The organism is Cohnella boryungensis (genome assembly GCF_042651945.1).
In the GTDB taxonomy this organism is placed as follows: domain Bacteria; phylum Bacillota; class Bacilli; order Paenibacillales; family Paenibacillaceae; genus Cohnella; species Cohnella boryungensis.
In genome coordinates, this window is the sequence record NZ_JBHSED010000065.1 from 288,357 (window position 1) to 346,027 (window position 57,671).

The window sequence follows — 57,671 nt, forward strand, 5'->3', positions numbered from 1 at the left end:
GAGAGACATGATTTTCGATTTTCCGGACGATACAGGAAGGATGCATGGGCATATCGGCGCCATTCCCTTCCGACTCGTTCCGGTCCTTCCATGTTTGTTTGCAATCCCGGATGCGTTCGATCCAGGCAGAATTTGGTTCAAAACCCTTTAACGCTCGGTTTAGCTGGGCCACGATCGTGGCAATGTCCCCGACAACGACGCCGTCTGCCGGCATATTCGTGCTAATCTGGTTCTGTCGACATGCAATTTGGATCACACGCGCCTCTAGTGGAGTCTGGTTGTCCGGCCACCAAGAAGTACCGATGGACAGAACGACATCCGCCTCTTTGAACCTGCTCGCGAGATACGGATTGCCGCCTTCGCCAAGTCCTCCTACCGCCAGCGCGAAATCGTCGGCGATGACTCCGATCGAGCCATAGGCGTTCGCGACTCCGCTTCCCCAAGCCAGAGCCAGTCGCTCAATCTCCGCCTTCGCGGATCTTCCCTTATCTCCCACTAATATCATCGGGTTCATCGCCGAGCGCAAGATTTGTCCGGCATTCTCAAAACAGTTAGGGTCCGGTAAGCTGTTAAAGCTTCGGATCGGTTCTTGCGGTTGGAATTGCGTCTGCATGTTAAAAAGATCCATCGGAATGGAAATATGGGACACCGTCCCCCTTGTTATGGAGGCATGAATGGCCGATTTCATTGAAGGGATTACGGAATCCGGATGTACCACAAGCTGCGTGTACCCGGAGATGGCCTGCAAGAGAGATTGCTGATTAACGAACTGCTTGTATGGCGTTCCGATTCGATTCAGAGGAGCTTGTCCCGTGATCGCGAGAACGGGATATCCGTCCAGATATGCATCGCCTAGTCCGTTCAATAAATTCGCTAACCCCGGCCCCATTTGCGCGGCGCATACGGCGAGCTTTCCCGTGCACTTCGCCTCCGCCGAAGCCATGAGCGCAGCGACGGATTCGTGTTTGACGGAAATAAACCGAATCGTGCCACGCTTGGCGATCGCATCCATTAAACCGAAGATGGCATCTCCCACTACCCCGTATATTCGCTCGACTCCGCACCTGAGAAGCTGTTCAAGGATGGCTTCGGAGACAGACATTTGCGGCATCTACATTGCACCTTCCGATCCAGTTTCAGGTAGCTTGTCAATTCAGGTTAGCGCCTATTCATGCATAGCGAATTCCTTTCTATGGAATACTGGAACCATATGGATTGATTAAGGGAAAGAAGGAATCGACTTGGGTTGGAACGGATGGTCTCTCGACAGGGTAATGGTTTTAGCGTTTGGATTACTGTTTCTCGTCCTATTCGTGCAGGTTACGCTGTTTCATTATCGGCAAAACTTCCGGCATTGGTCGATGTGGATCCCCGTCATCGCTACGCCGTTGTTCGGTCTCTGCTTGCTCGTGTTTTCTTTCTGCAAAGCCGCATGGCTTTCGAGCTTGCTGTCCGTATTGCTGTCCGTCGGAATCGCGGCTGGTGCTTTCGGTACCTATAAGCATGTCCATGGGGTCGGAAAACGCGTAGACGGCTTCAAGTTGCGCAATTTCATGGTGGGTCCTCCGCTCACCCTGCCCGCGATGATCTCTGCCGTCAGTCTTCTGGCCTTGTTCGCGTTATATTGGAGGTGACTGTGATGCCGAATTACGATACCCAATATCCAAATTTCGATGTCATGCGCGAGAAGGAGCATTGGGATTCGCATACCCGTGAAATCGTGATCGAACGTTTAACGACGGAAGCCCTTCGCTCGTATCAATATTTGTCCGACCAAGAGGCTGAAACCCTGTTTCGGATTTGCGCGATATTGCTTGACGACGATCGTTCTCCGATCCTCTCTTATGTCGTTTATCACTTCGAATCCGTCCTGCAATCCGGCATCGGAGAATCTCAACGCAAATCCGGCGTTCCCAATCAATCTGATCTCATCCACGGCGGGCTGACGTGGCTCGATCAAGTCTGCGAGGAACGGTACGGTCTGAAATTTGTTGCATTGGACAAGCCGGTACAGGAGCTGGCGATTCAACAAGCGGTCAATGGCGACTTCACCCGTGCATCTCTAGCCGTCCCTATTCCGGTTAAGGATTGGATAGATAAAGTGTTGGCCGAAGCCGTTGCGGCGTATTATTCGCATCCTTCTATCTGGTCGGAGATCGGTTATGCCGGACCGGCTTATCCGCGCGGATACGTTCGTTCGGAGCTGGGATTAACCGACCCGTGGGAGGCAAGAAGAGATGGCAAATAACGAAGAATCGGTCACGCATCATACGGTTCATGAGCAGGGGCGTCGCGATAACGATCTTGCGCGGCGGAAATACAAAGATCACGCGGATATTTGCATTGTCGGAGCCGGGGCTGCGGGCGGCGTATTGGCTTACGAGCTCAGCAAAGCCGGGCTTAAAGTGGTGGTGATCGAGGCGGGGCCGTTCTGGAATCCGCAGACGGATTTTGCCAGCGACGAATTGTCGATGACTCGTCTGGGATGGCAGGATACACGAATCGTAAGCGGCCAAGATCCGCTGCAGCTTGGCCATAACAATTCCGGCAGAGGCGTAGGCGGAGGAACGACCCATTTCACGGGCGTGTTTTTACGGTTTCACGAAAGCGATTTTCGTACGAAGACCTTGGACGGCGTCGGAGAGGATTGGCCGATCTCCTATCACGATTTGGCCCCGTATTACGACAAAGTCGAACAGGATATCGCCGTGTCGGGTCCTAAGCATTTTCCGTGGGGGGCATTCAACGGTCCGTATCCCTATCCGGAACGCGAACCCATTAGCGCCAACGCCGAAATCTTCCGCATCGGCTGCGAGAAACTCGGTCTCCGCAGCGTGGTGACTCCCTTGGCTATCAATTCCGCGCCGTTTGATGGGCGTCCCCCTTGCATCAACCGCGGGTTTTGCAACCAAGGATGTTTGCCGAACGCGAAGTTCAGCACTTTGATCCATCATATTCCCAAAGCAATACAATTGGGCGCCGAAGTGATATCCGACAGCATGGTGACGCAAGTCCTTACAGATCAAGAAGGCCGTGTAACCGGCGTGACCTTCGTTCATGACGGAAACACTTATGAGCAGAAGGCCCGGATCGTAATCTTGGCGAGCTTCGTCGTGGAAACTCCCCGCCTGCTCCTGCATTCCGCCAATTCCCGGTCACCTGACGGTGTAGCTAACTCTAGCGGATGGGTCGGCAAAGCGATCATGCCGCACAGCAGTAACGATGTATATGGCAAATTCGAGGAAGAAATTCGGCTCTATAAAGGAACGCCGGTATTAGCCACTACACAGGATTTATATGAAAGCGATCCGAGTCGCGATTTTGCCCGGGGGTACACGCTGCATGCCCATGGATCTCGCCCCGTCGAGATGGCCAAAGGCATCTCCAAAAGCGCCAAGCTTTGGGGACCGCAATTGCGCCAAGCCATGCTGGACTACAACTTTTATGGAAGAATCACGCTGGTTGGGGAGGTTCTGCCGGACCCGGCGAACCGCGTCACGCTCGCCGAAGAGAAGGATGAATACGGCATGCCGCTCGCTCACGTCTCTTTTACTTACGGACAGAATGATCGCGCGCTGATTGCTCATGCAGTTGCTAAGATGAATGAGGTCATTCAAGCCGCAGGCGGAACGCCGGCTTTCGTCACCGAAGATACGGCCCATTTGATGGGGGGTTGCCGGATGGGCGCCGATCCGACGACGTCCGTTACGAACAGCTTCGGACAAACGCACGACATTCCGAACCTGTTTATTGCCGGCGCGAGTCTCTTTGTGACTTCGGGCGGCGGCAATCCCACGAATACCGTCATGGCGCTAGCGGCGCGCTCTGCGGGTTACATCATTGAACAGTTGAAGCAGGGGGAGATCTAGTGTATTTACTCGCCTGACAATTCAAGGCTTCCCGTCATACGGGCGTATCTACGCGGCTTGCTTATGGCTGCGTATTTGTCGTTCTTTGATCGTTCATGTCAACGAATGGCCCCTTTTAGATTATGTAGGGTTATTCCTACTGCCAGTACATTCGTATAGATCGATCATAAATCCGCACATTCACTGAAGTATTAGGTATTTGCTGAGGTTTGATTACATTAGGTAAATGTACTGTACCGATTATTCATTTATACATAAGCTAACCGTGTGATGAACAATCACAAATAAACAATTCGGTGGTGAATGCTTTGAGCGGAGGTATCGGACACGGCGGAATGCAGGCAGCAGCTTTTGTTCTTGTACTCTTCATTCTCTTGGTTATTATCTTAAGAGCTGGCTCTGGCTACTAATCGGATATCGCTTGAACCCGCGATGCCATAATCATCGCGGGTCTTTTTTTTAACCCGTTTATGTTTTACACATCCGATCGGCGATGACCACGTTTATGATTTGAGCCTTCTGACTTACCCCTTTTTCTATCTCTTTTCTTGCGTTTCTGCGTCATGAAATCAGGAACAGTCGATTTGATTGGTATAGTCAGGCTGAAACGAGAGTTATCAAGAGTGATTTCTCCTGTGTCGCCATCGGTTGACTCCTGGTTGCTATTCGATGTGTTGTTGGAAGAAGAAGAGGAAGAAGGATTGGTTACATTTCCGAAAATAATCGTACCTTCGTTGTTTTCAATATGAATCCTTCCGATATGACAAGTCATGAAATGATCAGCTTCCTTTTATTATTTCAACGTTGTCGGTACATGCTGCTATTTTATGTGAGTGTGTTAGCATCGGCATTGGCTTTTCCAATAGTAACTTTAGCCCGATCTTCTTAAATCTTCCCTATCATCCTTCCCCCGATAAGCATTTTTGAAGATTCGCCCATGCCGAGCACGCACAGAAAAGACTGCTGAGCAAGCGCCAGCAGCCTTTCCGTTCAAGCTTTGATTCCCTATCTAATTCACAGTCAACACCGGTTTATTGGAGGTGTTTTCTTTGCTGTTAAACCTTATACTTGCACCGTTACTATTCTCGACCTGCAGCTTGAAGGTCCTTTTTTGTTTCCGCTTATCTGGCTATTTACATAACTCGTTGCATCGATGCTCAAGGAACGGAGATTAAACGGAGATACGCTAATCATTATGGGACCGGGGGCGCCGCTGTCGAACTCGTTACGTTGCGGAGTTTCAGGCATTTGCCCGGGGGCGGCGGATCAAGTGGAGAAAACGGCTGTAGATGATTGGAAAGACGAGCGGGCTGCTTGGCGGTTCACGCGGTAGAGATGCGCGAAAGACCGTCCTCCATTGGACGGTTATTCCGATGCGCTGCGTCGGCGGCAAGCCGGAATTGTCTATCCATAGCTGCCCTTCTTACACCCGCCTTTTATACGTCCTCATCGCAAGGAAATAGGCCACGAGCATTATTCCGACGCACCACGCAAGCGCGATCCATATGTCGTTGCCGGGCGGCTGACCTGACAGCATTGCGCGGATAGCTTCCACGATTGAGGTTACCGGCTGGTTCTCGGCGAAGACGCGTACGACCGTCGGCATCGACTCAGTCGGCACGAAGGCCGAGCTGATAAATGGCAGGAAGATAATCGGGTAGGAGAAGGCGCTAGCGCCGTCAACCGTCTTTGCAGTGAGCCCGGCAATTGCCGCGACCCAAGTCAAGGCCAGCGTAAACAGCGCTAGTATGCCGGCTACGGCAAGCCATGGCAGTATTCCCGCCGACGAACGAAAGCCCATTATCAACGCTGCGAGAAGGATTACAACCACCGATATAGCGTTCGAGACCAGCGAGGTCAACACATGCCCCCATAGCAAGGCGGAACGTGATATCGGCATGGTGTGAAACCGCTCGAATATGCCCCGCTGTACATCCGTAAACAGCCGGAAAGCCGTGTAGGATATTCCGCTGGCAATCGCCATTAGAAGTATGCCGGGTAACAAGTAATTCACGTAGTTATCCGTTCCGGTTTGAATTGCACCGCCGAGCACATAGACGAATAGCAGCATCATGGCAATCGGCATGATGGTGACCGTGATAATGGTATCCATGCTGCGGAGAATATGGCGCATGGAGCGTCCTAGCATAACACTAATATCGATAAAAAAGTGCTTTTTCGCCGCCTCCATTTACTTCCCCTCCTTTTTGCCGACGATGGCGAGAAAGATTTCCTCTAAAGTCGGCTGTTTTTCAACATACTCCGCCTTTGCTGACGGAAACAGCTTTTTTAACTCAGGGAGCGTGCCGCTCGCGATAATTGTGCCTTCATGCAGAATGGCAATATTGTCGGCAAGCTGCTCGGCCTCCTCCAGATACTGCGTAGTTAGCAATACGGTCGTACCGCTGTCCGCAAGCTTCTTGACGACCTTCCAAACCTCGATACGCGCCTCGGGGTCGAGCCCTGTGGTCGGCTCGTCGAGGAATAGGATCTGCGGATTTCCTATAAGGCTCAAGGCGATGTCGAGCCTGCGGCGCATACCGCCCGAATAGGATGACACCCTGCGGTCTGCCGCTTCCGTTAAGCCGAAGCGTTGCAACATGTCATCCGCAATCTGGCGAGGGTTTTCAAGGTACCGCAGCTTGGCAATCATGATCAGATTTTCCCGTCCGGTCAAAATCTCGTCCACGGCTGCAAACTGTCCGGTCAGACTGATCGCCTGTCGCACATGATCGGGCTTCGAAGCGACATCGAATCCATGAATGATGGCGGTTCCGGCATCTGATTTGAGCAGCGTGGCGAGGATTTTGACCACTGTGGTCTTGCCCGCCCCGTTGGAGCCGAGCAAGGCAAAAATACTGCCCTTCTCCACTTCGAAATCTACGCCCTTTAGCACTTGAAGCTGCTTGTAGGATTTTTGCAGGCCCTTTACTTGAATCGACTTGGTTTGCTCCGTTTGCATCGGGTTACCTCCCTTATATGACCGTTACTTTAGACAGATCGACGACCCATAGGCCTTTAAGCGCAGCAAAAGTCAGCTTATCCATCGTCGCGCCGTCAAAGCAGACCGTTTGGAAGTCACGGTAAGATTTGTTGGTCACGGAAAATGGCAGACGGAACGACACGTTCTTGAGGGTCGCTCCCCTAAACGAAACGTCGTTCAGTGCAGATTTGTCAAACTTGACTCCGATGAAGGTCTGCCCCTCAAAGCTCTGCCCCCGCAGATCGCAATATTTGAAATCAACGCCGTTAAAGATACAGTTCTCAAAAATCGTTTTTCTAAGGTCGGATTTGGTGAACGTGACGTCGGTCAGCTTTACGTCTTTCAATTTTGCCCCGTCCAACCCGGACGTGCTGAAGTGGGTGCGAACAAAGATGGTTTTATTGAAGCTCGCATCCGTAAGATCAAGGCTGGAGAGGTTGCAGTCTGTCAGATTTGCGCCGTCAAATTTGGCTTCTCGCGCATCGCTAGTCGCAAACGAGCTGCCGGTCAAATCCGCGCCCGCAAAATCGGAACCATGCAACGCGCTGCTGTTAAACCGCCCGTTGTGGGCCGTAACGCCCGCAAAATCGCTTTTCGCCAGGTTGCTTGCGCTAAAGTTGACCAGCACTTGCCGTTCCAGCGATCTGGAGAGGTTGGAAACCTCAAGAATCGTTTGTTCGATGTCGCCGATGCTTTCAATGGTCATTTGAAAGGCAGTGTCATCGTCTTTGCCCTCGGCTCTAAGTTCGCTGTACCGCTCCTGCAAATCGGAGAGCAGGTCTGCCTTTAATTCGCCGACGCTCTTCACCCCGTCATATGGCGTAAAAATGCCATTCAAATGATCCGTTAGTTTCTGATTCATCGCATCCAAGCTCCCTCATAGTAAGTTTTCTAACACACGCTTTGCATACTCCCAATTGCTTTTATTGCGGGCGTATGTATCCTTGCCCTTTGCGGTAATCCTAAAATACTTGCGTCGTCCGCCCTGAGATTCATCGCCCCAATACCACTCGATATCTCCGTCTGCCTCAAGCCGCCGGAAGCTGGAGTACATCGTCGCTTCCTTTAGTTCATACTCGCCTCCCGAGCGCTCGGCAATCAGCTTGACAACCTCGTAGCCGTAACGATCAGCTTCGGACAAAAGCCGTAAAATCATCGTATCCGTATGTCCGCGCAGCAGGTCGGATGTGATTTTGTTCTCGCTCATTCAAGCACCTCCATATATGCATAATAAGTCACACTACTATGTCTGTCAAGGTAGTATTTCAAATGAAATACTTTGCCTGAAGACAACCTGTATGTCCACAACGAAAAAACCGCGCAGAGCGCGGCTTCCTTAAGACGATACTTGCCAAGTTATTCAATATCAATGTTCAACATACCCTCTACACAAGTAACTGCATAACCGCCAATTAAGATTTTATCGTTATCCTGAAATCGAACCTCCACCTTGCCATTTCTCCCAATGCAATTTCCCTGACTAGCAACATAGTTCGACTGTTTGATCAGATCAAGCCTTCTAACGAGTGTGGCCACGCACCCGTTGCCGCTGCCGCACACGGGGTCTTCCTCAACTCCTTCATTAGGTGCAAATGACCGCACTTCTAAATCGGACTCTTTATTTTCAGAATCAAGCCCAAACACGGTTACACCTGTTACTCCTCGCGGAATCCATGCAGACAGCTTTTTCATGTCGGGTTTCAGACTTCGAACCTCATATGCATCAGAAAGTTGTATCGTAATCCAAACGGCTCCAACATCAATCGTAGCACTGGCATTAACGCTATTCAACGGGACTCCCAGGGCATTTGCCAGCTGAACTAATTGATCGGAAGGGATGTCCTCAATGCTGGACTCCGGCAAAGTAAAGAATAATTTATCGCCATCAATTAATATCGAGACAAGCCCGCTGCCGCATTCCTGCACCAGGCCCCCTTCTGTCTTCGGTTTCAGTCCATGTTTGAGCACTGCAAAAGCCGATCCAATCGTAGGATGTCCAGCAAAAGGGAGCTCGTTGTGCGGGGTAAATATGCGCAATTTGTAGTCGGCCCGCGGATCTGTTGGCTTGCATACGAAGGTCGTTTCCGAGAGATTCGTCCAATTGGCTACGGCCTGCATCTCATCCGTTGACAGGCTGTTCCCATCCAGAACAACGGCAACGGGGTTTCCCTTAAATCGTACATCTGTAAAGACATCAACTTGTTGGAATGACAATTGGTGATTCATTTCTTCCACCTTCCGAATATCAAGTGTACCTTCTCAGTTTATATGCGACGCATAATCATGGGCGGTTGTTCCATACATGCTCTTAAAATGCTTATTTAAGTGGGTTAAGTCGACAAAACCGCAAGCAGCCACGGCTGAATAAATATCTTTGTTTTTCTCGATCAGCTGCTTCGCGCGTTCAATTTTGCAATTTAAAAAGTAGCGGTAAGGCGATATTCCGGTATGAGCCTTGAATACTCGGATAAACTGGAACTTGGACAGATGAATCTCTTTGCAGATTTCGTCAAGCATGAGCACTTGTTCCAGGTTGGAATGAAGCATGTCCTTCACTCTTCGAATGAGTGCATCCTCCCGCTTATCGTCCGTCGAAAGCTATGTTTGAATGAGGGTATCCGTCAGGGACAGGAATAATTCATTGCAATAAGCCTCATTCCCTTCACTCCTAATGGCATTGGCAAGCTCCAATATACGTCGTTTCAACCAAGCATCGTATACAATCGGTTTAGCGAATCGTAAGATTTCCTTTTTCTCTATAGCCTCCATGAACAGTTCGGGATTAACATAAAGCATGACGTAATCCAAATTCGTTCTATCATGCGCCATCCCGTCATGCGCCTGTTCAGGGCTAAACAGCATAACGCCGTTCGGATAAGACAATTGGCTGTGCCCTTCCAAGGAATACTCCTGAATCCCGCGAAGCGTAACTCCGATCGCATACTCCTGGTGAGCATGTTTTTTATAAGTAAAATCAGTCATGCTTGCGAACAAAGCCGTAACTCCAGCCGATTTCTTATATAGAAAATGGTTCATTACAATCCCCCTCCCCACTCCTTCTAAATCCAAATCATGACCGCAGCATAAACGAGAGACGCAGCCATTATCGCATTAAAGATCTTGGTATGCTTCTCTAGGAACGGCTTAAAGATCGTACCGAAAAGCACCCATGTCAGAAAAGCTAAAAATCCGATTCCTGTGATTGCAATAATACTGATTGCGATCGCAAAGCTTATACGATAGTTAGGCATAATATAAGTTGGAATAACGGTCAATGTAAATAGCACAACCTTTGGATTAAGAAACTGCATAAGGAAACCGGATGAAAAAGTAGCTGTCTGGTTGGCTGCGGATTTGGCTGACGGACTCTGTGCGTACATGAGATAAGAAAGATAAAGCATATAGCCGCTTCCAATGATCTGCATTACGATAATTATTTTGGGGATTACCGCAATGAGAAGCGTGTTTAAGATCGCAGAGATAACCAGTAAGATGCCAAAACCAAACGTTGCTCCATACGTATTCCTCATGGCCTTTTTCACGCCAAGATGATGGACGGTGGACAGGATGACGATATTCGTAGAGCCGGGCGTGAAGGTAGCAATCGTGCAATAAATCAACAAGGATGTAATATTCATGAGAACCTCTCGTTGTCCGAACTTCTCTCCTATATTACATCTCGGAATAAAGACCCCATAGTACATTATTGCAGATTGAGAATTTGCAAATCTAATTTCGTTTACTGGCAAAACGCTTTGTAAGCCGAAATTTTATGCTCAAGCATCTCGTCCGCAGCATGTAACGTGCAGATTTGTTTCTTAATGGAGCGTTTATGTTCTTCCAATAGGCTTAATCGCTCTTGAGCGGTATGTTCCCCTTCTAAAACCAATGATGCATACTTTTTAATGATCCCGATAGGCATTTGTGTCTCTTTTAATTTGATGACAAAACGCAGCCATCTCAGATGCGAATCGTCATAACGTCTGTCTCCGCCGGCATCCCGCAAGGGAGCAATGATGTTTTCCTTTTCGTAATACCGCAAGGTATGTGTACTTATCCCAATCATTTGGGCAGTTTCCCCGATCGTGTACATGAGCAACCCCCGTATTGAAATTTCCGCTTGACTTAGAGTTTACTCTAATCCGTATAATCAACTCAACACATTCTCAGTTAGATTGTAAAGGAGCACATACATGGACAAATATAAGACCATTCAAAATAATCATTTAGCCTTAGCGCAATACTATCGTTGGTATCAAGTATATGAGGTCCCGTTTAACAAAGCCCGTATTAACAATCAGCTGGATATTTTAGCGGAAGAAGTCGAAATTTCATCGCAATCCGGAACGTCGAAAGGGAAAATGGGGATTGAAGATCGATTAAAAGGGTATGAAGGATGGCAGAATGCGCATCATGTTGAAAACACATCCATCCAACAGGTAAGCGACGAGGAGTTGTCGTTAGAAGCGGACATTCTTTACCAGAATATACGTCCAGATCAAAGTAGATACAGTTATAAAATTCATTATTCAACGATTCTAAAACTTCGCGATAACGAATTGCCTCTTTTTACGAAGGTTCATCTAGAAGCGACAGGGACGGTGGAAAATCCGCAATTTCAATCTGCCTATGCTGAGAATCGAGCCAAATCTTTTATGCATTATTGGTTGTATTTAATGGAAACCGCGTCTGTTAACAGCAAGAAATTCAAAGAACTATTAGCTGAACAATTTGAGTTAGATTTAAGCACGACCTCTAAGGTCAATACACTAGAAGGATTTAACGAATGGCTGGCAACCCTTCCTAATCGAGTAAAACAAAGCGGACATTATCCGAAAAACTTATCCGTAACAGAAAATGCCGATCATACGATAGCGGTCTCCGTAGATTTCGAATGGGAAGGCCTTTCAGTTGAGAACAAGCCGATGATTGCCGAAACCCATCATGAGTGGATACTTGAAAATAATCCGGATGAGCGATTTGCCCGCATGAAAATGATGAAAGTTATTCAAACCATACCGTTTCAAACCGTCAATTGAGGCTTAATATGGGTCCAAACACTGCTGCATTCAAATGGCAGCCGTTCAATCGACGGTTGGAAAACGGTTATGAAGTAATTTCTACCGAATAATCTGCTGCGTTCCAAACGACCTTAGCGCCAAGCGTTTCAGACACGAATCGCAACGGGACAAGCAAACTACCGTGCGTGGAGACAGGTTTAGCATCGAGTTGCACGACATTCCCGTCGACTGTTGTTTGCCCGCTTACCGTATTGAAGACAATACGCTTATTATCCTTGTCTGCTATCACGGATCTGCTAGGGATATCCCATCGGATATTTACGCCCATCGCCTCAAGAACGCCTCGTAAAGGGACGTATGTTACTTCGTTCAAGTTAAGCGGCGGCACCGCGGGCTCCATCTTTTTACCGTTCAAAATAATAGCAGCCGCTTTGCGGACAGGTCTAAAATCCTTAATTTCAATGTCGAGTGTGCCTTGACCTGTTTGCCCGAATTGATTAAACCCCGTCGAATAGATACTGCCGTCACGCATGAGCACATAGATATTGCGGCTGCCCTCTGAGATGACCTTAGCCTGATTAGTCGGCAACTTAAGTGCCTTGAACTGGCGGATTACTCCATTATCATACTGCCAGCTCCATGCCGAGCCCTTCGCATCGACCGCTGATCTTGTCGTAAAGGAGACGACATTATTTAGACTAGGTACTCGGACGGGAAGAAGAGCCGCTTTCTTCCCGTTGGAATTGATGTTATCCCAAACCCAGACGGAACCTGTGCTGTCGAGAGCAGCTCCCAGAAACGAGTCTGCAGCTACCGCTATAAATTCCCTATCTGATGGAAGCTGAGTTGGCTTGCGAATATGGAATTTGTTTGGATTATAAGCTTGCATGCCCCATACCCAAATCTCGCCGCCGTTCCCTAGCGCAAGTGACGTATATTGGCCTGCCGCGACGCTATTCACTTTAGGCAAGCCTTCCACCGCTCTCGGCTGCAAGCCGTTCTCCTTCGAATCGTCTCCGAGTTGCCCGTGCTCGTTGCCCCCCCAAGCCCAGACGGTGCCATCTCGCTTAACGGCCAGACTGTGATTGTCTCCAGCGGCCACTTGAAGAATATCAGTCAGCCCTAATACTTGCACCGGTTCAGTAAACAGCTCTTCACTGTCGCTTTTCTTACCGATACCGAGTTGTCCGTGTTCATTTCCGCCGACCGCCCACACCGTTCCATCCTCTTTCAAAAAGAGGGTGTGTCGGTAACCACTTGAGATTTGCCGAACATTCTCGATATGTATGCGCGCCGGAAGAAAGGCAGTCGTCGTTGCCCCATGTCCTAGAGATCCATAACCTCCGCCCCACCCCCATATCGTACCATCCGTTCCAATAGCATAAGCAGCTTCATCACCGGCCTCGATCTGGGTTGCCATTAAAAAGCGTAAGTCGTCCGTTTTTGCCGGTGCGTTTGATCCCGCTTCCTCCGCCCCTACAACGTTTGGTAACAATAGGCAGCATATAACTAAAATGAGTACGTACACCCGCGAGACCTTATATGTAAAAAAGTCCATACTCGCGACCACCTCCAAATACTAATTCACTGCATATACAAACGGTCAATCCACCAGCCAATTATTTAAACGCAATTGGATAAATTTAGTTGCTCAATCGTAGCAATAATATTTCAAAAAATAAATAGATACCAAAATTTGACCAAGCGCTGAATGAAGACCGGCTTCGGTGCTTCTCCTCTTCTATTCCGATTCCTAGTATTTGCTATTCGGTAACATATGGATCATAATCGGCTACAACAAGAACATCCTTATCCCGAGCTGACCGGAGCAGCCGCCTTACGACAGACCCTCGCCACAATCGCTCCCACAACGAGCGCTTGGATTGGCCGATAATGATCTGCGTTGCCCGATATTCCTCAGCCTTGGAGCGAAGAACGTCAGCGATTGCTCTCGGCTTTTGGACCGCTGCAACTTCAAATTTGCCTCCCAAGCGGTTTGTCAGCTTCTCCAAGTCGTTCATTTTCTGATGCCACTTATCGGACTCTTCCTTTTTCCCCTTCTCCTGGACATGGAGCACGACCCATGGCGCCTTCAGCCGATAAGCGATGCGAAATCCTCGTCGGATCAATCGTTCGCCATTCGAACCGCTATTGACGCAGACAAAGATTAATTCTTGCCGCCGTAACGGGCCGCGAAGCGAAGAACGCTGCTCCCACGCTTCCAGCCGTTCGTCGACGTCATCGGCGATCTCGCGCAGCGCCAGCTCGCGAAGAGCGATCAAGTTGCCGGTTTTGAAAAAATGGCCAAGCGCCTGCTCGACTTTGTCCATCGCATACACCTTGCCTTCTTTCATCCGCTGCCGCAACGCTTGCGGCGTTACATCGATTAGCTCTGCCTCGTCTGCCAGACGTAATATCGCATCCGGTAACGTCTCCCGGACTCGGACGCCGGTAATCTGCTCTACTGCGTCGTTCAGACTTTCCAAGTGCTGCACATTAACGGTGGAAATGATCGATATGCCGGCGTCGAGAATCTCCAGCACATCCTCATACCTTTTTTTGTATCTGCTTCCAGGCACATTCGTATGAGCCAACTCGTCGATCAGCACCACCTCCGGGTTGCGCCGAATGATGGTTTCCGTGTCCATTTCATTCAATTCGGTCCCGCGGTAAGCCACGGTGCGGCGCTCAATCATCGGCAGCTGTCCGACCTGATCCGCCGTTTCTTGCCGCCCGTGCGTCTCCAGCAGTCCGACGACGACATCGATCCCTTTCTTAAGCAGGTAATTGCCTTCCCGCAGCATTGTATACGTCTTCCCCACGCCGGGGGCCGCTCCGATGTACACCTTGAATTTGCCCCTGCGAATTTGCTCGATTTTTTGCTCCACCTCCGGCGAGCTTAGCCTGCGGTACAGGTCACCGGTGGTAGGAACAGCGATTTTCGCCGGCATAATGCGTTCCCCCTCGTGCTCGGCCCGGTCGGCGACAAGGAAAATATCGATGTTTCTCGTTTCTCTCAATATATCGTTCACGATGGAGCCTTGCCATAATTCCTGCCAACGGGTTTGCTTGGAATGCCCCATCACGATGCGTGTGACGTTATGCTCCAGCGCATATCGAACCAGCTTGCCTGGCAAAGCGCGCCGCGTTACAAACGGCAGCTCCGCAAATTCGCCGCCCACTTTGTCCACAAGTCGTACGATAGATTGCTTGAAGGCTTCGGACTCTTTCGTCAGCGGTCTCTTCCGGTTGACGAAAGCCGCTACGAGTAAATCTCCGCCCAGCCGCTTGGCAATCTGTTGACCGCGACGAATATAGATCGAGCCGTTCCAATGGTACTGAGCCGATACGAGAATCCGTTCACCTGCTCCGGAAGGACCGACGAGCCCGGCTTCCTCCCGGTGACGATCAAGCGACTCGCTAACTCCTTCCGCCACAATTCGAAGAGCCAGCTCGCGCAGCACAGCCAAGTTCCCGCGTTCGAACGGGATCTGATTCGAGCCGCCTCGTAAATGGCCTTCGGCATATCGTTGAAGAATCGTTTCCGGCGTCACGTCGATGAGCCGAACTTCGTCGGCCAGAACCAGCGCATCTGCCGGAACCGTCTCCTTCGCATTGATGCCGGCATGCGTTTTGGCCAACTCCGTCACGCCTTCGAGCTCGTACACATTCACGGTCGTAATGACGCTGATTCCGCAGCGGAGCAGAAACTGGATGTCCTCCCAACGAGTCGGAAAGCTCGCACCATGACGATTACGATGCGCGAGACTGTCGACGAGCACCACCTCGGGGTTTCGCTCAATCAGCGCCTCCAGATGGAGATCCTTCTTTTCCACGCCATGCTCGAGCCAGTGAATGCTCGGCACCCTCTCCAAGTCTCCCAGCTGCTCCACCGTCTCTGGACGCTGCCGGGTGGACACCGCGCAAATGACGACATCGATGCCTTGTTTCTGCAGCAATTGGCCTTCGCGAAGCATATGATACGTCTTGCCGGACCCGTTGACGGCGCCAATCAGCACCTTCAATCGGCCGTGATTTAACCGGGAGATCGACTTCAACACCTCCTCCGGCGTCCTTCTTTGAAAACTGGCCATCCAAGCTCCTCCCACGCCGCAGAATTGTCGCAGTTCCCCGCGCAGCCGCTGCCTGCGCAAATCTAGAGCATGCAATCGCCCTGTCCGATGCTCTCAGCCGGACAGGGCTTGCCGTACGGTTATGCGAAGGTACACAATTTCAACTGAACTGTTATTTCCCCGTTTTCTCCTTTAGGGCCAGATTGAGCTTAAGCACGTTGACCCGTCGCTCTCCGAATACGCCTAAGTCGCGATTCTCCGTAAATTCGTCCACCAGCGCCTTAAGCTCGCCTGTAGATATTCCGGTGAGCTTGCTGATTCGCGGCACTTGCACCAGTGCCGACTGCGGAGTAATGTGCGGGTCCAATCCCGAGCCCGAGTTGGTGATTAGCGCGATCGGCAGTTGGTCAATCGGTGTATCCGGGTTGTTCTTCTGCCAATCGGCAATGGAAGCCTGCGTGCGCGCCAGCAGATCCGGATTGGATGGGGCATAGTTGTTGGAGCCGGATGCCTCCGCTTTGTAGTCGATGCTTGATACCCGACCTTGAAAATAGCTCGGGTCGGTGAATGATTGTCCGATCAACTCGGAGCCAATCACCTTGCCAGCCTGATCCTTCAGCAAGCTGCCGTTTGCCTGATGGGGGAACAGAAGCTGCGCAAGGCCCGTGGTCACAAGCGGATATACGATGCCGCATAGAATGATGAACAGGGCGCTTATGCGCAAGGCTATCCAGAATCCCGCTACGCCGGAGCGCACCTTGTTCCCGTGTCCTTCATGCGTAATAGTACTCATACTGATTCCTTCTTTCGTTTAGAATGGACGGCATGAATCGTCATCGTCAGATCCACACATGAACGAGCAAATCAATTAACTTGATGCCGATGAACGGGGCGATCACCCCTCCGAGACCATAGACAAGCAGGTTGCGGCTCAACAGGCGCGAAGCATTCATCGGACGGTAAGCGACGCCTTTCATCGCCAGCGGAATCAGCAGCGGAATGATGACGGCGTTAAAGACGAGCGCCGACAGAACCGCCGACAACGGCGAGCCGAGTTTCATAATGTTCAAAGCGTCCATCTCGGGGATCGCCAGCATGAACATTGCCGGTATGATCGCAAAATATTTGGCAATATCGTTAGCGATACTGAACGTCGTCAATGCGCCTCGCGTCATGAGCATCTGCTTGCCGATCGCAACCACCTCGATAATCTTCGAGGGATCGGAATCCAGATCGACCATATTGGCCGCTTCCTTAGCTGCCGTCGTACCGCTATTCATCGCGAGTCCGACGTCCGCTTGCGCCAATGCCGGCGCATCATTCGTCCCGTCGCCGGTCATCGCCACCAGCTTGCCTTCGGCTTGCTCCCGACGGATGACGGCGATTTTATCCTCGGGCCTGCTTTCCGCGATAAAATCATCGACGCCGGCCTCTCTGGCGATGGTGGCTGCCGTTAACGGATTGTCGCCTGTGCACATGATCGTCTTGATGCCCATCGCGCGAAGCTGATCGAACCGTTCCCTCATGCCGGGCTTGATCGTATCCTTCAAATAAATGACGCCGTATATTTGCTGATTGACCGCCACGGCCAGCGGCGTTCCGCCCTCGAAGGCGATGCGGCTCGCCTGGCGTTCCAAATCATCCGGAATCGCTCCGCCTTGCGCAGACACCCATTTCCGAATAGCGTCGACCGCTCCTTTGCGAACCTGTCGTCCGTCCTTCAAGTCAATGCCGCTCATTCGCGTTTCCGCCTTGAATTCCACCAAGCTGCCGCCCTCGCCGAGCGCCGTATCGTACGATCTTCCGTTTTGTTTCATCCACTCCAGCACTGAACGACCTTCCGGGGTCTCGTCTTTAACTGACGAGATTGCCGCCCAGGCGGCCGTCTCCTCGAGACTCGCTCCACCGACCGTCACAATGTCGCTGGCCATCCGATTCCCGAATGTAATCGTCCCGGTTTTGTCCAAGATCATGGTGTTGATGTCGCCCGACGCTTCCACGGCCTTCCCCGACCTTGCCAGCACGTTGAACTGTGTGACCCGGTCCATTCCGGCGATGCCTATGGCCGACAGCAAGCCGCCGATCGTTGTGGGGATCAAACAGACCAGCAGAGCGATGAGGACCGGAATTTCCAAATCAATGCCGACATACGCCGCGATCGGCCGAAGCGTCACAACGACGATCAGGAAGATAATCGTGAGGCTGATCAGCAGCGTATGCAAGGCGATTTCGTTCGGCGTCTTCTGGCGTTTGGCTCCCTCGACAAGCGCAATCATTCGATCGATGAAGGTCTCGCCGGGATCGCTGTTGATTCGCACATGAATGCGGTCGCTGATAACGCGCGTCCCTCCGGTCACAGAGCTGAAATCGCCGCCGGATTCCTTGATGATCGGCGCGGATTCGCCGGTAATGGCCGATTCGTCGACTGAGGCGAGCCCCTCAATCACCTCGCCGTCGCCCGGAATCATCTCTCCTTGGGAAACGATGACAATATCGCCCTTGCGCAGCTCCGTCGAAGGCACGTTTTTGACCTTGTCGCCGACCGCTTTATTCGCCATAATCTCTTTTTTCGTCTGCTTTAACGTGTTGGCTTGGGCCTTGCCTCTTCCCTCCGCCAGCGCTTCGGCGAAGTTAGCGAACAATACCGTGAACAATAGGATTAAAAAAACTGCGAGATTAAAGCCGATGCTGTCCTCAGCGTCGAAGTAACCCGGAAACAAGGTCATCAGCAGCACGACAAACGTTCCTGTTTCGACGACAAACATGACGGGATTTTTCAGCATCGCAATCGGATTTAACTTGATAAAGCTATCTAAGATCGCTCTTTTCACGATATGTCCGGACAAAATGTTATTTCGTTTCGTGTTCATGATCTCACCTCTTCTATTTCAGGAGCGTCAAATGCTCAGCGATCGGACCGAGGACAAGCGTCGGCAAAAAAGTCAATGCCCCGATGATTAACACGGCTCCGACGAGAATGCCCGCAAACAATTTGGTGTCTGTGCGGAACGTTCCGATCGTTTCCGGAACCCATTGTTTCATCGTCATGGACCCGGCAACGCCGAGAAGCGCCACAATGGAGATGTAACGCCCGAACAGCATCACCAGTCCGGTGGAAATATTCCAGAAGGTCGTATTGTCACCCAGACCTTCAAAACCGGAGCCATTGTTCGCAGCGGAAGACGTGTATTCATACAGCACCTGCGAAATGCCATGAAAGCCGGGGTTGCTGATGGCTCCTTTTCCCAAATCCGTCAAGAGGGCGATTGCCGTAGGCGCCAAAATAATGAGCGGGTGCGCCAAAATCGCGATGGCGATCAGTTTCATTTCCCGGGCTTCAATTTTCCGCCCCATGAATTCCGGTGTGCGACCGACCATTAATCCGCACAGGAAAACTCCAAGAATCGCATACATGAGCATATTGACCAGTCCGACACCGTCGCCGCCGAACACGCAATTCAGCATCATCAGCGCCAGCGGCGCCAAACCGCCGAGTGGTGTCAAGGTGTCGTGCATATTGTTGACCGATCCGGTCGTCGCCGCAGTCGTAACCGTCGTAAACAAGGTCGACTGCGCAATCCCGAACCGGACTTCCTTGCCCTCCATGCTTCCTTGCGAAGCGTCTATTCCGAGCGCGTTCAACGCCGGATTTCCCCGCAATTCAGACGTGTATACAATCGAGAGGAAGGCAACGAACAAGATGAGCATCGAGCTGAAGATGACCCATCCCTGCTTTTGATTTCGCGCAAATCGACCGAACGTATAGGTTAGTGCGGCCGGAATGCACCACATGGACAGCATTTCGAGCACATTCGTCAGCGGACTAGGATTTTCAAATGGGTGCGCTGAATTGACGCCCATAAACCCACCGCCGTTCGTACCCAAATGCTTGATCGATACCAGAGAAGCCACAGGACCGATCGCGATCTGCTGTGTCCCGCCTTCAATTGTTGTCGCCTCGACAGCAGCATTCAGCGTTTGCGGCACTTTCAAGCCAACCAGAGCCAGCGTCACCAGGATCGCCATCGGGATAAGCAGGCGAGTGTGCGTTTTAACGAAATCAGTGAAGAAGTTGCCAAGCGTCTTTCCTTTGCCGGTCAAACCGCGAATGAACGCGATCGCTACGACGATGCCGGTTGCCGCCGATGTGAACATCATCATCATAATGACAGCCATTTGCGAGAAGTAAGAAAGTCCCGTTTCGCCGCTATAATGCTGCAGGTTCGTATTCGTCATAAAACTAATGACCGTATTAAAAGAAAGCGACGGCTCCATGTTATCGATGCCGTTCGGATTGAAGGGCAACCCTTTCTGGACGCGTAAAATCAAATAACTGAGCGCCACCAATACAACATTGGTCAATATCAAACTGAACGCGTACCGTTTCCAGCTCATATCGGCACGATTTTTCAAACCGGTCAGCGCATAGATCAGCTTTTCCAGAGGACCGAATACTTTGTCCGTACGGTTGGGCTGATTGGAAAACACATGGAATATATAGGTCCCCAAAGGTTTGACCAACAAGACTAAAATCAGAATGACCGCCGCCAGCTGCAAAATGGCCATTTTATGCCCTCCTCAAGCCTATCGTTATCGACTCGTTTAAAACTTTTCCGGATTCAACAAGGCAATCACCAGATAGCCAAATAGTAAAACTGCAACAACCGTTACAATAATCATGTGCGGTCTCCCTCCGCTTCCTGCGCAACCGTTCCGCACCAAGCCACAAATAAGCCGCACAATCCGAAGGCGCTGGCTAGAATCAGTACCATTGCGACATCCAGCATGATGAATCAACCCTCCCATGGGACATTCCCCTTACGAATTCGATCTTCACACGTCGAGCAAAAACGAAACATCATCGCTCCGGCTATGAATGACGTAGTTGGCGCCGAGTCCTTTGTAGACGAGCCTTGGATTATCGCTTCCCGTGATCACATAGATCGGCTTCCCTGTCCACGAACGGCAAATTTGAAGATATCGGCAAATCAAGGGCAAGCTTCTTTCGAACAGAAATACCTTGCCTACCGGCAGATCCGGAATGGTCCAGGTTTGCCGCAGCACCGTATCGACCATAATGATGCTTTTCACGCCCAATACTTCCAATCTCGACCTCTCCGCTTGATGATTTGCGATCGCCGCATAGGGAATATCCTTAATTTGCAGCGCTTTGATAAACTGCTCCCCTATTTTGTTGGGAGCGGAGACGAGTATGAATTCATCTTGGGCTTGCATAACGATTCGCCTCCATTCGGTTAGGCAACAAAAAAAGAAGCCTTGGAAAAGAGGACTCTTCCGCGGCTTCCCGATCATGACTCAGCTGTCCTGACCGACTCGCGACAATCGTTGCCTCTTCGTACGCTTGCGAGGTTAGCTGACGGATTCGGGCGCGAGAGTCGCCCTACCCCCGGCACCGAATGTGCCGGGCGATTCACCCCGTGAAGCCATGATCCGGCTTCTGTTGGTTCCCCCGCTCCTTGACATGCAAGGACTCAGCGTTCTAGATATTAGATATTCAGCTCCGGTTCCAGACCGCCGCCCGGAGGGTAACTACGCTTCTTCCTCTCCTTGAATCAACTTCCTTCCGCAGAACGGTTCACCTGACAGGCAGACAAATTCGGGCGGTGAGAGGCGCCGCAGCTTCGTTTCATCCTAAGCGCGCGAAGCATTTGTCCCTGACCTTTCCGCACGGCTTGCTCTCACACAAGCTTCGGATCGTCTTATAGCCGCCGATGTCGTCCCAACTCCTACCTGAATCGAATCGCGGGTTCAATTCATGGTTTGTATCTTACTTCTGGAAAAGGTGCCTGTAAAACTATGCAAGCCAGATTTTCATTGAAATACGGGGGAATTTAACCTTTTCCGATAATTTACGAATAATAATCATTCATTTTCTTTTGAATTCTGGTTAATTCGGAACTTATCATGATTTTTATGTGATTTTTACACCTCTTGATGGTTTCTTTTCTCTCTTTTTTGTATTACCCTTTAGCTATAAGAAGTGTCGAAAACTTGGATCAACGGGAAGAATGCCTATGCTACATTTGAAATCCTTATGGACAACATGGAAGCCTTATATAGTTACTGCGCTGCTTGTCATTGGCATGACAGCGGCCATGCATCCGATTCGCCTGGCTTTGGATGTCGTCAATATCGCGCTGCTCTTTTTATTTCCAGTGCTTTTAAGCGCTGTCTCGTGGGGGCTGCGTCCTGCGCTCTACGCAGCAACGCTGGGGGCGCTGGCGTTCGATTTCTTCTTCGTCTCACCTCTCTTGAGTTTTACCGTGGCGGATCTGCGTTACTTGATCTCGTTCGGCGTCTACTTGGCCGTTGCCGCATTAACAGCCAGCTTGGCAGCAAAGCTAAAGCGGCAATTGCTCTATTCCAGACAGAGGGAAGCCCATTCGGCGGCTCTTTATGAGATCAGCCGCCAGATGAGCGATATGACGGATATCCATTCCTTATTGGCCAATGTCTCCGCGCAAGCTTCCCGAATTATCGGTACGGACATCGCCATTTACTTGTCAGATCATCGGAATCGTCTGGTACTCACTCATCGTTCTTCTGTTCAAAGCGATTGGGGACAGGGTGAGACGGAGAAAGCTACGGCGAAGCTGGCGTTCGATCACGGCGAAGCCGTCGGATACGGAACTTCCGCCCTGAGAGACTCTCCGGGCTATTACCATCCGTTGCGAACCGAAGATCGCGTGCATGGGGTGCTGGCCCTCAATCTGAAAGAACGGAAGCGCGAGTTCACGGCTGAGCAGCAGCGGATGCTGGAAGCGCTCTGCGACTTGGCCGCCAGCGCCATTGATCGCGTGAGGCTGGCGGAAGAAGCCAAAATCGCGCACTTGACGGCCGAATCGGAACGGCTGCGCGCTGCGATTCTGGATTCGGTTTCCCATGAGCTGCGCACCCCATTGGCAGCGATTATCGGCTCGGCAACCAGTCTGATCGATGGCGACCATCTCTTCACATCCGAAGATCGAATGGTGCTGCTCACAACCATCCGGGACGGCGCCCTCCGAATGAATAGGCTTGTCGTGAATCTGCTTAGCATGGTGCAGCTCGAAAGCGGAATGCTGCGCCTGCGGAAACATTGGTGCGATGTAGAAGATCTGATCGGGGTAGCGATAGCGCAAGTCAAGGACTTTCGCCAGTATCGGAAGCTGAGCGTGCAGTTGCCGGAAAACGTCCCGATGGTGCTGGGCGATGAAGTGCTGCTGGAGCAGGTGCTGGTTAATGTCATCAGCAATGCGATCAAATACAGCCCGGATGGCAGCGACATCTGCATCGCGGTGTCCGATAAAGAAAACAATTTGATAATCGAGGTCGCCGATCAAGGCGTCGGGCTTGAGCACGACGAGTACACGCGCATTTTCGAAAAATTTTACCGTGCGCAAACAACCCGTCAAGTGACGGGCACGGGACTGGGATTGGCGATTTGCAAAGGCATTGTGGAGCTTCATAGCGGCCAGATCACGGGAAAGCGCAACGACCCTCGGGGAACGGTTATTTCGATTACACTTCCCCTGAATCCGCAAACCAAAGCAAACGTGGAGGACGACGAGGATGAATGAGCCAAGAGCAAATATATTGATTGTCGACGACGAGCCGCAAATCCGCAAAATTCTGAAGATGACCTTACAGGCTCATCATTATATCGTTCATGAGGCAGAGACAGGCGAGGAAGGCTTGCAGCAGGCTTCCCGGATGTGCCCCAATTTGATCATACTCGATCTGGGATTGCCGGATATATCAGGAATGGAGGTGTTAGGCCGTATGCGGAGCTGGTCGAGCGTACCAGTCATCGTCTTAACGGCCAAAGACAGGGAGGAAGACAAGATTGCGGCTTTGGACTGCGGCGCCGACGATTACGTGACGAAGCCGTTCGGCATGGGGGAACTGGTTGCTCGGGTTCGCGTAGCCTTGCGACATGCTGCTCCGCCGGCCAATGACTCCGTTCTCCGCATCGGCGATCTGACCCTCGATCTGTCGCAACGACTCGTGGAATTAAACGGAGAACGGATCAAGCTGACCCCGACCGAATACGACCTCCTGAGAATCCTTGCGATCAACGCCGGAAAGGTCGTAACCCAACGGCAACTGCTTCAACAAGTGTGGGGCAGCCAGTACAATGAGCAACCCGACAGCCATTACTTGCGGGTGTACATCGGACACTTGCGCAAAAAACTGGAGGAGAACTCCACGCAACCCAAATGGATCGTTACAGAGCCGGGTATCGGCTATCGGTTTCTTTCACGGGATTGAACCCTCTTGTCCCTTGTCATGACGCCGTACAGAAATTTATTCGGAAGCCGGGGCCGGTTGAGCGGGGATGTATTGGGCTTCCGCGTTTTTCTCCTACATAGGTGGTTTAATGTTAAAGCGAGACATTAATTCTTCCTTGAATTTCTTGTTTTTATCTTCTTGAGGAACTCCCTCCTTCTCTTTATCGGCTTCAATTCTTTCAATGTTGTGTTTGCCTTCATTTACGCCTAATATCACATATAAATCTTGATACTTTACGTCTGGAACCAATAATAATAGGTATTTATCGGTATCATTCATATTTTGATAATTATTTATTGAGAAATGAATTTTCCCTGGGGAGATACCTTTGTCTACGATATAGGTGGGTTCGGCTACTTTAATAATGTCTCCAGCTTTTAGATTAGTCTTTTTATCTTCCTCAAGTATACTATCTATTTTAAATTGAGTGATCGTATAAGCATCGTCAGTAAAGCCGTCTTTATCATAGTTTACGAAATTCTCGCTAGCCATTGCTCTACCAAGGACTATAAGTTCCGAAAATTCGATCATTTCCTCTGAGGTTTTAAAAGAGAGTTGTTTGGCATGAACCTCAGAGTAGGTTACTTTTTGATCTTCCATCAAATACCAAGTAGTAAAAAAGAGAATAAATAAAATTCCAATTACAATAATTTTGGTTTTTTTTATAGTTCGCAAATAATACCAATTTTCATCATCCTTTCAGTATTATTAGTTGTAAAAAGGAGATGGTTGGAGGGGCTGGTGAGATAGGAGATCAACGAAATCCGTAGAAATACTTTGAGTACAACCCTATTTCTCAGTACTCCCTCTTATTTCCCTTCTTAACGAAGTCCCAGTCCACCTCAATATTTTTTCTAACCCGTTGGAGCAACTGAAACAAGGCTTCCGCTTCCTCTTGCGTAAACCCGGTCATCGCCACCTGATTGGAATACTCCCCCTCTCTCTTTAAGAAGGGGTATGCGCTATTGCCTTTCTCAGTCGTAAACAGCTTTTTATTTTTTTTGTTCGTTTCGTCATACTTCTTTTCGATGAAACCTTGGGCTTCAAGCTTTTGGATTGCACGTGCCGCTGTCGTACGGTCCACCTTGATCATCTCCGCCAGCTTTTCCTGGATAATCCCTGGATTTTCAAATATTCGCACCAGATATAAGTATTGTCCTTTTGTAAGATCAACCTCCTTAAATTCTATATTGCTTATCGAGTCCAGCGCTCTCGCTATCATTCCAATTTCCCGAAGAATTTCTCTCATCCTGTCACCTGATTTCTAGAGTGTTAAGGTCATAATTAAGTCTATTTGTTCATCCTCGCCCAGATAAAAAGAATGGGCTCCCGTGTGAACAAAACCGAGCTTCTTATAAAAAGCAATCGCATTCGCGTTATTCTCCCAAACGCCTAACCAGATTTTCTTCTTATTCTGCGCTACGGCTGCTTCAATTGCTTTATTGATTAAAAGCTTGCCAAGTCCCCGGTTCTGAAATTTGTTTCTTATATAGATCCTTTCCACTTCAAGGGATTCGTCGCCCGCATTTTCAGATTGGGCTGCATTGGCGTTTATCTTTAAATACCCGGCAACTTCTGCATCACAGCAAATAAAGAAGAATTCCGAAGAACTCGCGCTAAGTTCCTTTTGTAGTTGATTTGAGCTAAACGCTCTGTCTAGATAGGCCTTCATATTATCGGGCGAATTCTGATGGTTAAAGGTTTCATTGAAGGTTTCAACACTTATTTCTTGAAGGGTGGGCAAATCCTCAAGCATGCACTTCATAATCGTTGTAGTCATATCGTGTAGGTCACTCCTTTCTAGTAAAGATACGATATTTTTATTGCATTTGCAACAAAAATAAGAGTTAAAAAAGACCATCCTATGAGGCTCTATGTTTCGCGCCAACCCAGTCATCTCTGATATGACAAGAGTGGGCGTATCACGTAAAAAACCGCGCTCTGAGCTACCGAGCGCGGCTGTGAAAGAAAATAAAGTCTTGGACTGTCGCTGTTGTTTGAATCCAACTATTCAATTCATTTCATTTCTTTTTTTGCACGACTTAGAAGGTCCATAATGAAATCTGATTTTTGATCGGAGTATGCCAACAAGGTTCTAAAGCCCTTCTTGTAGGCGTCCATTTTGTGTTCAGCATAATGCCGTGCTTCATTCGGATTTTGTCGCAGATAGTCCCTTATGATGAGATTATCATTCCACAAATCCGACCTAAATTGTGTAACTGCAAGATTAAACGAACGCGCCCCCCGCTTTCGAAAATAAAGTCGCCCTGGAGTACTTGCTGATCCCGGTCGTTCATAGCCTAAACGTTTTAACTCTTGAAGTTGTGATGCTGCAACGTTCGGGAAGTTGGTTATACCGACGAGGATGTCAACTATTGGCTTTGCTGCCAAGCCCGGTATTGATGTGCTGCCAAAATGCTCGATATGAACCTCTGGCCCGAAAATATAATGCAGCGAACATGCTTCATCGATATACCATAATGGCCACTCGGGATCATATTCACTTATTATTATTTCTTCGTCCAGCTCCAACAGCGGCCCCCCATTCATCCTTCTCTGAATAACGGCAAGATTTCTGTGAGCAGCCTCCCTTGTTCGGGATAGATCGAATAAACTTCTCCCGCTTGTGCGACCACGGAGACCTCCAGACTCCCGCTCTTGACCGTAATCGTCCCAGCGGAATTGGAGGTAAGCTTCGCTCGACTCAACCTGCCGTCCTCCCAGGCCACATCCAGCTCATAGCCGCCGCGAGCCCTAAGTCCTTGAATGCTGCCCGAGCGCCAAGCTTCCGGAAGCGCGGGCAGCAAGTGCAGACAGCCGTCATGGCTCTGGAGCAGCATCTCCGCAATTCCGGCCGCTCCGCCGAAGTTGCCGTCGATCTGAAACGGAGGATGATTATCGAACAAGTTCGGAAGCGTAGACGATTGCAGCAGCGCCTTCAGATGCGCATAGGCTTCGTTTCCGTCTTCGAGTCTCGCCCAGAAATTGACGATCCAAGCGCGGCTCCAGCCGGTATGCCCGCCGCCGTGCGCGAGCCGGCGCCGCAGCGTAGCCTTGGCCGCCTCGGCCAAATCTGGCGTCTTGCCCGGTGCGATTTGCGTTCCGGGATGCAGAGCGAACAGATGGGAGATATGCCTGTGTCCCAAATCCTTCTCCTCGTAATCCTCCATCCACTCCAGCAAATACCCGTCCTTGGACACCGCCGAATCGGGCACCCGCAGCATGGCCGCTCGCAACTGTTCACGGAATTCCGCATCCTCGCCGAGCGTCTCCGAAGCGGTTATGCACGCGCCGAACAGCTCTTTGACGATCTGATTGTCCATCGCAGGCCCGTAGCATAGCGTGCCTTCTTCCCCGTTCGGGAGAATATAGGTATTCTCGGGCGAGACGGAAGGGCAAGTGACCAGCGCTCCGTTCGGCGCTTCCACCATATAATCCAGCAGGAAGAGAGCCGCCTCGCTCATAACGGGATAAGCTTTCGCCAGGAAAGCCCGATCCGGCGCGAATTGATAATGCTCCCATAGATGCAAGCAGAGCCAAGCCCCGCCCATCGGCCAGAAGGTCGCGGGAAGATAAACGTCCTGCGGCGCCGTATCCGCCCAGATGTCCGTATTGTGATGCGCGGTCCATCCTCTGCAGCCATACATTCTATCGGCCGTCTCCCGGCCGCGCTCCCTCATGCGCTCGATGAGGTCGAACAACGGCTCGTGGCATTCGGACAGATTGCATAACTCGGCAGGCCAATAATTCATTTGCGTATTGATATTGATCGTGAACTTGCTGTCCCACGGCGGCCTCATCTGATCGTTCCAGATGCCCTGGAGATTCGCCGGAAGCGACCCCGGACGACTGCTGGCAATCAACAAATACCGGCCGAAATGGAAGTACAGCGAGATCAGCCCGGGATCGTCTCCCCCCTGACGCAATCGGTTTAACCGCTCGTCCGTGGGCATCTCCTCTGCTTCTCTGTCCGCATTCGCGCCCGATTCCCCGTTTCGATCGCCGTTCGCATTCAGCGTAAGCCTGACGCGTCGGAAGAGAGCCTGATAATCGTCCAGATGCCGCTCGAAGAGCGCCTCCGCTCCAAGCGCGAACGCCTCGTCCAACGTGCGCAAGCATGCGTCCTCGGGGTCTTCATGCCGATAATTCGTTGCGGCAGACAGGATGAGCGTCACGGCATCCGCGTTCTTTACTTGCAGCTGCTCTCCGAGCAGGCTGACCGTTCCGCCTTCGCTACCCGCGCGCAGGGCGGCTCGAAACGCAAGCCCGTTCTCTCCGCCGCTATTGCCGTGCATGACAATCGTTCTTGGATCGCTTCTCTTCAGGCCGTCCATGTACCGTCCAGTCCCTCTGGTCAACCGAGCCGACACTCCGACAGCTCCCGGTCGATCGGCGCGAATGCGTACCGCGAGCACTTGACCGGGGTAGCTGCAGAAGATTTCCCGCGTATAGCCGATCCCGCCCGACCGATAGAACACGCGCGCGACTCCGTTCTCCAGATCCAGTTCCCTGACGTAGTCCTCCGTCTCGTCCCCGTGATCCATCGTCAAAAATAGATCTCCGAGAGGGGCGTAATGACGCTGCGTCTCCGGGATGCCTGGAAGCGCGGCGGCCGCAAGCTCGTGCGCCTCCTTCAGCCTGCCGGCGAATAGCAAATCGCGGATCACCTGCAAATTGTCTCTCGCATCCGGGTTATGACGGTCCGTCGGTCCGCCGTACCATACGGAATCTTCGTTTAATTGGATGCGCTCCTTGCGCGGGTTCCCGAATACCATCCCTCCAAGCCGTCCGTTCCCGACAGGCAGCGCCTCGTCCCAGTGCATGGCCTGTTGCTTATACCAAAGCCTTTGCTCGCTCATCCTGTATCCCCCTGTCTCCAACGTATTTCCGTTCGGCCTGCGTCAGCCCTCTTCCTCGTTCCCCGTGGCTTCCTCTACGGTAAAATCGTCGAAATCCGCATAGCCGCGCGCGACGTTCTCCGTCGTCCGGGCGTACAAGCCGACCTTGGCTCCCACCCACTTGCTGACCGTCGCTTGAAACGAAGGCTGGTCAACCCTTTCGAACTTCTCGCCATCCGCGCGATAATAAAAATCGCATAACGCGCCATCGCGAACGACCGCACGAAGCCCTACCGCCTCCGCGTTCGTCCGCCGCTGCCATACGACCTCCTCCCGTTCCGTATCCCCCCGTCTCAGCTGCAGCTGCGCTCCTCCTGCCGGATCGGCCGAGTATACGAGCGCGGCATAATGATAGCCGAACAGGATCAGGCCGGCTTGATTCCCGCCCGTCAGTCCCGCAGCGTCCAACCGAACGGTCGTCCGAAACGATAACGCCGGAAACTTCTGCAACAGCAATGAAGGGGATTCGTACAAGGACGACGAGCCTTCGAGATTCGGCTGCGCGAACAGGCGCAGATATCCCGTGCGCTCCGTGAGCGAGTACCATTCCGGTTTGGGATTCGCTTGCCATTGCCACTGCAGCCCCAATCGATCGCTGTCGAAGCCGTCCGAGGCGACGGGCGCCGCAATCGGATAATGTCCCCCGACATCCGGCTTCTCCGCCTCCTGAACCGGCTCCCCGATTCCGTCTCCGTCGATATCCGTTCCCATGGTCGGCCAATCCTCTTGCGTCCACTCCATCGGCTGCAGATGCACGATCCGTCCGTAAGCGTCCTTGTGCTGAAAATGAAAAAACCACGACTGCCCCGATGCCAATTCGACCCATGCGCCTTGGTGCGGACCGTTCACGGGCGTATTTCCCTGCTTTAGCACGATACGATCCTCGTAAGGACCGAACGGATGCTCGGCGCGAAGCACCGTTTGCCAGCCTTCCTCGACGCCGCCGGCCGGCGCGAAGACATAGTAGTATTTGCCTCTCTTATACATTTTCGGTCCTTCGATCGTCGGGTGCCGGGCAGGATCGTCGATAATGACGGTCCCTTCGTGGAGCAGCTTCATTCCGTCCGGGGACATGCGCCGAACCCTCAAGCGGTGCTTGATGCCGCTCCGGCTGTGCGCATAGGCATGCACGAGATAAGCGCTTCCGTCGTCGTCCCAGAACGGACAGGGATCGATCAAGCCCTTCCCTTCCTGTACCAGGTGAATTTCGGACCATTCGCCGGCGGGGTCCTCCGCGGTCGTCATCATAATTCCGACGTCCGGATCGCCGTAGAAGATCCAATACCTTCCGTCGTGATAACGAATGCTTGGCGCCCAGACGCCTTTGCCGTGCTGCGGTTTGTCATAGCCCGGCAAGGGCATGCGGACGATTGCGTGATTAATGAGGCTCCAATTCACGAGATCCTTGGAATGCAATATAGGAAGGCCCGGTATATGCCCGAAGCTCGATGCCGTCATATAGAAATCGTCGCCGACCCGAACGACGTCCGGGTCTGAGTAATCGGCGTGCAGCACCGGATTCCTGTAATGCCCGTTGCCTTGATCCGGGCGCCAAGGAGAAGGGTTGCCCGCTCTGTCTAATGATTTCATCCCTTTCACTCCTCCAATTGTCGTTGCTTGCATTCGCTCGGGCTCATCCCCGTATATTTCTTGAATACCTTCGAGAAGTAAGCGCGATCGGAGTAGCCCAGCATATACGCCGTCGTTTCCGCCGTCTCGCCCAGTACGAGCAATCTTTTCGCTTCCTCCATCTTCACCAGGTGCGCGTAATCCGTGAAGATGGTGCCCGTCAGCTTTTTGAAGTATCGGGAAAAGTAGCTGGGATTCAAATGCAAATGTCTCGCCATATCGATCGAACTGACGTTCGTGTACATATGCTCCCGGATATAATCGTCAATCTCCTTCAGCTCGGGATTGGTCCCTTGCGCAACCGGAGCGGACGTCCTTGCGGCATTCGCCACCCGGTCGGCATATCCTTCCACGATTCCAAAAGCTTCCCCCAGACGGACGGTATGTCTAATATCCTCTTGCACGTCCGAGGGAACAGAGCGGCCTAGCCGAATTCCCAGCTCCTGCACGCAGCGCAGCAGCCGTTCTTTCGCCTTTGCCGGTTCGCATGCGATAGCCTGCATCGCTCTCTCCAGGCTGACCAGATAGATCGGCGCGGAGCTGCTCCCGCCATGAACGGCTTCGATCCACCGTGTCGCCAGCCCCTCAAGGCGAGTGTTCGCCTCTTCCTCCGTCGCAACCCCGTCATTGTATGCACTGGACGTATCGTCCATAAGGCGGCTGTTCGCGTAGTACCGGGCAGTCAGACTAGACTTCAACTGTTCGATCGCCCTGCCCAGCTCGTCGATCGAACTTGCCTCCTCCGCGATCGCAGAGTAGCTGTCGATTTTCAAAAACTCGCGCAGCTTCTCCCGAATCCGCGAGACCGTTCGTTCCAGAACGGCGATCGACGCACTCGCCTCCGGCTCGCAGGCGATCGCCCATATCCGCTGATCCTGTGCCAGAAAGACCGACACGCGTTCGCCCGCAGCCAGCTCCGAAGCGATGTTATAGGCCGCATACCGAATCAATTCAGGGTTTTTCCGGTCGTACACTTTGGACAAATCGCCGAGATCCAGATGCAGCAGGCCCGGCGCGAACCACGACCCCTTCCATTCGATGCCCAGCCGTTTGCCCTGCTCCAACAAGCCTGTCGGATCGGAGGATTGGGAAAGCTCGTGGAAAAAACGCTGCAGCAAAATGTCCCGATTTCTCGCTAGATCCGATTTGTACGCGATCTGCTCCAGCTGTTCCCGTTCATGGGCGAAGCGGTATACCGCTTTGCCCAGACTCTTCGCGATTTTCTCCGGATTCATCTCGGCTTTGACGACGTAATCGTCCGCTTCGATCCAGAGCGCTTCCTTTACATAGTGAAAATCCTCATGGCACGTAAGAAAAATCACGCGAAGCCGGGGACGGGCTTCCTTGAACCGACGGGCCAGCTCGATCCCGTTGCCGTCGGGCAATCCGATATCGGTGACCAGGACGTCCGGCTGCGCCTCCTCGAACTTCTCGATCGCCTCCTCCGCCGAGTAGGCTTCGGCGCATACGCTAAGCCCCAGCTCTTCCCAAGGAATCAGCTTTCGCAAATAGTCGACGACCGGCACGTCGTCATCGATCAACATCGCTCTGATCATCGCTTCGCCCTCCCCCCTCTTCGTGATGCCATGGAATTATCAAGCAAGCGACAAAGCCCTCGGGTTCTCCGGGACCGACGACAAATTCGGCGGTTGCTCCGAAGGTCAGCTTGGTGCGGCGCATCACATTGTACAAGCCGACTCCCCGCTCCCCGGTCTGCTGCCCCTCTCCGCTCAAGATCCGGTTTAACTCCGCGGCTTGCTCCGCCCCAATCCCCCGGCCGTTGTCCGCGATCCGAATCCGAACCAGTCCCGCCGACTCTTCGACCGTCACGTCGATACGCGGGCTTCGCGTCGAACGGCTGAAGCCGTGGATGATGCTGTTCTCGACCAGCGGCTGCAGCAGCAGCCGGGGGACAAGCATGCTTTGAAGCCGTTCCGGCAGCTCGATGTTCAACTCGACGTTCAGCCGGTTGCGCATCCTCATGATCGAGACATACTGTCCGAGCAATCGGCACTCTTCCGCCAACGCGATCGGCTCGTGCACGCGAAGATGCGCCCGCAACAGCGCCATTAAGGAATCGATCGTCTCGCTGTGGACTTGATCCCCTTCGACGGCCAAATTGCATTTAATCGAATTCAACGTGTTCAGCAGAAAGTGCGGGCGGATTTGCGAGAACAACGCGTACAGCTCGATCGTCCGCTTCTCCTCCTGCTCCTCCTCCACTTTGCGAATCAGAGCGTTGATGTTGTCGAGCATCTGGTTGATTGAACCGCCAAGCAAGGAAATTTCGTCTTGCCCCTTAATGTTATAACGAACGGAGCTGTTGCCTTCCCCGTATTGGGCAGCGACTCGCATCAACCGATGAATCGGCCGGTTCAGCCCTTTCGCGATTACGACGGAAATGAACAGAAAGACGAAGAGCACGATGCATACGGCCATAAGCAAGTACCAGAACCGTTGCGTGACGTCCCCGATGGCGGTCGACAGCTCCAGATCGTACGTCAGCGTCCACGAAGTTCCCGGCACCTCGATGCGTTCCCTCATCCATCCGTCGCGCGGTCCGGCGGACAATGCCGACGTGCTCTCCGCCATACCCGCCAGCAGATTTCCGTCACCTTCGTACAACGAAACGATGCCGGAGCCGGCATTGCGGAACAGGTTGTCGAAATAAGCAGCCGGGATGCCGACGAAAAGCGTTCCCAGCGTATCGTTGCGATAAGGATCGTAGACCGTTTTTTTCAAGAACAGATAGTACGGCGCCTTGAAGACGTCTCCGTATCCCGTCCCGCGCTCCGCCCGAAACCATCGCACAATCCCCGTGGCGGCCTCGTCTACGGAAAGATGCTCGAACTGGGCATTCTCGCGCAGTCGGGCAACCTCGTACTCCCGCAGCGAGCCGACGATCGGATAATAGACGCGATTAACGTAAAAAACGTTGATCTGAGCAAGCGACAGCTTGCCGGTATGCAGCGCGGCGTTCTCGTTCAAAGCGGCGTAAGCTTTATAGGTCGCGAAGTCGGCAAAGGCTCTCATGTCCTTCAGTTCTCTTAAGTTCGTGAACAGGCTGTTCGTCTGCAGGGCGGAATACTGATTCGCCGTATACGTAATATCGTTCGCCGTCTTCGACAGGTCGTTGGCCAATATGCCGATAATTCCCTTCATATGGGTGCGAACGTTCTCCTCGTTCGCCTGTTTGTTCGCGAAGTAGGACAATCCGGTTATCAACAACAGCGGAATGATCAGAAACAGCACAAGCGCGACCTGTATTCTCCGGTAGAACGATATCCGATAAAACCAGCTCAAGTGTCCATCCTCCAATGCGTCGGCTCTTGTTGAACCGATCTTACACCTTTCCCAAGAAAAGAAACAGGGAAATCGGCGCAACCGCCGATCTCCCGCCCTTATCATTTGTTGTCTTTGATTACTTTCTGCCCTTCATCCAGCATGAATTGGCGCGCCGTCTCGAATGTCGTATTGTCGAGCATGAATTTGTTGATTCCGCCTTCGGCAACCTTCTTGAGCTGTTGCTGGTAAGGCACGCTGATTGCGGAAGAGCCGGCCGTGCGAACACGGTCGTCGAACAGCGTAGCGGACAACGCGTCCACGTCGACCAGGTTCGACTTATCTCCTACCAGCTCCTTCACGATTGCCTTTCCGTCCGCCTTCATCCATCCCGGAATGCGGCCGGACAATGCGGCGCCTTCCATCGTGGCGAATTTGATGAATTCGAAGGCCGCTTCCTTATTCTTCGAGTTCTTATGAATCGTCAGGAAGCTGCCGCCGATGCTCGTCAGGCCGGGCTCCACGTCCTTGGAGGAGCGAGGAAGCGGGGCGAACGTAATTTTGAAATCGCGCGGATAGCTTTCCTCGTTCAGGAAGGCTTCGTCCAGCGAGTACATGGCGATTGGCATCATACTCGTCGTTCCGTTCATAAAGTCCGTCGCCCAGTGCTGCTTCGCCGCGAGGACATCCGCCAGCGGACGTACCGAACGGTCTTCGACTTCCATCCCCCGGCGCAGGTTAAACCAGTATTCGAAGCTCGGATCGTCGAACAGCAGCGTGCCGTCTTCTTTTAATTGCGGGTTCTTGAAATCGGTGTAGGCGATCAGGTTCGCGTACTCGCCGAACGTATGGAAGTAAGCGCCAAAACGGCCGTCCTTGCTTTCCTTGAGCTTCTTGGCATATTCCCGGAAATCGTCCCACGTCCAATCGAACGAAGGCACTTCCAGTCCGGCTTCCTTGAGATGGTTTTCGTTGAGGGCGACATACCAGAAGCTGGCGTCGGTCATCGCGGCGTAATGCTTACCATCGTAGGTAGGATTGCGGTAAAACTCGTCTTCCGGCTTGATTTGATTCGCTTCGTAGAACTCGTCCAGCGGGTACAGCATGCCGTTGCCCGCGCGCTCAAGCACGTATCCTTCGTTGTTCATCAGCACGACATCTACAGTCTCGTCCGTAGCGGCCAGAATATCCAGCTTTTGCAGCATTTCCCGCGAGTCGTTGTTTTGCACCAGCGCCACGTGCTCAACCTTGACGTTCTGGCTTTGCGCGTTAAACGCTTCGACGATTTTCATCATCGGCTCCCCGGGCTCGCCCTTCGCGTTCGTATAGAATTTCAAGGTCACAACCTCATTGCCCGATGCCGAGCTCTCTCCTCCCGCAGCCGGCGACTGCGAAGCGCCGTTCCCGTTTCCTTTGTCGCCTCCGCAAGCCGCCAGAAGCAGCACCATGCACGACATTAACATGATCGCGATCTTTCTCATCTTCGCATCCCCTTAATCGTATTTGCTTGCACCTCTAGAATAATGAAGCTGAAAACGCTTTACCGTGTACAATCTATAGCACTTGTCCGTGCATTTTTTTGACTCGCGTTACCCCTTGACCCCGCCGACCGTAATTCCGTTGATGACCTGCTTCTGCAAAATAACGAAAACCACGAGCAGAGGAATGATCGCCGACACCGCGGCCATCATCATCAGCGAGACATTGTTAGAATACTCCTGACGGAAAAATTGAATGCCGAGCGGCAGCGGGAACAGCTCCTTCGTGAACAGGAAGATCAGCGGATTCTGATAATCGTTCCACGTCCAGATGAACTTGATGATGCCCGCTGTGGCAAGAATCGGCTTACACAGCGGCAGCATGATCTGCGCGTATACCCGCAAGTACCCCGCTCCGTCGATTTTCGCCGCCTCAATATAATCGTTGTGAATCCCCATCATGAACTGCCTCATCAAGAACGTGAAATACATCGAGAAGGCAAGCATCAGAACCAGGCCCTCGTGCGAATTGTACAGCCCCAACCATTTAATCATAATGAATCTCGGAACGAGCGTCGCCTGCTCCGGAATAATCATGAACGACAGCATGATGCCGAACATAATGCCCTTTCCCGGCGTCTTCAGCTTGGCCAACGAGAAGGCCGCCATGGAAGAAATAAGCAGTGTCGCCAGCGTGGAGAGGATCGCCAGCTTGAACGAATTCAAGTAGAACATGGAGAAGGGGACTTTTTCAAGCCACACTTTTTGAAAATTTTCAATCCAATTCCAATCCTGCGGAATCCATTGAATAGGGTAGGTCATGACGTCCCGCTCCAGCTTGGCGGAGGCCGATAGCATCCATATGAGCGGAACGACGAACAGAATGGAGCACACTCCGAAAATTGCCGTCAACAGCAGCCTGTCCAGCTTCCACTTCTTTTGCGCCACGTTTCTCATCCCCCTTATCAGCCTCTTTTTTCTCTAGCTTGCGCGATCCATGTCACCGAGGTCACGGCGATGACGAGCAGGAACAGAATCCACGACAGTGCGGACGCGTAACCCATGTTGTAGTTGATGAAGCCCTCCTCGTAGATGCGATACACGAGCACGGTAGAGGCATCGTTAGGACCGCCGTCGGTCAGGAATTTAATCAGATCGAACACCTTGAACGAGCCGATGATCGTCGTTATCGTCAAGAACAGCGTAGTCGGCGCCAGCATCGGAATGGTGATATACCAGAATTGCTGTATTCCCGACGCACCGTCGATCCGAGCCGACTCATACACGTCTTCGGAAATTTGCGTCATACCGGCGAGGAAAATGATCATTTGGTACCCGAGCGCCTGCCAGATTGCGATGACCATAATAGCGATAATGGCGTAGTGGGAATCCACAAGCCATTTGGGCGGCTGGTCGATGCCAAGCGCCAGCAGAAACTGATTGATCGGCCCGCTGGACGGATGGTAGAGCGCTGCCCATACGGCGGCGATGGCAACCGTAGAACAAATGTACGGAATGAAAAACAGAATTTTGAACATATCCTTGGCGTACACCTTCGTATGGATAAGCACCGCCATCACCAGCGCCATGAACAGCCCTACCGGAACCGTAATCGCGGTGTACAGCAAATTGTTCTCAAGCGCTTTCCAGAATTTCGAATCGCCCACCATCTTTTCGAAGTTGGATAGCCCGACCCACTCCATCTTCTCGAACCCGCCCACCAGATTCCAATTCGTGAAGCTCAGAAACAGCGAGAAAAAGATCGGGAAAATGGCCAGCGCAATAATCCCGACCGCCTCCGGCGCCAGAAACAGCCACCCGTATAACGCTTCTTTCCGGTTCTCGTTCCACCCTCTTCGTCTCCCGGTCCGCTTCCCCTGCTCGATGGCCGTCTTCATAGCGCGCCTACCTCCTGCGATTGTTCCTTATCGTTATGCTCATTATAGGAGGATGCGGCAAAAAACTCGGCTCAGAATTTAGACTCGTTAGCGTGTAATATTTTTACCTGATCGGCATTCGAATGTTAATACTCTTCGAAATATCGCAAAAGCCGCTCCCGGAAGGAGCGGCTTTACGATTCGACTCCGCGCTAAGCGCGAAGCGGAATATGCCGGGCTGCTAATCGTTCATTCCCTTTCCGTCGAGAATATGCGGCAAATACTTCTCGATTCTGGACTCTCGGGTCTTGGATTGCTTGGCTGCGTTAAAATAAAGAAGGTAGGCTCTTTGCCGTCCGGGCGTCAACGCATCGAAAGCTTCTTTCAATTCCGGAATTTCAACGAATTTATTGTCCAATTCCTCCGGAATCGCGGCTTCTGTGTTCTGGCTATACTCCACCCGCAAGCCTGCTTTTTCAACCTCGATGGCTTCGTCGATATAGGTTTTCAAGATGAGCTGCATATCCTCGATTTGTTGAGCATTGCTGAACCGAATCTGGCGTGCGGCCTGTACGTTCTCCGTTTGCCGGATCAGAATCCCGTGGGGGTCTTTTAACAAGGCGCCTTTGTGAAACAGAAGCGCGCAGTATTCCTTAAATCCATGAATCAGTACGATGTTTTTGCCCTGAAACGTGTAACAAGGATGCATCCATTTAAAATCTTCGGTCAGCTCGCAATCAAGCACGATCTCCCTTAGCTTCTCGAATTCTTCCTTCCAATTCTTGGCCTTTCTGAAGAAGGGATCAATCTTTGAATTCCTTTCGCCTTTTCCCATCGCAGTACACCTCTCATTATTAGGACAATTACAGTTTGCATACGAATTCGGCAGCGCTTCACGATTAGTTAGTGACCCATTATCGCCGGGTCCGGGCCGTCCACGCCAGGGCTTTCGTCTTCCGCGTGCTTCTTCGGTTTACGCAGAAGGAGCGTCAGCGCGACGCCTGCGGTTACGAGACAGGCGGACAGGAAAAACGTGTCGCCGTAACCCGCAACGACGGCGTTCAGCGGATTCGCGTCCGCTCCCACGCTTGCGGCGCGGGAAGCGATTTGCGAAGTCAAATACCCCGTCAGGCCCGCGACCGCGAACGAGACGACGACCTGCTGAGCCGCCGTGGTCAATGGCGTGACGCGACTCACCAGGCGATGAGGCGCGGAATTCAGGACATGCGTGTTAAGCGGCATCATGGAGAAGCCCATGCCCAAACCCATGGTGCAGATGCACAGGATAATCGCCCACAGCGATGTATCCACCGATATGCCGGACAATATGAACAGGGATACGGATACGACGGCAAGGCCGGCGAAGGCGAGCGGGCGCGCGCCGATCTTGTCGAACAGACGGCCGCTGATCGGCATGCCGATTCCCGCGCATAGCGCATAGGGCATCAGGATCCAGCCCGTTTCAAGCGCGGTGTAGTGCATAACGCCCTGCAGATACAGCGGGATCATCAGCATGGCGCCGAACAGCGCGAGCTGTACGATCCACGTCAGGACGATGCTGCGCGTAAAGTCGGACGACTTGAACACCTTGAGCTCCAGCAGCGGCTGCTTCTGTGCCAGTTCCACGAAGATGAAGAGGATGAGCGCAAGGCCGCCGACGGTCAAGCCCGTAATTGTCGAGATCGAGGTCCAGTTGGCGCCCCCTTCGCTCACGCCGTACGCCAGCATGGAGAAGGCGATCGGCGCAAGGCACATGCCGAGGACATCCAGATGCGGCGCCGCATGACGGTCGGATTTCGGCAAATATTTATACCCGAGGATGAAGGCGACAATGCCGATCGGCAGATTAATGATGAATATCCAGTGCCAGCTGACGGAATCGACCAGCCAACCGGACAGCACCGGACCGAACGCCGGCGCCATCAGCAACGGGATGCCGAGGACGCCCATAACGGAACCGCGGCGCTCCGGAGGCGCGAGCTTGAACACCATGGCCATCCCGATCGGGCCTACCATGCCGCCGCCCAAGCCTTGAACGATGCGGAAAAGGATCAACTGCTCCGGCGTTTGGGCGATGCCGCATAGCACGGAGCCGATCGTGAACAGGGCGATCGTAATCATGAATACATGCTTGGAGCCGAATTTGTCGGACATCCAGCCTGCAAGCGGGATAACGGCGGATAAGGCCAGCGTATAGCCGGTGACGGTCCATTGGATCGTCTTCAGATCGGTGTCGAAATGCTCCACGAGCCTCGGTATGGCATTATTGACGATGGTGCTATCCAGTATAACCATGATCATGCCGACAATAATCGCCGCGAGCGGCGGCAGAATGGCCTTCAACGAGAAGCCGTCTTCTCCGGCCGGCATCGGTTTTGTTTGTAAGGTTTGCTTAGAAGCTGACATAAATCCCTGCTTTCCGCTCCACGAGCTGTGTATGGATGAACCTCATGACAAGTCCTTCAATCGGTCAATGCGGCGCTTCCTCGTACAGCTTCGCGGGCAAAGCTTGCACGAACGGCGACCAATCGCCCGTCGTGTACAGATGAAGCCGATGCATGGCCCGCGTACACGCCGTATACAGAAGCTTGCGTTCGTTGTCCCGGCCGTAAGCTTCGGACGAAGCGTCGTAGATCAAGACCCCGTCGAACTCAACGCCTTTGGCGAGATACACGGGAATGACCATCACTCCCTTTTCAAAACCAAGCGTGTCCTTCGTAATAAGCTGTAGAGCTTCGCCTCCAAGAATTCGCAGCGATTCGTAGGCCTCCCGGCTTGCGGCCGCGGTCTTCGTGATGACGGCGATGGAATCGAAGCCCTCGGCTCTAAGCGCCGCGATGTCCGCCGCAATCTGCGCATCGCGCTTCTCTCCGCCGTCCCGCCTCGTCAGAAGGGGCTTGCGGCCTCCCCTTTCAAACGGCGCGATCTTCTCCCCCTCCGGCAGCATCGACCTCGTAAACTCAACGATCTCCTTCGTTGAACGATAGCTGCGCAGCAGGCGGATAAGGCTTGTTTCGTCTTCGCCATAAAGACGGACAAGCGGCGAATCCGGCGCATCCAGACTCGTGGCTTGCATGAAGATCGCTTGCCCAAAATCGCCGAGCACCGTCATCCTTGCACGAGGAAACAGTTTTTTTAAATATTCATATTGAAACGGCGAGTAATCCTGGCCCTCATCGACGAAGACATGCCGGATTTCCGTATTCGTCCGGACGCCTTCGATCAGCTCCTTTACATACAATAACGGAGTCGCATCCTCGTAAAACAACTCTTTTCGCAGCAGCTTTTCCTTCGTCTGCCTGCAAATCTCGGGCCACAGCGGAGGAACGGCGCATCCGCTTGTTTTCTCTCGATAATCGGCCTCTTCGCCGAACAATTGGTCATAGATGGCTATAATATCAAGAAACAAAAATTTCTTCACGCTTTTTCGAAGCGGTTTGAAGCATTCTTTCACAATTTGCTTGCGGAGCAACCCCTCCTCCTTGCTGGCAAAGTCGAATTCGCTTTCGTCCTCCCGAGGCTTGTTGTCAAGCTTCTCGCGAATGGCCGCGAATTGCTCCGCCATGTCGAATACTCCCTTCTCCTTATGGAGCATGAAGAAGACTTCCGCGTATTGTTCGTTGTCGAGATAGTTCAGTTCCTCCTGCACCCAAGTCGCTTCCCGTTCCCGGCGTTCCAGCGACACCAGTTCGTTCAGCAGCCATTCTTGCAGAAGGGCCACGCGGTTGAACAGCGGCAAGGCCCGATCATATCCGTAGAACGTCGCTTGCATTCGCTCCTCGGTAATCAAATCCCGGTCGCGAAACCGGACGCTCTTGAATCGCATGCCTTTCCGTCCCAGCTCCACCCCATAGTTCTTAAGGGCCTGCAGGAACGCTTCGGAAGCTTTATATTCGATTCCCTGAAGACGAGCCTCGTACCCCGGCGCACCCGGCTCGGTGAGTACGTATTCGATCTGATCGAAGGGATCCTCAAGCCGCAACGAAGAGCCTAACCAATAGTCGAGATATTCTTGAAAAGTCGTCTGCTGCATATTCTCCTCGCCGAGCTCCGGAAGAACGGTGGAGATATAGCTGGCAAACATCGGATTCGGCGAGAACAGAACGATCTGATCGGCGCTGATCGTCTGGCGGTGTTTGTACAGCAAGTACGCCACCCGCTGCAATGCGGCGGAAGTTTTGCCGCTGCCGGCCGCCCCTTGAACGATAAGCATCCTGCTTTTGTCATTGCGGATGATGGCGTTTTGCTCCTTCTGGATGGTCGCCACAATGCTCTTCATTTGCGAATCCGCGCCTTTGCCGAGCACTTGCTGCAGCAAGCTGTCTCCGATCGTTTCGCTCGCGTCGAACATGTTGCGAATTTGCCCGTTTTGAATTTGGAACTGTCGTTTAAGCTCCATCGTTCCTTCGATCCGTCCGACCGGCGTGTCATAGGACGCCGGGCCGGGTGAGCAATCGTAGTACAGGCTAGCGATCGGCGTGCGCCAGTCGTAGATCAGGAAGCTCAATCCGTCTTCGTCGACGAACGAGGATACGCCGATATAGATCTGTTCGTCTAGGCTCAAGCCAGCCTCACGAAAATCGATGCGTCCGAAATAAGGAGACGGGAGCAGACGGTTCATGCTTTCCCATTGCCGGGCCATAAGTCGGTGGCTGCGCTCCCGTTCGGCCAACAGCGCGGATTGCTGGTTAATCGTGTAGAAGGTCTCTTCGAAATCCTCGTACGTGCTTGTGTTAATCGTCACCTCTTCCCAAAATCGCTTGCGGATGTCTGCGGCCTGGCCATAAAGCCCGGCAATCTCCGGCTCCAGCTCGGCGATTTTGGCTTGCAGCTTGTTCCTGACCCGTTCCAGCCGCTCCTGCTCTTGTCGCCAATCCTTTGCTTCCATCTCTTTGAACACGCTCCTTTTTTGGGATAAAAAAGAGCATTGACAAATCAAAATCTCGGATGTACAATTAAAGTGGGAATAAAATTGGATACGATCTTATTTTGATTTGTCAATGACGCTGTCGATTATATCACAGTGTTTATTTTAGTTCAATTGCTTTTTTATATCTTGCGGCGGATTTCCGTTGGCGGAAGATGACCCTTTTCAGTTCATCGGGGGGTCATCTTTTTTATGTTCCGCGGCGTGACACGATTCTATAAATTGAAAAAAGTCGCGATAGTCGCGACTTGTAGGGTCATAATCCAATTGGTCTCTGACATCCTCCCCCTTCGTTAGCTTCTGGGGAGCTCCAGTCGAAATCGGTAATGTCCGCGCTCATGATTGAGCGTGAGATCGCCTCCATGCAGGAGAGCGATGCTTTTGGATATGGCTAATCCGAGTCCTGATCCAGCCCCAAGTCCGGTGTCCTCCAATTTACGCGAGGAGTCTCCTCGATAAAATCGATCAAATAGTCGTTCCTCTTGTTCCTTGGTTAAGGGCTCTCCGTCGTTCTCAATGTCAACGCTCAGCCAGTCCTTCGTCAGACGGCAGTTGATCCGGATTTCACCTGGACGGCGGGAGAATTTAAGCGCGTTCATCAGCAGATTGTCCAGAGCGCGTACGATTTTGTCCGGGTCAAGACAAACCTCCAGCTCCTCCTCAGGCAAAGACGAGGCGACCGTCAGCCCATATTCCGAGGCAAGCGGCTGAAATTCGGATAAAAGCTGCTGCAGCAGCTCATTAAAGCGAATGCGTCGAAATTGCGCCTTTGCTTCCGGGGCGGTAAGTCGGGTGTACTCGAACAAAGCGTCAATGCGTTTTTGGAGACGTATGGCCTGGTTGTAGGTATGCTCAACGTATCTGTCGTATTCTTCTTCACTTCGATAGCCGCGCTCCTTAAGCAAGTGAATGTATCCGATCATGCTTGTCAACGGAGTGCGAAGATCGTGAGAAACTCCCGTAATTAATTCCATCCGGGTCATTTCCCCTTGCCGCTCCTTCTGTCTCTGTCTTTGCAATTCAGCGGCCATTTCATTAATATGAGCTGCGAGCCGACCAAGCTCATCTTTTCGATAGGCGGGAACTCGCTCGTTCAAATCTCCTGCCGCCATGAGCGATATCCCGTGCATCGTTTTCTGCAAGAAACGGATATCCGGGCGGGTCAGCACAAAGAATAGGAGAATAAAGAAAACGAGAAAAGTCGCAGTCAACAGGAAGAACAAAACTGCTGCTAAAGTGTTGGAAATCTGATCCAACGTGATTAGCCAATCGGAGACGAATCTAGACGTAATCATGGTCGCGATTAGTGCCAGAGCGAAGCTTAACACGACAAACCAGAAAAGTCGGAGGCGCAAGTGATACAAGCCAAAGAGCAAATATAGCTTACGCATTTATTTTGTATCCCACTCCCCACACGGTCGTAATATACTTTGGTTCCCGAGGATTCGCTTCGATCTTCTCGCGCAGATTGCGTATATGCACCATGACCGTATTGTCGGAGATCCTTGCGCTTTCTCTCCAGACCGCCTCGTAGATGTTATCCGAGCTGAACACTTGCCCGCGATGCTTGGCCAGCAGCTCCAATATCCCGAACTCCAAGGGTGTCAATTGAACCGGCTTGTCCCCTACCGTGACGCTATGGCGCGGAATGTCTATCACGAGCTCGCCTATTTGAATGACATCCTCATTTCGCTGCTTATGAGCCTGTTGTCGACGTCGAAGCTGAGCTTTGACCCGGGCGACTAATTCCAGAGGGTTGAACGGCTTACCCAAATAATCGTCCGCGCCCATCGTCAGACCGTTGATTTTATCGATATCCTCCTGCTTGGCCGACAGCATTAGAATTTGAACATCGGAAGTTTTTCGAATCTTCATGCATGTCATGATTCCGTCCAGACGGGGCATCATAACGTCGAGCACCACCATATCAACGGTTTCTTTATCCAGAATCTTCAGTGCTTCTATGCCGTCCTCCGCTTCAATCGTGCGAATATTCTCGTTGCGCAGATAGACCGCGATAACATCGCGTATATCCTGTTCGTCGTCGACTACAAGTACGGTGGGCTGTCTCAAGCGATTAACCTCCTGATCAAGATTTGCTCTCTATTTGCTATCTGTTATTTGCGGCAGCAATAGACAAAGGCGGGCGGAAAATTAAGGGGCACGAAGCGAATGTCCTCAAATTCAAAACGTTCCAGAAGCAGAAGCTTCATCTGCAAGGAGTACTGAAATGCAATAAATTGGCCGCCGGGCTTCAGGGCTGTATATATCTGATCGAGCAACCGCTCCCTTAGGGCGGAAGAGAAGTTGAAAAACGGAAGACCGCTCACAATACAGTCTACTTGATGCAATTGCTCCTTGTGAAGGACGTCGACCAGATTCTCAGCGTCTGGAAAACAAGGATAGTCTGGAAAACGAGAGCGAAGCTGGTCGGCAAGATCCGGGGCTTTCTCGAACAGAACCACCTTCGTATCGCTTCGGACCCGCTCTGCGAGAGCGCGAGTGATCGCCCCGGTTCCGGCGCCGAGCTCCACGATCGAATTGAGCGATTCGTCCTTTATGGCATTCACCATCGCAGAAGCCAATCGTTTGGAGCTGGGTACTATGCTTCCGATTTGCCGTGGATTTCTTACAAAATGAGACAGGAAGGAGCGTCCTTCTTTATTGAGCGAAAACATGATGCCCACCCTCCTTATTCCCAAGGAATCCCGCCAATACTTTAGTTAGCGTGCCACAAGCGGGAGTTACCGATACGTACCGCGGGTTATCGGCCCTCGCGTTGACTGCCGAATCCCCCGATTTCCGGACGGCGCAAGCTGTAGAATCGTTCTGATGATTACGCATAGCTAATTCCCCTCGCTGCATTCGTAATTTGGACAGCTTCTATGAGCTCGTCTCGTAATAATCAAGGCGCAGACGACTATAATCAGAGCAAGCATCAACAATTTCGGATCGATTGCCCCGATAAAATTGGAGATTTGGCGTCCCATTAACCGACCAAAAGCAAAGAGCACGGACGTCCATACTAATGCGCTGGTATAAGAAATCAGAGCAAACCTCTTGAAGGACACCCCATTGACGCCGACGAAGACAGGAACAAGATATCGAGCGACCGGGACTAACAATCCAAGACACATGGCGACATCCCCGTATTTATTGAGGAGATTCTCCGCTTTCTTGAAATACCGATTGTTCTGAAGCCTAGCTTTAACCGTCTCGCCGAAAAGTCTGCCCGCAAAAAAGGCGATTGTAATGGCCGTTAAAAATCCCAGAAGAATAGCGCAATAGATGATCCAGGGGTTAAGAATCCCTTTGCTGCTCAAGAAACCGCCGGTTAGCAGGGTTACCTCATTAGGGACCGGAACCCCAAAGGGTCCTAAGCTAAAAGCAAGAAAAAAGATAAGATACCCGTAGCGCTCGAATAGCTGCAGGATGATCTCGTTGATCATGTTCGCCTCACCTCGCTGATGTCGATGAGAATAGATTAGAGCAGAATTCTAAGGCGCGTATCGGGATAATTCTCAAGAAATTCTAAAGTTATGGGATACCGAAAAAAACTACGACAGCATAATTAACTAACTTATAAGTGAATTCCATTTTTGCTCTAAGTCGTTGAGGTAGCCTGCGCTATTGCGATTAAATTTTTGCGTAATATAACGCTGGTTAAACGCTGATCCCACAATGTTTTTCGAGATTTATAGCGAGTAAAGCAAACTGAGCGCAGTCGTGAAAATGACATGTTCCTGGCGCAGTGCATCATTCACTAATACGGATCATTTCACCATTACGTACAATGTAACTGTTCCAATTACGAAGTCCCGTAATACGACGGTGACTAGCCTTCGTCCGTCAAAAGAATTGCTCTAAGTCATTGTTCGTTCTTGGAATGTAGTAATGGTCATAACAAGTGAACATGCCTTTCCAAAACCCTCTGGAAAAGTTAGGTAAATTGTTAACCATTAGCTCGTCACTCTGATGCGTGTAGGTTTGTTTCACCCATTCCAGTAGCAGGGACAGTTCCCACTCAGCCGTCTCACTACTTTTGTCTTCCTCAGGAATGAGAATGCTAGCGATATATTCCAAGGGTTTCACTAGCCGCGAAACGGCTGTATAACTAGGTTTTAATTCTTCAATTTTGCCGAATATTCTGACAACACCTTGAAGTAAATTAGGCTCTTTTTTTACTTAAGCATCTTTGTAAGGAAGCTTGCATGGCTTGTGTACGTTCATAAATTTTGGTACTCATAACGCTGATAATCTGCCGTTCTACCTTACGGATTCCAAAGGTAATAAACTGGATACAGGGATCGCCGATCAAGGCGAGCCAGAGGGGGTAATCGCGTTCATGACGGTTGTTCATAAAGCTGCCGCAAGAGATGGTATTGCAAGTCAATGTGAATCGCATCGGTGGGACTAAGGGAAGCTGGAAAGGCCAACTTCAAATCGACCAACTGAAGTCATCAACCCCAAGTACCAAGTAATCCGTGCTTTGAAATTTCCAATGAGAAACGTGGACACCTCATGAGTGTCCACGTTTTTTTGTCGCGAATAAATCAATTTTGAACCGGGGTCCCTTTTCATTGATTTTGAGATTCATAAAGTATGGATTCAGCAATCGGTATGCCGGGACAGCAACCGTCAGTGCTTAGGTAAGAACTTTTATCAACTCAACAACAATCTTAGATTAATAAACTATGCTGCCCGTTAGCTGAGCGAAGGGCTGCCACGCGGCAGCCCTTTCGATGTTGAACTATAGTTCCCCGAGGGAGTTTAATAAGCATAATACGGTGTTAACAAAATTTAGTGTATATGCTCAGGGTGACACTCACCTTTATGACAGTACCTGTACTAAAAGTGCGTACTTACATATTTAGAGTACAATCTTTATTCTCAAAGAAGGAAATAAATAAATTTCTATATACTTGGAAATATAGAAACTTAAGAAAGAAGGATAATTATATGTCTAATGCCTGGAAAATTTACTTATTAGCCGCTGTTAGCTTCTTGGTTGGAACATCCGAGTATATCATAGCTGGGATTCTCGACACAGTTGCAAGAGACGTTAATGTCTCCGTCGCTGCTGCTGGTCAACTCATTACTGTTTTTTCACTCGCCTATGCTTTTGGAACACCTTTCCTTATCGCATTTACAGCACGAATGGAGCAGCGCAAGCTTTTAGTTTATTCACTTGGCGTATTTGTGATTGGAAATATTATCGCCGTGGTTTTACCTGGCTTTGGATTTCTTATAGTCTCACGCGTTATTCTTGCACTAAGCATGGGAGTATTCGTTGTAACCTCCTTTACTGTCGCTACCAAGATGACTCCACCTGATAAACAAGGAAGTGCAATTGCAACGCTCCTTATGGGCTTTAGCACCTCGTTGATTATCGGTGTTCCGCTAGGCAGAGTTATTGCTTCCGTTTATGATTGGAGATTAATCTTCGGAGGAATCGGTGCACTTAGTATTCTTGCGATGATCGTTATACTCTTAGTCATCCCACGCTCAAATGGCGATGAATCGGTTCCCTTGCGCAAACAGCTTGCTTTAATTATGCAACCGAAAATAATGGCAGCCCTAATGATCACTTTCTTATGGATTTCTGGTTATTCTATTGTCTACTCCTACATTTCTCCCTTCCTACTGTCGGTTACAGGGATGAACAGTAAAACAGTCATCATTGCTTTATTCGCTTTCGGGATTGCCAGCTTATTCGGCTCAAAGTTTGGCGGCTATAGTACAGATAAATGGGGATTCCCTCGTACTTTATTTGTCAGTATGGTACTGCATGCAGCAGCCTTAGTTCTACTGTCATTATCAGCCCAATGGCCTGCTATCGCTTTCCTTGTGCTCATATTTTGGGCTCTCTCCGCTTGGTCAACAAGTCCAACTCAGCAATATCACTTAATGACGCTTGCTCCGGCGGCTTCAGGCATTATGGTGAGTATGAATACTTCAGTTTTACAGCTTGCTATGGGTGCTGGTGCAGGAATTGGAGGCGTTGTCGTGGAACAAGCTTCCTTAGCTTTGATTAGTTGGATTGGAGCTGCGGTTGTTGCCATCGCTGCAACAACCGTTATGGTATATTTACGAGTAACCCGCTCCAAAGCTCCATTAGAACTTAGTAAAGATATAGGAAGAAACTAATATCTAAAAGGTTAGTGCTTAACCAACTGCAAAAGCCAACGCGCACAAAATCGCTCAAGCGATCCAGTTGATTAACCGGCAATACGACCGTCCGCTCGTGATCGAGCAGCTTGCAAAGTCCGTAAACATGAGCACGTCGGCGTTTCATAAACATTTCAAGCTCGTCACTGCGTTGAGCCATTGCAATACCAGAAAACGGTGCGTTTGCAAGTAGCACGGCGCTTAATGTTGAAGGAAAGCTTGCCCGCCTCCAATGCGACCTTCTGCGTAGGTTAAAAAAGCCCGTCGCAGATTTGCCGGGAGGCTATGCGAGTTAAGCTATTTGAGGCAATAAATCGTGCTGTTTGGTCTCAAGTTCCTCACGCTTATAAAGATACCAAGCATCCATGTGCTGGCACATCATAATGCCGTAAAGATGGATGTACCACATCTTGGTGGAACGATGGCGACCTGCCTCAAGTTGTAATCGTTCTTCTCTCGCTTGTTACAGCGCTCCACGGTGGTGCGGCGTTTGTAGGTGAGATTCCACTGCTCTGAGCTTCTGGCCACATCGGAAAACAACCGGGGGTTATCCTTGCTGCAGGTATGGAAGGTTCGGCCGTATTTGGCATCAGAGCAAGGTGTAGAGCAAGTGTTGGTCGTTCTGTTTTGCATCATTGGGCAGATCCACTTATGCCGCTTCTGGGCATGGTCGAAGCCGTAGGGTTTCATTTTCTTGCCTGCAAGGCAGATTGGAGGGATCCCCTTGGGAGAAATCTTCATATCGCTTTCAGTTTCCAGATTTTTGGTGCCACGCTCATTGAGATCAATGAACGACTGAATCCCTTGATGCTTCAAAAGATCATAGATAGCAGCTGCATCGTGAGCAGCATCAAGGAGCATTTTTTCTACCGTGCCCAAGGTAAAACGTTGCGAGAACTCGACCGTACTGACAACAAAGCTGACCGAATCATGGCGTGACGCGGGTTGAAGCCTAGGATGCAGTGGCAGATCATGTTTGCTGTTTGCAGCGGTAAGCATGTACAGATGGTATCCGTTGTAGTACTTTTCGCGAGAGCTATCCCAACCAGAGTTGCAATCTGGTTGAGAATAAGCGCGTGGATGGTTGCATTTCGTAAGGCTGCGGGCATGGCAATCACAAGTTGGTTTGCTGTGGGGCCAGGCGGCCGTTTCGACCGGAGTGCCGTCGCCAGCCACATCGTATCCGGCTGTGTCCCCCAGCAAGCTTAAGCTTGTAGAACAGCAAGAAACTGGGACTGGAGGAATTCAAAAACTCCTACTGAAAAGTAGGAGGGAAGCAAGTTTAACGGTTCAAGGAAACCCTTGCACCGTCTGCCTCGGCGAATGCCGAGAGGCTATATAATAAATAAGGAGGACAAATCTTTGAAAACTCTTGTTGTCGTGACACACCCAAGCATAGAAACATCCGTAATTAATAAGCGGTGGGTAGAAGAACTCAAAAAATATCCTGAAAAGTATACTGTTCACGAATTGCATAAGGCTTACCCTGATGGAAGCATAGACGTGAAAAAAGAACAAAAATTGGTTGAATCACATGGTAATCTTGTTTTGCAGTTCCCTATATATTGGTTTAATTGTCCGCCTCTCCTTAAAAAATGGCTTGACGATGTTTTAACTTATGGATGGGCTCATGGTTCAAATGGAGGAGATAAATTAAAGAATCGCAAAGCTGCTTTAGCTGTATCTGCCGGAAGTAAAAAAGAAGATTATAGTGAAGATGGAAGATATCACTATACACTTGATTATTTATTATCTTCTTTTGAAACTACCTTCCTATACTGTAATGCAAATTATCGTTCGTTCTTTGCGTATTATGGTACGGAAAACGAGTCTGGTGAAAATGTGCCTGATACAGAAATTGAGCCGTCTGTAAGCGAATTGGAAAAAATCACACTAAATTATTTGAGTTTTCTTGACAATCTGTAATAATTAGCTTTATTAAGAATGCTATAAAAAAGAAGTATTTCCCTGTTCAGGAGATACTTCTTTTTTATATTAACAAAACAACTATGCCTACCGCTGTACAGCCTCCAGAGCTGGCGAACTGTTTTTCTCTCCCCACTCGCACATCATATTTAACAATGGAATGAGAGAAAGACCACTTTCAGATAATGAATATTCAACTTTTGGAGGTATTTGGGGAAATTCCTTGCGTATGATAAGCCCATCTGCCTCCAGCTCTTTTAACATGATGCTTTGCGTTTTAAAGGAGATGGTACCGATACATCGCTTCAGCTCATTAAACCGCATTACCTTATTTTCAGACAGCCAATACATAATGATCATTTTATATTTACCGCCTATTAAGGACAACGTGTATCCAAAGCCAGTTTCGTTTAGTTTCACGCCAGTTGGAATAGTTTCGTGCACAAGTTACACTCTCCTTTTGGTAAGTATATGATATAAATATACATACTTTATAATAAATCATTATGCAATCTTATTGAAAGGATGTAAATCGCTATAAAATTTGATATATCCCAAATTTGAATAAATTTTAAAACGGAATGGGACCGGAACGATGGCAGCGCGAACGCGGAGGGCGAGTGTTGACCAAAACAGGAAACGGTTAGTTGAGTAAAGATAACCTTTTTGTTACTTCTTCAGATATTCGATTCACAATGGAGAATGTATCTAAATAACCCTCTATGACAATGTCTGAACTAGGTTTAACTGCCCTTTCCATTTCCAAATAAGCCGACCTTCCCTTAACTAAATAGTTTTTTAACTATGACAGCATAATTAACTAGCTCATAAGTGAATTCCATTTTTGCTCTAAGTCGTTGAGGTAGCCTGCGCATATTGCGATTAAATTTTTTGCGTAATATAACGCTGGTTAAACGCTGATCCCACAATGTTTTTCGAGATTTATAGCGAGTAAAGCAAACTGAGCGCAGTCGTGAAAATGACATGTTCCTGGCGCAGTGCATCATTCACTAATACGATCATTTCACCATTGCGTACGATGTAACTGTTCCAATTACGAAGTCCCGTAATACGACGATGACTAGCCTTCGTCCGTCGAAAGAATTGCTCTAAGTCATTGTTCGTTCTTGGAATGTAGTAATGGTCATAACAAGTGAACAAGCCTTTCCAAAACCCTCTGGAAAAGTTAAGCAAATTGTTAACCATTAGCTCGTCACTCTGATGCGTGTAGGTTTGTTTCACTCATTCCAGTAGCAGGGACATTTCCCATTCAGCCGTCTCACTACTTTTGTCTTCCTCAGGAGTGAGAATGCTAGCGATATGTTCCAAGGGTTTCACTAGCCGCGAAACGGCTGTATAACTAGGTTTTAATTCTTTAATTTTGCTGAATATTCTGACAACACCTTGAAGTAAATTAGGCTCTTTTTTTACTCAAGCATCTTTGTAAGGAAGCTTATATGGCTTGTGTACGTTCATAAATAATTAATCCAGGAAGCCCCAATGGTGGATCTCCATCTTCAAGGAGCAGAGCTGCTGCCACATATCCCTTAGCAATCTGCGCTTCGGTCATTTCAGCAGGTTGCGATTCTGACTGTTCCGTTTTCTCTGTTACAAGCGCTTTGGATTCAACTTGCTCTATTTTTCGTTCGATGTCGCGAATCCCGCGCATGCTCTTTTTGAGTTCCATTATTAACTTGCGATCGGCATCGACAATGGGTTTAGCAATGTCTTTCAGATAGTGGTACTGACAGTACTGGTAAGGCACATCTGGCAAAAGTGTTTCAAATGCCAGCCATATGGATTTTTGCCCATCACTTACAATACCTACGATTGGATACCCTAGCATCAGGATGGGTTCGATAAGTGTTTTCAATTCTTCCGCAGTCCCGCTCTTCATATTTTGTGCGGCAAGCACGGTTCCACTGAATACTTCTCTTAGTACATAAAGTGTTTCATTGCCTTTTTCAGGCTGAACCCCATCCATGGAAAGAATGACGCCTCCATTTTGTTCCGTTGTTTCTGCAAGGACTTTGATAACATGATCATCTAAACTCGCTGAAAGCAAGATTTGATAACGTTCGTACAAATTTTGAGAATGTCTTTCACTCGTTGGAATGCCTTGTTCGTTCAATGCTTCGGCAACTTCCGCAACCGTTCGATGTTGCTTAAAGCGTAGTTCCCCAACGAGAGCAAGCACGTCATATCCATACGAGGAATGCTTCATGCTAAGCATCTCAGCTTCATCAGATTTATACGTAACGCCTGCGTGTACGCAGTCTGGATTTTTACAAGCATAAGCCATGCTCCATGCATGGATGATTCCGTCTCTTGTGACAATCTTTTTCTCCCATGCGGTATGGGTTCTCCGCAATTTAGATTCACAGTGTGGACAATTTTTAAACTCAGGTCTGAAGTAAACTCTGGGCGCGGCACCCAATCTATTTTTCTCAAGCATGAAGGTCATCTCCTAGGGTAAATTCTGACCTATATACCTTCGACAGAAGATTGGAATACCTGCTAGTTAATCTTGCTGTAGTAGAAAAAAAAGAAAAACCTGCGATATACGCAGGTTAGAGCGTGTCTTCAAACCTAATTCAACCATAGCAAAATAGAGGCCAGAGATAGAAAGGCCGCAAACGTACAAGATAGTTTATCGTAACGTGTAGCCAGTCTGCGATAATGCTTGAGCTTGTTGACTCTCGATCAGTTCCAGAATATTGTTCATGTCATAGCCCCGATCCGCAATGACGTTCTTTCCGGTCAGATCGATTTCCTGGAGCATTTCGTAACCTTTTACGCAGTCGTGGCAATTTCCTGTAGTTAATTCAAAGCGCAGCGGATTGCCTAACGCATCTACGATGGCATGGATTTTGGTCGTTATTTCACCTCTGGAACGCCCGATAGCTTGGAATTGTTGCCCCCTTTTGCGCCTGCGCCATGTTGGTGGACGCGGACAATGGTGGCATCAATCATGATATTTTCAAAATCAGGAGCTATCGAAACATGCTTCAGAATTTGGTCCCATATGCCCGCCATCTGCCAACGGCGAAAACGCGTGTATACCGTCTTCCATGATCCATAATGTTCAGGCAAGTCGCGCCAAGGAGTTCCAGACCTCGCGACCCACAGCATGGCATTAAGCATCATTCTATTGTCTAGCTATTCGTCCACCTTGTCGTTTCCGCTCTGGAGGAAGAAAGCCCTTAATTTGATCCCATTGATCGTCGTGTATTTCGTATCGTCTTTTCATACGATAAGTTTACCATGTTTTGGAACAAACTTATGGTTTTAAGACACGCTCTAGATTGGAATCTTGTAGTTGTCGGTGTTGCTAGCTAACTAACTTCAAGCCCACTGCAGATCCGAGCACCATAGCGATAAACAATATTCTCAATATATTTCTTGGTTCCCCGTAAAATATCATGCCAAGAATGGCGCCGCCGGACGCGCCTATGCCTGTCCATATTGCGTATGCCGTTCCCATCGGGAGAGTCTCCATAGCCAACGACAAGAATAGGAAGCTTAATCCGAAGCCTGCAAGCAATAATAGGAATGAGGCTGCGTTGCGATCCTTGTTCAGCTTATTTATCATGAGAACTCCGAGCATTTCAAATATACCGGCTAAAATAAGGTAAACCCAAGCCATGAGTTACGCAGCCTCCTTTTTCTTCTCTTTGCTTAGCATTTTCAGTCCAATAACGCCCAGCAGCAAAATCCCGATAAGCACCATCTTGCCCATCTGAGCCGGGTTGCCGAACAAAATGATTTCGGCTAGAACGGTACCTGCCGTACCTAAGCCAACAAATACAGCATAGACCGTTCCGACCGGAAGAGAGCGAGAAGCCAGAATCATCAATGTGAAGCTTACAATAATAGCAATGATAGTAGCTCCCCATTCCCAAATCCCCTGTGCATGTTTTAATCCGATTACCCATCCTACTTCAAACCCTGCGGCAATAACGACGCTCAACCATGTTTTGTTCAATTGCTCCACTCCTCTTTGGTGCGCTGCATTTAGCATTTCCAAACACGGCAAATAAAAAAGCCTGGGAAACAAACTGTTGGCAACAGTTTATCTCCCAGGCTTTTATCCCTCCGTGACACAACCTATCAGTTGTGAGTTATCTCTCGGACCAGCCGATATAGCCATCGCGGAACCCTAGATAACATGATTGATTCACATTATACACCATTCTTTTTAATTATCAACCCTTCTATTTAGTTCGGCTCGCCGAAAGCGCTCATCTCCGATTGACTAAATTCGTCTAGCTTTTGTTCCTTAGCCGTTTTTCGCGTCTAACAGCTTTAATAGAACGGTTACGGCTTCGGCTCTCGTTGCTTTAGCGGCCGGATCGAATTCACCGGACGGCTTGCCTTTCATGATGTCCTTCGCATGAATAGCGGCGATCGCGCCTTTCGCCCATCCAGGGAGGTTTGAGTCATCCGCGAAACCGGTTGACGAACCGGTCTCCAAGGACAGACCTAAGACATTGGCGACGATCATCGCAATCTCGGCTCGGGTAATCGCCGAGTCCGGGCGGAAGGTCCCGTCCTGATAGCCTTTAATGTACCCCGCCTGCGCCGCAACGGCTACCGCGTTCTTGGCCCAATTCCCTATTTTCGCCGCATCGGAGAATGATAGATTGGCCCTCTCGTCCGTCTGCTTCAACGCGTTCATCAGCATCACGGCGAACTCGGCGCGCGTAATGATCCGGTTAGGCTTAAACGAACCATCCGAGTACCCCGAGACGATCCCTTGTTTCAATGCCCGCAAAATATTCGCTTCCGCCCAATGCCCGACCACATCGCGGAAATTCGTCGAAGGCTCATTATCCGTCGTCGGTTCCTTGGAAAGTTCGTACGAGAAGACAGCAAATTTCGCCAACGAATTTACTTGTACGGAAACGCGATCTCCGCTGATCTTGCCGCCCTCCACCTTCACCCAGACCTTCTTCGTTTCATCGTATGAAAAGATCGCGGGAGCTTGCCCTTCGGGCAGCTTTGCAGCATTGTACTTGATCGTAATCGTAACGGGATTCTTGAAGTTCTCCGTGATGTTGGTGAGAACCTCGAATATCGCGCTCAGGAGCACATCGTGATCCGAGAGCAGCTTCTGCGGATCCGTTAGCTGATCGATCGTGATGACGATATCCTTATCCGCAGCGTTAGCGGGTACGGTTACCGTGATCTCGTCGAGCAGGCTCAGCTCGCCGGCTTTGCCGGCCTGAAGTATCAATTTGTTGTTCTCAGGCGCGGGGCCTCCTCCGCCGCCAACGGTGCTAGGTGGTGCTGTATTTACCGTCACGGTGTACGTCACTTGCGTCGTGCCATCTTGTGCGGTGACAATCACTTTATACCCGGTTGCCAACGCCGTTGCCACTGTCGTCCCATTAGCTTCATACACCTCGAACGTTGCCCCAGCCGCTGGCGTGATCGCGGCCTTGAACGCCGTTAGCGTCGTGCCGTACGGTACGCCTGTAATCGTCTCACTGGCCGTTCCGCCTGCGCTTACCGCTCCGATTGTGGAAGTCAGAGTCGCATCCGTGCTTGACGGCGGTCCGTTTACCGTCACGGTGTACGTCACTTGCGTCGTGCCGTCTTGTGCGGTGACAATCACTTTATACCCGGATGCCAGTGCCGTTGCCACTGTCGTCCCATTGGCTTCATACACCTCGAACGTCGCTCCAGCCTCTGGCGTGATCGCGGCCTTGAACGCTACTAGCGTCGTGCCATACGGTACACCTGTAATGGTCTCGCTGGCCGTTCCGCCTGCGCTTACCGTTCCAATCGTGGAGGTTAGCCTTGCATCCGTGCTCGGCGGCGGTCCGTTTACCGTCACGGTGTACGTCACTTGCGTCGTGCCATCTTGTGCGGTGACAATTACTTTATACCCGGATGCCAGCGCCGTTGCCACTGTCGTCCCATTAGCTTCATACACCTCGAACGTCGCTCCAGCCTCTGGCGTGATCGCGGCCTTGAACGCTACTAGCGTCGTGCCATACGGCACGCCTGTAATCGTCTCGCTGGCTGTTCCGCCTGCGCTTACCGTTCCGATTGTGGAAGTCAGAGTCGCATCCGTGCTTGACGGCGGTCCGTTTACCGTCACGGTGTACGTCACCTGCGTCGTGCCGTCTTGTGCGGTGACAATCACTTTATACCCGGTTGCCAGCGCCGTTGCTACTGTCGCCCCATTAGCTTCATATACCACGAATGTGGCCCCAGCCGCTGGCGTAATCGCCGCCTTGAACGCCGTTAGCGTCGTGCCGTATGGCACGCCTGTAATCGTCTCGGTCGCCGTGCCGTCCGTGCTCACCGTTCCGATTGTAGAGGTCAGCCTTGCATCGTTGCTTAAAGGCACCGGGTTCCACTGGGCATACAGCGTCGTATTTTTCCTTATCGTGAACGAGTCGCCCGCGTTGTATATCCCTCCGCTCCCGTCTGCTTTCTCGCTCCATCCCGCGAAAGTATGGCCCGCTTTGACAAGATCCATGGCTCCCGATACGCTAACCGGAGTTACGGGGACATAAGACTGGCTGGCGGGAGCCGTCCCGCCGGTACTGCCGTTATCCGCATATTGCAGATCGACAAGACTGGATCTTAGATATGGATATCCGCCGTTCATCGCAGGATTTATTCCCCATACGGAGACAAAATCCCACGCATTGGCAGCATCCGCTTCGTAAGAGCTCTGACTTTGCATCTGAGCGGCGGTAAGCCCCGTCCCCCCATCCGATACGCTCTGACCGCTATTTTCGGTATCGTAAAGACTGTTGACGACCGTTCCGAAGTTACCGCTCCCGACCAGACCGCCCACGAACGTGATTCCTGTTACTTGGCCTACGGAATAGCTATTCAGAATTTCTCCCGAACCGTTCTCGCCGGCCAAACCGCCTACGCTTTCGACGCCGATCACTTTCCCTGCAGCGTAGCTGTTCTCGATGTTCCCCCAAGCATTGTAGCCGGCAACGCCGCCGATAAACATGCTGTCGGGACCGACTCCCTCCACGTCTCCGACCGAAAAGCTTCGATAAATCCCTCCGCCTAGATCGGTCGGATTACTGCCGACCAATCCTCCGACGGCATAATTCCCGCTAACCTTGCCCGAGGCGTAATTATCTTGAATCGTTCCGTACGTATTTTCTCCTACGAGTCCGCCTGCGTAAAAGCTGGTCCTGCCGGAGATCGGATTCACGTCGCCCGAAGCGAAGCTATTGCGTATCGTTCCGTCCATATTTAACCCGACCAGAC

General features: G+C 50.9%; 49 protein-coding genes, 2 pseudogenes and 2 riboswitches (2 of these 53 cut by a window edge). Of the genes and pseudogenes, 9 read left to right on the forward strand and 42 right to left on the reverse strand.

What is annotated here, in order from left to right:
- Positions 1 to 1,111: the 5' portion of a thiamine pyrophosphate-binding protein gene (locus ACFO1S_RS25020; protein ID WP_204602221.1), read on the reverse strand. The gene continues 503 nt to the left of window position 1, outside the view; only the first 1,111 of its 1,614 coding nucleotides appear in the window; its start codon is at positions 1,109 to 1,111; the stop codon falls past the left edge of the window.
- 130 nt (positions 1,112 to 1,241) lie between these two features.
- Here ACFO1S_RS25020 and ACFO1S_RS25025 point away from each other — a divergent pair, with 130 nt between their 5' ends.
- The 4 genes from ACFO1S_RS25025 to yjcZ all read left to right on the forward strand — a co-directional run bounded on the left by ACFO1S_RS25025 (position 1,242) and on the right by yjcZ (position 4,279).
- Positions 1,242 to 1,634 (forward strand): hypothetical protein, encoded by a 393-nt coding sequence (locus tag ACFO1S_RS25025; RefSeq protein ID WP_378127774.1) that lies wholly within the window; start codon positions 1,242 to 1,244, stop codon positions 1,632 to 1,634.
- A gap of 5 nt (positions 1,635 to 1,639) precedes the next feature.
- Positions 1,640 to 2,248: a gluconate 2-dehydrogenase subunit 3 family protein gene (locus ACFO1S_RS25030; protein ID WP_204602217.1), complete on the forward strand. Its 609-nt coding sequence runs from the start codon at positions 1,640 to 1,642 to the stop codon at positions 2,246 to 2,248.
- Positions 2,238 to 3,869: a GMC family oxidoreductase gene (locus ACFO1S_RS25035; protein ID WP_204602215.1), complete on the forward strand. Its 1,632-nt coding sequence runs from the start codon at positions 2,238 to 2,240 to the stop codon at positions 3,867 to 3,869. Before ACFO1S_RS25030 ends, ACFO1S_RS25035 begins: the two co-directional genes overlap by 11 nt.
- Positions 3,870 to 4,204: 335 nt before the next feature.
- On the forward strand, positions 4,205 to 4,279 hold the full coding sequence (gene yjcZ / locus ACFO1S_RS25040) for a sporulation protein YjcZ (protein ID WP_204602576.1): 75 nt from the start codon (positions 4,205 to 4,207) through the stop codon (positions 4,277 to 4,279).
- A gap of 65 nt (positions 4,280 to 4,344) precedes the next feature.
- Here the strand turns inward: yjcZ and ACFO1S_RS25045 are convergent, their stop codons facing one another.
- The 9 genes and pseudogenes from ACFO1S_RS25045 to ACFO1S_RS25085 all read right to left on the reverse strand — a co-directional run bounded on the left by ACFO1S_RS25045 (position 4,345) and on the right by ACFO1S_RS25085 (position 10,945).
- Positions 4,345 to 4,641: a hypothetical protein gene (locus ACFO1S_RS25045; RefSeq protein ID WP_204602214.1), complete on the reverse strand. Its 297-nt coding sequence runs from the start codon at positions 4,639 to 4,641 to the stop codon at positions 4,345 to 4,347.
- A 651-nt stretch (positions 4,642 to 5,292) separates the two neighbouring features.
- The gene (locus ACFO1S_RS25050) at positions 5,293 to 6,060 is read right to left on the reverse strand and encodes an ABC transporter permease (protein ID WP_204602212.1); all 768 of its coding nucleotides are present in this window, start codon (positions 6,058 to 6,060) and stop codon (positions 5,293 to 5,295) included.
- On the reverse strand, positions 6,061 to 6,831 hold the full coding sequence (locus tag ACFO1S_RS25055) for an ABC transporter ATP-binding protein (RefSeq protein ID WP_204602210.1): 771 nt from the start codon (positions 6,829 to 6,831) through the stop codon (positions 6,061 to 6,063).
- 13 nt (positions 6,832 to 6,844) lie between these two features.
- Positions 6,845 to 7,714 carry a pentapeptide repeat-containing protein gene (locus ACFO1S_RS25060; RefSeq protein ID WP_204602201.1) on the reverse strand — a complete coding sequence of 290 codons (870 nt, stop codon included), beginning with the start codon at positions 7,712 to 7,714 and terminating at the stop codon, positions 6,845 to 6,847.
- A 15-nt stretch (positions 7,715 to 7,729) separates the two neighbouring features.
- Positions 7,730 to 8,059 carry a PadR family transcriptional regulator gene (locus tag ACFO1S_RS25065; protein ID WP_204602198.1) on the reverse strand — a complete coding sequence of 110 codons (330 nt, stop codon included), beginning with the start codon at positions 8,057 to 8,059 and terminating at the stop codon, positions 7,730 to 7,732.
- A 149-nt stretch (positions 8,060 to 8,208) separates the two neighbouring features.
- Positions 8,209 to 9,078 (reverse strand): PhzF family phenazine biosynthesis protein, encoded by an 870-nt coding sequence (locus ACFO1S_RS25070; RefSeq protein WP_204602197.1) that lies wholly within the window; start codon positions 9,076 to 9,078, stop codon positions 8,209 to 8,211.
- Positions 9,079 to 9,111: 33 nt separating this feature from the next.
- Positions 9,112 to 9,888 (reverse strand): annotated as a pseudogene (locus tag ACFO1S_RS25075) (helix-turn-helix domain-containing protein).
- A gap of 23 nt (positions 9,889 to 9,911) precedes the next feature.
- Positions 9,912 to 10,490 (reverse strand): LysE family translocator, encoded by a 579-nt coding sequence (locus tag ACFO1S_RS25080; RefSeq protein WP_204602195.1) that lies wholly within the window; start codon positions 10,488 to 10,490, stop codon positions 9,912 to 9,914.
- A gap of 101 nt (positions 10,491 to 10,591) precedes the next feature.
- Positions 10,592 to 10,945: a MerR family transcriptional regulator gene (locus tag ACFO1S_RS25085; protein ID WP_204602186.1), complete on the reverse strand. Its 354-nt coding sequence runs from the start codon at positions 10,943 to 10,945 to the stop codon at positions 10,592 to 10,594.
- 100 nt (positions 10,946 to 11,045) lie between these two features.
- Between ACFO1S_RS25085 and ACFO1S_RS25090 the strand changes: the two genes are divergently transcribed.
- On the forward strand, positions 11,046 to 11,891 hold the full coding sequence (locus tag ACFO1S_RS25090; RefSeq protein ID WP_204602184.1) for a hypothetical protein: 846 nt from the start codon (positions 11,046 to 11,048) through the stop codon (positions 11,889 to 11,891).
- A 67-nt stretch (positions 11,892 to 11,958) separates the two neighbouring features.
- Here the strand turns inward: ACFO1S_RS25090 and ACFO1S_RS25095 are convergent, their stop codons facing one another.
- The 7 genes from ACFO1S_RS25095 to ACFO1S_RS25125 all read right to left on the reverse strand — a co-directional run bounded on the left by ACFO1S_RS25095 (position 11,959) and on the right by ACFO1S_RS25125 (position 21,181).
- A complete protein-coding gene (locus ACFO1S_RS25095) occupies positions 11,959 to 13,431 on the reverse strand; it encodes an RCC1 domain-containing protein (RefSeq protein WP_204602182.1) in 1,473 nt (490 codons plus the stop codon).
- 205 nt (positions 13,432 to 13,636) lie between these two features.
- Positions 13,637 to 15,967: a universal stress protein gene (locus tag ACFO1S_RS25100; protein ID WP_204602180.1), complete on the reverse strand. Its 2,331-nt coding sequence runs from the start codon at positions 15,965 to 15,967 to the stop codon at positions 13,637 to 13,639.
- Positions 15,968 to 16,118: 151 nt separating this feature from the next.
- Positions 16,119 to 16,739: a potassium-transporting ATPase subunit KdpC gene (gene kdpC / locus ACFO1S_RS25105; protein WP_204602178.1), complete on the reverse strand. Its 621-nt coding sequence runs from the start codon at positions 16,737 to 16,739 to the stop codon at positions 16,119 to 16,121.
- Positions 16,740 to 16,785: 46 nt separating this feature from the next.
- Positions 16,786 to 18,816, reverse strand: a complete 2,031-nt coding sequence (kdpB, locus tag ACFO1S_RS25110; protein WP_204602176.1) for a potassium-transporting ATPase subunit KdpB — start codon at positions 18,814 to 18,816, stop codon at positions 16,786 to 16,788.
- A gap of 13 nt (positions 18,817 to 18,829) precedes the next feature.
- Positions 18,830 to 20,512, reverse strand: coding sequence for a potassium-transporting ATPase subunit KdpA (gene kdpA / locus ACFO1S_RS25115; RefSeq protein WP_204602174.1), 1,683 nt, complete (start codon positions 20,510 to 20,512; stop codon positions 18,830 to 18,832).
- Between the two features lie 36 nt (positions 20,513 to 20,548).
- A complete protein-coding gene (gene kdpF / locus ACFO1S_RS25120; RefSeq protein ID WP_378127808.1) occupies positions 20,549 to 20,626 on the reverse strand; it encodes a K(+)-transporting ATPase subunit F in 78 nt (25 codons plus the stop codon).
- 153 nt (positions 20,627 to 20,779) lie between these two features.
- Complete coding sequence (locus tag ACFO1S_RS25125) at positions 20,780 to 21,181, reverse strand: hypothetical protein (RefSeq protein WP_204602170.1); 402 nt, start codon at positions 21,179 to 21,181, stop codon at positions 20,780 to 20,782.
- A gap of 108 nt (positions 21,182 to 21,289) precedes the next feature.
- Positions 21,290 to 21,454: riboswitch (cyclic di-AMP (ydaO/yuaA leader) on the reverse strand.
- 527 nt (positions 21,455 to 21,981) lie between these two features.
- Here ACFO1S_RS25125 and ACFO1S_RS25130 point away from each other — a divergent pair.
- Together ACFO1S_RS25130 and ACFO1S_RS25135 are read left to right on the forward strand one after the other, a co-directional pair.
- On the forward strand, positions 21,982 to 23,526 hold the full coding sequence (locus ACFO1S_RS25130; protein WP_204602168.1) for an ATP-binding protein: 1,545 nt from the start codon (positions 21,982 to 21,984) through the stop codon (positions 23,524 to 23,526).
- Positions 23,519 to 24,217, forward strand: a complete 699-nt coding sequence (locus ACFO1S_RS25135) for a response regulator (RefSeq protein ID WP_204602166.1) — start codon at positions 23,519 to 23,521, stop codon at positions 24,215 to 24,217. The genes ACFO1S_RS25130 and ACFO1S_RS25135 overlap by 8 nt, the downstream gene beginning before the upstream one ends.
- Before the next feature lie 93 nt (positions 24,218 to 24,310).
- Here the strand turns inward: ACFO1S_RS25135 and ACFO1S_RS25140 are convergent, their stop codons facing one another.
- The 18 genes from ACFO1S_RS25140 to ACFO1S_RS25225 form a co-directional block, all read right to left on the reverse strand.
- Positions 24,311 to 24,913, reverse strand: coding sequence for a hypothetical protein (locus tag ACFO1S_RS25140; protein WP_378127778.1), 603 nt, complete (start codon positions 24,911 to 24,913; stop codon positions 24,311 to 24,313).
- Between the two features lie 121 nt (positions 24,914 to 25,034).
- A complete protein-coding gene (locus ACFO1S_RS25145) occupies positions 25,035 to 25,487 on the reverse strand; it encodes a MarR family winged helix-turn-helix transcriptional regulator (RefSeq protein ID WP_204602162.1) in 453 nt (150 codons plus the stop codon).
- Positions 25,488 to 25,502: 15 nt separating this feature from the next.
- On the reverse strand, positions 25,503 to 26,018 hold the full coding sequence (gene paiA / locus ACFO1S_RS25150) for a spermidine/spermine N(1)-acetyltransferase (RefSeq protein ID WP_204602154.1): 516 nt from the start codon (positions 26,016 to 26,018) through the stop codon (positions 25,503 to 25,505).
- 236 nt (positions 26,019 to 26,254) lie between these two features.
- Positions 26,255 to 26,770, reverse strand: a complete 516-nt coding sequence (locus ACFO1S_RS25155; RefSeq protein ID WP_204602153.1) for a GrpB family protein — start codon at positions 26,768 to 26,770, stop codon at positions 26,255 to 26,257.
- Positions 26,771 to 26,784: 14 nt separating this feature from the next.
- Positions 26,785 to 29,097, reverse strand: coding sequence for a glycosyl hydrolase family 95 catalytic domain-containing protein (locus ACFO1S_RS25160; protein WP_204602151.1), 2,313 nt, complete (start codon positions 29,095 to 29,097; stop codon positions 26,785 to 26,787).
- Positions 29,098 to 29,139: 42 nt separating this feature from the next.
- Positions 29,140 to 30,726, reverse strand: a complete 1,587-nt coding sequence (locus ACFO1S_RS25165) for a glycoside hydrolase family 43 protein (RefSeq protein ID WP_204602149.1) — start codon at positions 30,724 to 30,726, stop codon at positions 29,140 to 29,142.
- 5 nt (positions 30,727 to 30,731) lie between these two features.
- On the reverse strand, positions 30,732 to 32,321 hold the full coding sequence (locus ACFO1S_RS25170) for a response regulator transcription factor (RefSeq protein WP_204602147.1): 1,590 nt from the start codon (positions 32,319 to 32,321) through the stop codon (positions 30,732 to 30,734).
- Positions 32,296 to 34,068 (reverse strand): sensor histidine kinase, encoded by a 1,773-nt coding sequence (locus tag ACFO1S_RS25175; RefSeq protein ID WP_204602145.1) that lies wholly within the window; start codon positions 34,066 to 34,068, stop codon positions 32,296 to 32,298. The genes ACFO1S_RS25170 and ACFO1S_RS25175 overlap by 26 nt, the downstream gene beginning before the upstream one ends.
- 101 nt (positions 34,069 to 34,169) lie before the next feature.
- Positions 34,170 to 35,528, reverse strand: coding sequence for an ABC transporter substrate-binding protein (locus ACFO1S_RS25180; protein ID WP_204602143.1), 1,359 nt, complete (start codon positions 35,526 to 35,528; stop codon positions 34,170 to 34,172).
- A gap of 108 nt (positions 35,529 to 35,636) precedes the next feature.
- Entirely contained in the window at positions 35,637 to 36,482 is an 846-nt protein-coding gene (locus ACFO1S_RS25185) for a carbohydrate ABC transporter permease (protein WP_204602134.1), read from the reverse strand.
- Between the two features lie 8 nt (positions 36,483 to 36,490).
- A complete protein-coding gene (locus tag ACFO1S_RS25190; RefSeq protein WP_204602132.1) occupies positions 36,491 to 37,423 on the reverse strand; it encodes a carbohydrate ABC transporter permease in 933 nt (310 codons plus the stop codon).
- Between the two features lie 220 nt (positions 37,424 to 37,643).
- Positions 37,644 to 38,237 (reverse strand): YdeI/OmpD-associated family protein, encoded by a 594-nt coding sequence (locus ACFO1S_RS25195; protein ID WP_204602131.1) that lies wholly within the window; start codon positions 38,235 to 38,237, stop codon positions 37,644 to 37,646.
- Between the two features lie 68 nt (positions 38,238 to 38,305).
- Positions 38,306 to 39,808, reverse strand: coding sequence for an MDR family MFS transporter (locus tag ACFO1S_RS25200; RefSeq protein WP_378127782.1), 1,503 nt, complete (start codon positions 39,806 to 39,808; stop codon positions 38,306 to 38,308).
- A gap of 64 nt (positions 39,809 to 39,872) precedes the next feature.
- On the reverse strand, positions 39,873 to 42,290 hold the full coding sequence (helD, locus tag ACFO1S_RS25205) for an RNA polymerase recycling motor HelD (RefSeq protein WP_204602127.1): 2,418 nt from the start codon (positions 42,288 to 42,290) through the stop codon (positions 39,873 to 39,875).
- A gap of 332 nt (positions 42,291 to 42,622) precedes the next feature.
- Positions 42,623 to 43,720: a HAMP domain-containing sensor histidine kinase gene (locus ACFO1S_RS25210; protein ID WP_204602120.1), complete on the reverse strand. Its 1,098-nt coding sequence runs from the start codon at positions 43,718 to 43,720 to the stop codon at positions 42,623 to 42,625.
- On the reverse strand, positions 43,713 to 44,402 hold the full coding sequence (locus ACFO1S_RS25215; protein ID WP_204602118.1) for a response regulator: 690 nt from the start codon (positions 44,400 to 44,402) through the stop codon (positions 43,713 to 43,715). The genes ACFO1S_RS25210 and ACFO1S_RS25215 overlap by 8 nt, the downstream gene beginning before the upstream one ends.
- 44 nt (positions 44,403 to 44,446) lie before the next feature.
- The gene (locus ACFO1S_RS25220) at positions 44,447 to 45,007 is read right to left on the reverse strand and encodes a class I SAM-dependent methyltransferase (RefSeq protein ID WP_204602116.1); all 561 of its coding nucleotides are present in this window, start codon (positions 45,005 to 45,007) and stop codon (positions 44,447 to 44,449) included.
- A 168-nt stretch (positions 45,008 to 45,175) separates the two neighbouring features.
- Positions 45,176 to 45,778 carry a DedA family protein gene (locus ACFO1S_RS25225; RefSeq protein WP_204602114.1) on the reverse strand — a complete coding sequence of 201 codons (603 nt, stop codon included), beginning with the start codon at positions 45,776 to 45,778 and terminating at the stop codon, positions 45,176 to 45,178.
- Positions 45,779 to 47,288: 1,510 nt separating this feature from the next.
- Between ACFO1S_RS25225 and ACFO1S_RS25230 the strand changes: the two genes are divergently transcribed.
- A complete protein-coding gene (locus ACFO1S_RS25230; RefSeq protein WP_204602112.1) occupies positions 47,289 to 48,476 on the forward strand; it encodes an MFS transporter in 1,188 nt (395 codons plus the stop codon).
- A 399-nt stretch (positions 48,477 to 48,875) separates the two neighbouring features.
- Here the strand turns inward: ACFO1S_RS25230 and ACFO1S_RS25235 are convergent, their stop codons facing one another.
- On the reverse strand, positions 48,876 to 49,496 hold the full coding sequence (locus tag ACFO1S_RS25235) for a hypothetical protein (protein WP_378127785.1): 621 nt from the start codon (positions 49,494 to 49,496) through the stop codon (positions 48,876 to 48,878).
- Between the two features lie 363 nt (positions 49,497 to 49,859).
- Here ACFO1S_RS25235 and ACFO1S_RS25240 point away from each other — a divergent pair, with 363 nt between their 5' ends.
- The gene (locus ACFO1S_RS25240; protein ID WP_204602099.1) at positions 49,860 to 50,423 is read left to right on the forward strand and encodes an NAD(P)H-dependent oxidoreductase; all 564 of its coding nucleotides are present in this window, start codon (positions 49,860 to 49,862) and stop codon (positions 50,421 to 50,423) included.
- Positions 50,424 to 50,510: 87 nt separating this feature from the next.
- On the opposite strand, the gene ACFO1S_RS25245 is transcribed toward ACFO1S_RS25240, so the two are convergent.
- The 6 genes and pseudogenes from ACFO1S_RS25245 to ACFO1S_RS25270 all read right to left on the reverse strand — a co-directional run.
- Positions 50,511 to 50,867 (reverse strand): winged helix-turn-helix transcriptional regulator, encoded by a 357-nt coding sequence (locus tag ACFO1S_RS25245; RefSeq protein WP_204602097.1) that lies wholly within the window; start codon positions 50,865 to 50,867, stop codon positions 50,511 to 50,513.
- A gap of 1,009 nt (positions 50,868 to 51,876) precedes the next feature.
- The gene (locus tag ACFO1S_RS25250) at positions 51,877 to 52,878 is read right to left on the reverse strand and encodes a transposase (protein ID WP_378127786.1); all 1,002 of its coding nucleotides are present in this window, start codon (positions 52,876 to 52,878) and stop codon (positions 51,877 to 51,879) included.
- A gap of 134 nt (positions 52,879 to 53,012) precedes the next feature.
- A pseudogene (locus ACFO1S_RS25255) lies at positions 53,013 to 53,673 on the reverse strand (IS5 family transposase).
- 81 nt (positions 53,674 to 53,754) lie between these two features.
- Positions 53,755 to 54,069: a DMT family transporter gene (locus ACFO1S_RS25260; protein ID WP_204602093.1), complete on the reverse strand. Its 315-nt coding sequence runs from the start codon at positions 54,067 to 54,069 to the stop codon at positions 53,755 to 53,757.
- A 3-nt stretch (positions 54,070 to 54,072) separates the two neighbouring features.
- Positions 54,073 to 54,408, reverse strand: coding sequence for a DMT family transporter (locus tag ACFO1S_RS25265; protein WP_378127787.1), 336 nt, complete (start codon positions 54,406 to 54,408; stop codon positions 54,073 to 54,075).
- Between the two features lie 89 nt (positions 54,409 to 54,497).
- Positions 54,498 to 54,597, reverse strand: a riboswitch (guanidine-I (ykkC/yxkD leader).
- 105 nt (positions 54,598 to 54,702) lie between these two features.
- Positions 54,703 to 57,671, reverse strand: the 3' portion of a protein-coding gene (locus ACFO1S_RS25270; RefSeq protein ID WP_204602091.1) for a GLUG motif-containing protein. 1,129 nt of this gene lie beyond the right edge of the window; only the last 2,969 of its 4,098 coding nucleotides appear in the window; its start codon lies beyond the right edge, outside the window; its stop codon occupies positions 54,703 to 54,705.

Coding starts and splice junctions, on each gene's coding strand:
- ACFO1S_RS25030 (WP_204602217.1), top strand. CDS start 1,640: ATGCCGAATTACGATACCCAATATCCAAATTTCGATGTCATGCGCGAG.
- ACFO1S_RS25035 (WP_204602215.1), top strand. CDS start 2,238: ATGGCAAATAACGAAGAATCGGTCACGCATCATACGGTTCATGAGCAG.
- ACFO1S_RS25045 (WP_204602214.1), bottom strand. CDS start 4,641: ATGACTTGTCATATCGGAAGGATTCATATTGAAAACAACGAAGGTACG.
- ACFO1S_RS25050 (WP_204602212.1), bottom strand. CDS start 6,060: ATGGAGGCGGCGAAAAAGCACTTTTTTATCGATATTAGTGTTATGCTA.
- ACFO1S_RS25055 (WP_204602210.1), bottom strand. CDS start 6,831: ATGCAAACGGAGCAAACCAAGTCGATTCAAGTAAAGGGCCTGCAAAAA.
- ACFO1S_RS25060 (WP_204602201.1), bottom strand. CDS start 7,714: ATGAATCAGAAACTAACGGATCATTTGAATGGCATTTTTACGCCATAT.
- ACFO1S_RS25065 (WP_204602198.1), bottom strand. CDS start 8,059: ATGAGCGAGAACAAAATCACATCCGACCTGCTGCGCGGACATACGGAT.
- ACFO1S_RS25070 (WP_204602197.1), bottom strand. CDS start 9,078: ATGAATCACCAATTGTCATTCCAACAAGTTGATGTCTTTACAGATGTA.
- ACFO1S_RS25080 (WP_204602195.1), bottom strand. CDS start 10,490: ATGAATATTACATCCTTGTTGATTTATTGCACGATTGCTACCTTCACG.
- ACFO1S_RS25085 (WP_204602186.1), bottom strand. CDS start 10,945: ATGTACACGATCGGGGAAACTGCCCAAATGATTGGGATAAGTACACAT.
- ACFO1S_RS25090 (WP_204602184.1), top strand. CDS start 11,046: ATGGACAAATATAAGACCATTCAAAATAATCATTTAGCCTTAGCGCAA.
- ACFO1S_RS25095 (WP_204602182.1), bottom strand. CDS start 13,431: ATGGACTTTTTTACATATAAGGTCTCGCGGGTGTACGTACTCATTTTA.
- ACFO1S_RS25100 (WP_204602180.1), bottom strand. CDS start 15,967: ATGGCCAGTTTTCAAAGAAGGACGCCGGAGGAGGTGTTGAAGTCGATC.
- kdpC (WP_204602178.1), bottom strand. CDS start 16,739: ATGAGTACTATTACGCATGAAGGACACGGGAACAAGGTGCGCTCCGGC.
- kdpB (WP_204602176.1), bottom strand. CDS start 18,816: ATGAACACGAAACGAAATAACATTTTGTCCGGACATATCGTGAAAAGA.
- kdpA (WP_204602174.1), bottom strand. CDS start 20,512: ATGGCCATTTTGCAGCTGGCGGCGGTCATTCTGATTTTAGTCTTGTTG.
- kdpF (WP_378127808.1), bottom strand. CDS start 20,626: ATGATTATTGTAACGGTTGTTGCAGTTTTACTATTTGGCTATCTGGTG.
- ACFO1S_RS25125 (WP_204602170.1), bottom strand. CDS start 21,181: ATGCAAGCCCAAGATGAATTCATACTCGTCTCCGCTCCCAACAAAATA.
- ACFO1S_RS25130 (WP_204602168.1), top strand. CDS start 21,982: ATGCTACATTTGAAATCCTTATGGACAACATGGAAGCCTTATATAGTT.
- ACFO1S_RS25135 (WP_204602166.1), top strand. CDS start 23,519: ATGAATGAGCCAAGAGCAAATATATTGATTGTCGACGACGAGCCGCAA.
- ACFO1S_RS25145 (WP_204602162.1), bottom strand. CDS start 25,487: ATGAGAGAAATTCTTCGGGAAATTGGAATGATAGCGAGAGCGCTGGAC.
- paiA (WP_204602154.1), bottom strand. CDS start 26,018: ATGACTACAACGATTATGAAGTGCATGCTTGAGGATTTGCCCACCCTT.
- ACFO1S_RS25160 (WP_204602151.1), bottom strand. CDS start 29,097: ATGAGCGAGCAAAGGCTTTGGTATAAGCAACAGGCCATGCACTGGGAC.
- ACFO1S_RS25165 (WP_204602149.1), bottom strand. CDS start 30,726: ATGAAATCATTAGACAGAGCGGGCAACCCTTCTCCTTGGCGCCCGGAT.
- ACFO1S_RS25170 (WP_204602147.1), bottom strand. CDS start 32,321: ATGATCAGAGCGATGTTGATCGATGACGACGTGCCGGTCGTCGACTAT.
- ACFO1S_RS25180 (WP_204602143.1), bottom strand. CDS start 35,528: ATGAGAAAGATCGCGATCATGTTAATGTCGTGCATGGTGCTGCTTCTG.
- ACFO1S_RS25185 (WP_204602134.1), bottom strand. CDS start 36,482: ATGAGAAACGTGGCGCAAAAGAAGTGGAAGCTGGACAGGCTGCTGTTG.
- ACFO1S_RS25190 (WP_204602132.1), bottom strand. CDS start 37,423: ATGAAGACGGCCATCGAGCAGGGGAAGCGGACCGGGAGACGAAGAGGG.
- ACFO1S_RS25195 (WP_204602131.1), bottom strand. CDS start 38,237: ATGGGAAAAGGCGAAAGGAATTCAAAGATTGATCCCTTCTTCAGAAAG.
- ACFO1S_RS25200 (WP_378127782.1), bottom strand. CDS start 39,808: ATGTCAGCTTCTAAGCAAACCTTACAAACAAAACCGATGCCGGCCGGA.
- helD (WP_204602127.1), bottom strand. CDS start 42,290: ATGGAAGCAAAGGATTGGCGACAAGAGCAGGAGCGGCTGGAACGGGTC.
- ACFO1S_RS25210 (WP_204602120.1), bottom strand. CDS start 43,720: ATGCGTAAGCTATATTTGCTCTTTGGCTTGTATCACTTGCGCCTCCGA.
- ACFO1S_RS25220 (WP_204602116.1), bottom strand. CDS start 45,007: ATGTTTTCGCTCAATAAAGAAGGACGCTCCTTCCTGTCTCATTTTGTA.
- ACFO1S_RS25225 (WP_204602114.1), bottom strand. CDS start 45,778: ATGATCAACGAGATCATCCTGCAGCTATTCGAGCGCTACGGGTATCTT.
- ACFO1S_RS25230 (WP_204602112.1), top strand. CDS start 47,289: ATGTCTAATGCCTGGAAAATTTACTTATTAGCCGCTGTTAGCTTCTTG.
- ACFO1S_RS25235 (WP_378127785.1), bottom strand. CDS start 49,496: ATGCTTACCGCTGCAAACAGCAAACATGATCTGCCACTGCATCCTAGG.
- ACFO1S_RS25250 (WP_378127786.1), bottom strand. CDS start 52,878: ATGCTTGAGAAAAATAGATTGGGTGCCGCGCCCAGAGTTTACTTCAGA.
- ACFO1S_RS25260 (WP_204602093.1), bottom strand. CDS start 54,069: ATGGCTTGGGTTTACCTTATTTTAGCCGGTATATTTGAAATGCTCGGA.